This is a genomic window from Acinetobacter puyangensis (genome assembly GCF_900096995.1).
GTDB classification, from domain to species: Bacteria; Pseudomonadota; Gammaproteobacteria; order Pseudomonadales; family Moraxellaceae; genus Acinetobacter; species Acinetobacter puyangensis.
Genome location: NZ_OANT01000015.1, coordinates 1 through 47,358, shown reverse-complemented (window position 1 = coordinate 47,358; position 47,358 = coordinate 1). Strand labels below are relative to the sequence as shown.

The following is a 47,358-nucleotide window of genomic DNA, read 5'->3' as shown; positions in this document are numbered from 1 at the left end:
AGACTATAATCTCGCTGTGTTCGTTTAAGTGGTGTAGTCATAACACTCTCCATAATTTAAGAATGAAAAGTGTCAACTTTATTTAGGATGGGACAGGTCAATAAATTAAGTTAAAGTTTTAAAACCAAAATAAAAAAGCCATGTAATTTATGCATGGCTTGATATTGTTCGTTTAAAAATTAGTTTTGAGCAGCTTCTTTAACATCTCCAGCAGTTTTCTCAATTACACCTGCAACTTTTGCTGTAGCATCTTTAGCAGCTGTTGCAGTCGCATCCGCAGCATTTTTAGCCGCTTGTTTAGTTGATTCTGCGGCCTGTTTAGTTGCATCCGCAGTTGCTTCGCCAGCCTGTTCTACTTTATTGGCAGCATGATCGGCAGCAGCTTTAGCATCAGTTTTTGCTTCATCCAGTTTAACTTCGGCTTCCTGTGCATCATGGTCTACATGTTGCTCAACTTGATCTGTTTTTGCTTCTACAGCGGCTTCATCTTTTTTAGCACAGCCCACCATTGCAACTGTTGCAGCCAAACCTAACACAATCAATATTTTATTCATGTTTAATCCTCGTGGATATGAAGTGGTATCAAAAAATTATTTACCGTTCTTGTTTATCTATCATACGATGATGAATGGTTTTTTTGAACGGGTATCATGTTTTTTTTCATCATGTTAATCATGGGAAAAACTTATTATAGATCACGCTTTGATCTAGCGGATACCATCATGATCCTTTTAAATAAAATCATAAGTATTGCAGCATAATTCAATTGGGACGGCTCTGGATTTTGTTATGCTTATATATTGTAGGATTAAGCAAAATTGATGACCAATTTATCGGACAAGTAGACAAAAATGGCACAACTTGAAATATGGGGAAGACAAACGTCATCAAATGTACAGGCCTTGATGTGGTGCGTTGCAGAATTGAATTTGACTTATATCCGCCATAATGTTGGGCATCGCTATGGCGGAAATGATCGTTATGAATTTCTGGCAATGAATCCGAATGGCACAGTACCTGTGTTACAAGATGGTGATGCGGCGCCATTATGGGAAACGGGCGCAATAGTGCGTTATCTAGCGGATCAGTATGGCAGCGATACATTCTGGCCTAAAGCCAGCCAAGCTCGTGCTCAAATCGATAAATGGGCAGAATGGTCGAAATTGAATATCGCCTTGAATTTTACCGGACCTGTATTTTGGCGTGTTATACGGACTGCACCATCCAAACGTGATCCAATTGCCATACAACAGGCTATCACTGCTTTGGATCATTTCCTCGATATTGCAGAAATACAGTTAACACAACATCCTTTTCTTGCCGGTGAATTTTTTACATTGGCGGATATTCAGTTTGGTCATGTTCTATTTCGTTATTTTGACATTCCGATTGTTCGTAAAACCCGACCTGCACTCTGGCGATATTATCAATCGCTAACTCAACGTGCCGCATTTCAGCAGCATGTCATGTTGGCTTATGAAGAATTACGGGTTTTGGATGAAGATTTATAAACCGATGATAAGCAAGATTACTGTCAGTACACGTCTTTACAACACTTTACCTTATGATGATAAGGATAAAACAAAAGGATAAGTGATTTCTTTTAAAGGCAAATTGGATTCTAGTTCTATAGGCTTCCCATACAGGCTGATATGTGTATCTCCCCAATTTTTTAGTGCGATTAAAATTGGCGTTAATGTCTGGCCTAATTGTGACAGTTGATATTCGACTTTGGGTGGGACTTGCGGATATACGGTACGAATAATCAGTCCATCTTGTTCTAGTTCTCTAAGTTGATTGGTCAACATACGCTGGGTCACGTTGGGAATATGCTTTTTGAGTTGGTTAAAGCGCAGGATTTGTTTCTCAAGTAAATGCCAGAGAATAATGCACTTCCATTTTCCATCAATCAGGCCAATGGCTGCTTCGACAGAACAGCCAGGAACACAATCAAAACGTGAATGTTTAAGTTTGGACATAATGGTATCCTTTTTGACACTATGTATGAAAGTTGTCTGTATAATCTGATTGTAATAGTAGTGTAGGCTATCAATATTCTCAACAGGAGTATATGACCATGAAAGCAGTTGCCTATCAACAAAATGGTTCGATTGAGCGTGATGATGCTTTAATTGATATTGAACTTGCTGAACCTATTGTTCAGCCCCGAGATTTATTGGTAGAAGTAAAAGCCATTTCTGTGAATCCGGTAGATTATAAAATCAGACAGAATGTTGCAGCAGATGCAGGACAATGGAAAATTTTAGGTTGGGATGCAGCAGGGGTTGTTCGGGCTGTAGGCGATCAAGTACAAAATTTTAAAGTCGGTGATGAGGTCTGGTACGCAGGGGCGATTAATCGGCAGGGCAGTAATGCACAATTACAGGCAGTTGATGAACGTATTGTGGCGCACAAACCTAAAAGTCTGAATTTTGCACATAGTGCGGCATTACCCTTAACGGCGATTACTGCATGGGAAATGCTATTTGAGCGTTTACAGGTACAATCACCTATTTACCAAAATAATGATCCAAGCCATGACCAAAATAAGCCAAGTATTTTAATTATTGGCGCAGCTGGTGGGGTGGGTTCGATTGCAATCCAGTTATTAAAAGCCAAAACCAATTTAAAAATTATTGCCACAGCATCTCGACCTGAAACAGAAGCATGGGTAAAACAACTCGGTGCGGATTTTGTGATTAATCATCAACACGCCATGCCTGAACAAATTAAGCAACTGGGTCTTGATGCACCGCAATTTATTTTTTCCACCAGCCATAGCCAGCAATATTTACCACAAATTGCCGAATTGATTGCACCGCAAGGTCGTTTGGGCGTGATTGATGATCCGGATAGTTTTGATATTAATGTATTAAAGCGTAAATCTATCTCCGTCCATTGGGAAATGATGTTCACCCGATCTTTATTTACCACGCCTGATATACAAAAACAGGGCGATTTGTTGCAATCGCTTGCCGAGCTGGTGGATCAGGGCGTGATACAAACTACAGTCACTGAGATTTACGGAACAATTAATGCAGCCAATCTGAAAGCTGTGCATGCTTTACTGGAACAAGGGCGGGTAAAAGGTAAAATTGTGCTGGAGGGCTTTTAGTCAAAGTATGTTGTCATTAAGCAAAGACATCACAGATCAGATCTGAATTGTGTTAGGGTAATATTCACAGAAATAATATAAGGATAAAAACATGAAACTGATGATACTTGGTGCCACTGGTTTGGTCGGTGAATATGTATTACAGCAAGCCTTATTGAACCCAACCATTAGCCAGATTATTGTGCCTGTGAGAAAGCCGCTTGCATTGGATTATGAAAAACTACAAGTGGTTGAGGTGGATTTTGAGTATTTGCCAGAAGACGATGCTTTCTGGCAGGTCGATGCGGTCATCAGTGCTTTGGGTAGTACCATGAAAAAAGCGGGTTCCAAAGCGGCATTTCGTCATGTCGATTATGATTATCCGCTAATTTTTGCCAAAAAAGCCCAGCAACATGGGGCGAAAAGTTTTGCCCTGAATTCTGCCATGGGTGCCAGTGCCAACTCACCAATATTTTATAGTAAGGTCAAAGGTGAATTGGAACAAGCACTGACGGATTTAAACTTTGAATCCTTGACCTTGGTGCGTCCCGGTATTATTGCAGGGGAACGTCAGGAATCACGTCCGGCAGAACAATGGACACTCAATATACTGGAAAAAATTAAGCCCATTTTACCAAAGGTTTTACAGCCAAGTCCTGCTCAAAATATTGCAAAAGCACTGTTAAAGAGTGTGGTTGAGGCTAAACCTGGTGTCCATATCATTTCTGCATCAGAGTTGGCCGAATAAAGCATCAACTGGATTTAACTGGTTATTTAAATAAATTTTGAAGTTTTAAGCTGTTCCATTCTTTCAATGATTTGGTTCATCATGATCTGTGCGGCTCTAGATACTTGACGTTTGGGTGCCGTACATAAAGCCAGTGTCAAAGGTTGCACACCTTTTTCCTGAATGGGAATAAATTTTAATTTCTTTTGTTGCAGCAGGGTATAGGCATCAAGATAGCACATGATTGCAATACCAAAGTTTTTTTGCAGTAATGAACAGATTAGCCTGATGTCATTACATTGTGTTTGCCTTTGCGGTACAAATTGATGTCGTTTATAGATGGACGTGACTCGATCATGAATCACCAAGGGAGCATCGGCAATGATATGGTGATAATCAATGGTTTCGGAAAGCTGAATTTTGTCACGCTGTGCCAGTGGATGCTCGGGCGACACAACAAAACCAAGGGGAATTTCCATAAATGAAATCACATCCAGATGAGAATGCTGTAAAGGATCTAAAATTAAACCAAAATCAATTTCGGTATTGACAATTTTGGCAGCAATGCGTTCACTATCATGAATTTGAATCTGAAAATTAATCCACGGAAATTTCTCGTTAATTTCCGCAATACATTCCACGATAAAACCTTCACTCAATGCAGTAATCAAACCAAACTCAATCGAACCACGCTTTAAGCCCTGAATTTCATCAAAACGGGTACGGGTCTGTTTGAAATCTTTTTGCCAGCGTAAAATATCGGCATATAACAATTCGCCTGCCAACGTTAATTTTAAGCCATTTGGAATCCGTTCAAATAATTGCACACCTAGCTCTTCTTCGGCCAGTACAATTTGTCGATGTACCGCAGAAACTGAAATATGCAGGTGATCAGCAGCTTTACGGAAGCTTTCGTTTTTCGCCACCATCAGAAAATATTCGGAAAATCGGGAAAATGCAATCGTCATAATTGGCTTCTAAACAGGGTGGTGTTCTAAAAAATAGAATGAAAGGTATAAAATATTATAATAGACAGAATGCAAAAGCTGTATCAAATTATACAGAGTTTTAAAAAACAATATTCTGAATGAAATACGAGGCGCGTATGAACGCAATCCCAGTAACAAATTTAGTCAATAAACCCTGTTATAGTGAATTTGATGCCAGTGACTGGGAGATTTTATCTTTGCATTGGTATCCAGTTGCGCGCATTGAAGACGTTAGCACCACACCGCAGCAGGTTACCTTACTCGATGTCAAAATGGCATTGTATCAAACTGAAAGTGGTGATATTCATCTGGTCCGTGATATTTGTCCGCATCGTGGTGTGCCTTTGACCAAAGGTTGGGTGGAAGGTGAGGAGATTGTCTGCCCTTATCATGGCTTGCACTATAACTCGGAAGGGAAGTGTACAAAAATTCCGGCTCAACCGGAACTGACCAAAATTTCTGATCGTTTTTCCCTGACCAAATTTCCGGTGGTGCTAAAATATGGCCTGATTTGGACTAGTATTCAAAGTCGTAATCCTGCCACTGCAAATTTTCCGGATCTGGATACATGGGAAACTGAAGGTCATCAAGCGATTTTGCCGCCTTTTGTCGATATTGGTGGTTCCAGTGGTCGCCAACTAGAAGGCTTTATTGATGTGGCGCATTTTGCTTGGGTTCATCATCATGCTTTTGCCGATCGTGAAAATCCTGTGGTACCGAAATATTCGACTGAACGTACAGCCTATGGTTTACATACCGAATATGTCAGCAATGTCAGTAATTATCCGCATGGTTTGCAACATCTTGCCCCGGCAGATTTTTTATGGAAACGGGTGTTTGATGTTTATCCGCCATTTTCCGCAATACTCACGGTTCATTTTCCGCAAGACGGTATTTTGAAAATTTTAAATGCCTGCTGTCCAATATCGCACAATAAAACCCGTTTATTTGTGCCACTGACCCGTAACTTTGATACCACCGGTGATCTACAAGCGGTTTATGATTTTAACGCACAAATTTTTGCCGAAGATCAGGACCTGGTGGAAAGTCAAAAACCGGAAGAATTACCACTGGACATCAGTATGGAAGCCCATTTTGAGGCAGATCGCTCTTCAACAACGTATCGCCGTATTCTGGCTGAGTGGGGTTTAAGCAAACGGTATATTGTTTAAATTTAGACTTCGCCATTTATTCTTTTCTCCCCAAATTTTGAAGAGTAAATGAATTGAAGTAGTATGCCTAATCCAGATATTAATGGATTAGGTGTTTTTTAATCAATTAAAATATGTGTATTCTATTTTAATCGTGATGTTTTATCTCTAAAAATAAGAGAAAAACTTAATATTTATTTATATTGCGAATAAATAAAATTATATGCTATTTATAATAAGAATATTTTAAACTGATCCTGTTTTAAGCGAGTAAAATTATGAGTCGTCCTAGCCAAACCCAAATTATTCGTTTCCTACGTCTGTCCAATGAGGTTGGTCATCGTGCAACTTCATTAGGACATCACCCTTTTGGTGCAGTTTTGGTGGCACCTGATCATGAAACAGTTCTGCTAACACAATGCAATATTGACACCGTTAATCATGCAGAATCAACATTGGCACGGGTGGCTGCAAGCAATTATCCAGCAGATTATTTATGGCAATGTACCTTGTATACTGCGGTGGAGCCTTGCTGTATGTGTTCTGGCACCATCTATTGGGCCAATATTGGTCGTGTGGTGTATGGTATGACAGAGAAACGCTTACTGGAATGTACAGGAAACCATGCCGAAAATCCGACCATGAGTGTTGATTCAAAATATGTGTTTGAACATTGCCAAAAAGATGTCGATTTGATTGGTCCCGTACCTGAAGTAGAAGAAGAAACCGCAAAAATGCAAATGGACTTTTGGCAAGTGCGTTAAAATGAAACATTAAAAATAATAATTAAAAAATTGATGCACTAAAATTATACATTAATAAATTTTTATCCCTGTCCAAGTTGGAATTAATCTCACTTGGATGTTTTTTTAATATATTTTTAAATTATTTTAAATAAAAAATAAAAGTTGGAACAGTTATTGCAGTAATGGTTAAAGTGGGAATATTTATATATCGTTTTATGCTGGAAATATTTAATTTTGGCTAAAACCATAAATATTTTGTAATGACATGTATTTTGGAGAAATTAAATGCAACATATTCGCCAGCTTAAAACCGGATTAAAAAAAATAGCCGGAATATTAATTGCATCAGGTACTGTAGGATTTTTGGGTCTGGGGCAGGCACATGCAGTGGATAAAGCTGCATTTGTCTATATCGGACCAACCAGTGACCATGGCTGGACATATTCTCACGATCAGGGGCGAATTAAGGCAGAGAAACAATTAGGCGGTAAATTCAAGACCTCTTATATTGAAAATGTACCGGAAACTGCCGATGCCGAACGTGTGATTCGGCAGCTTGCTCAACAAGGCAATAAAGTCATTTTTGCCACTTCGTTTGGTTATATGAATGCCATGGAAAAAGTGGCAAAACAATTCCCAAATGTCGTGTTCATGCATGCAACTGGCTATAAAACATCAAAAAATCTGGGTGTCTATGATGTCAGAACCTATGAAGGTGCCTATATGCTCGGCGTGGTTGCAGGTCAAAAAACCACAAGCAATGTACTTGGGGTTGTGGCGTCTTTCCCAATTCCGGAAGTGGTACGTAATATCAATGCCTATACGCTGGGTGCGCAAAGTGTTAATCCCAAAATCAAAACCAAAGTGATCTGGGTAAATTCATGGTTTAACCCAGGCAAAGAGCGTGATGCTGCTTTGGCACTGATGTCGCAGGGTGCCGATGTACTTATGCAAAACACTGACTCTCCGGCTGTGGTACAGGCCGCTGAACAAAAGGGTAAATTTGCTTTTGGTTGGGATTCCGACATGAGTAAATTCGGTGCCAAGGCACATTTGGCTGCATCGGTTTTACACTGGGAAAAAATTTATACACCGGTCATGACTCAAGTGGCGAATAAAACTTGGAAACCAAGTGCTATCTGGTATGGCGTGCGTCAGGGCGCAGTTAATATTGAAAGCTTTGGCCCGGGTGTTTCTGCACCAGCAAAAGCCAAAGCACTGGCGGTGCGTGATGCCATTCAAAGTGGCAAATTCCATCCATTTACTGGACCAATTTACAATCAGGCTGGCGGTCTTGTGGTTGCACAGGGTAAATATTTGACTGATGCCACTTTAAGTAAAATGAACTATTACGTTAAAGGCGTAGAAGGTTCTTTACCCAAATAATGAATCAAAAAAGTGAATCCGGGTGGTGGCTTACGAGTTAGCACCTTAAATTTTCATTTGCGTGTAGATGATGCTAGACGTGGCCATATAATAGAGCATGAATGATGAATGTATCTGAAGATTTATTAAATACAACATCGGCGGATAAACCTGTTGCACCGACGTCAATTCCTCGTCTGGAATTGATCAATATCAGCAAAAGCTATAATTCGCTTAAAGCCAATGACAGTATAAATTTAAAAGTCAAACCGGGTCAGATTCACGCCATTTTAGGTGAGAACGGGGCTGGCAAAAGCACGCTCATGAAAATCATTTATGGTGCGACCAAAGCGGATACCGGTCAAATTGTATGGAATGGCAAGGAAGTCCGGATTGATAGCCCGGCAATGGCAAGAAAGCTTGGCATTGGCATGGTTTATCAGCATTTTTCTTTATTTGAAACCCTGACGGTGGTTGAAAATATTTCACTCGGTCTGGACGACAAAATTGACCTTGCCGAATTAAGCAAAAAAATTATCGAAGTATCCGAACAATATGGCTTGCCGGTGGATCCACGTCGGGAAGTCTATTCCTTGTCCGTGGGAGAACGGCAACGGGTTGAGATTATCCGCTGTTTATTACAGAGTCCATCCCTGATTATTCTGGACGAACCGACCTCAGTGTTGACCCCGCAGGCGGTACAGCAATTATTTAAAACCTTGCGTCAACTGTCGGCACAGGGTGTTTCTATTCTGTATATCAGTCATAAATTACATGAAATTAAAGATCTGTGTGACGAGGCCACAATTTTGCGTAATGGCCGAGTCACAGGGAATGTCGATCCGCGTGAACAAAGTACCAGTGATTTGGCTCGGCTAATGATTGGACGGGAATTACCGACCTATGTGCGTAGCGATTATGCTGGTGAACAAACCGCATTATTTCAGGTAGAACATCTTGATTATCTCTCGGATGATCCGTTTGGTGTTTCACTTAAGGACATCAATCTCGAAGTTAAAACCGGTGAGATTATTGGTATTGCCGGGATTTCCGGCAATGGTCAGGCCGAATTGTTGTCTTTACTTTCAGGTGAAACCACGGGCAAGACCGGCAAGATTAGTCTGCAAGGTCGTGATATCAGCAATTTGAAAGCGGGCGAACGCCGTAATCTGGGTCTGGGCTTTGTTCCGGAAGAGCGTTTGGGACGTGGTGCTGTGCCGAATATGAGCTTGTCACAAAATGCCTTACTGACTGCATTTCGGCATGGTTTGACCAAATTAGGACTGATTGATTTTGCCAAAACCCGGCAATTTGCCGAGCAATGTATTGCCAAATTCAGTGTCAAAGCTAGTGGCGCAGATGCCGAAGCCCGTTCCTTGTCTGGTGGTAATTTACAAAAATTTATTGTGGGACGGGAAATTCTGCAACATCCAAAATTTTTAATTGTTTCGCAGCCAACTTGGGGCGTTGATGTCGGTGCTTCCATGTTTATCCGTCAGACCTTAATTGATTTGTCCCGACAGGGTGTTGCTATTCTGGTGATTTCGGAAGAACTAGAAGAACTGTTTGAAATCAGTGACCGTATTTGTGTACTTGCCAGTGGTGAATTATCGCAATCCATTGTGACACGGGAAACCAATGCCGAACAAATTGGTTTGTTAATGTCCGGCATTCATCGTGAACAGCATACGGAAAAGAAAGATCCCCAAGCCCCATCAGCACATGTGTGATGAGAAGTGTTGACTAGAACTAGGTGACAAAATGCATTTATTAGAACCTCGAGAACATCCTTCTCGCTTAATGAAGTGGCTCTCTCCAGTTGTTGCATTACTGGCAATGTTGATTGTAGGCAGTATTTTATTCATGCTGTTGGGTGTTGATCCGCTACAGGCATTGTATGTTTTTTTTATTGAGCCGATTACCACATCCTATGGTTGGAGTGAGCTGGTGATTAAAGCCAGTCCATTGATTTTAATTGCTTTGGGACTGGCAGTTGGCTTTCGTGCCAAGTTATTTAACATCGGTGCCGAAGGTCAGCTCATCATGGGCGCAATCTTTGGTGGTGGTGTAGCCATTTTATTTCAGAATCAGGTCGGTTTCTGGATTCTACCCTTGATGATCATCATGGGGGCATTGGGTGGTGCAATCTGGGGCGGTATTCCGGCAATTTTAAAAACTCATTTTAATGCCGAAGAAACCCTGACCACATTGATGCTGAATTATGTGGCGATGTTTATTTTGTTGTATTTGATCAATGGGCCGTGGCGTGATCCAGATGGTATGAATTTTCCGCAAACCATTATGTTTGGTGAAAGTGCGACCTTGCCGATTATTTTTGAAGGAACACGGGTCAACGCTTCAATCTTTATTGCCATTGTTGCGGTCATTATCTTCTGGATATTTGTGAAAAAAAGCATGAGTTCCTATAAGTTGGAAGTCAGCGGACAGGCACCTCTTGCGGCTCGATATGCGGGTTTTTCTGCCAAACATGCAGTATGGACCAGTTTGATTATTTCCGGAATGATGGCGGGCGTTGCCGGGATTTGTGAAGTGGCAGGTCCGATTGGTCAGCTCAATCCAAATCTTTCCCCAGGTTATGGTTATGCGGCCATTATCGTGGCGTATTTAGGGCGATTGAATCCGCTGGGCATCGTGTTATCTGGTCTGTTTATGGCACTGATTTATCTGGGGGGCGAAATGGCACAAATGCAATTACAACTGCCTGTCGCAATTACCGGGATTTTTCAGGGCTTATTGCTATTTTTCCTGTTGGCATCTGATGCCCTGATTGAAAACCGCTATCGTTTTGCCAAGAAAAAAGTTAAAGCAACTGATGCTTTAGCCAGTCAATAACATGTTGTCAGCAGTAAGAGGACGCACAAAATGGTTTTAGATATTACAGCAATTTTGGCAGGAACTGTGGCAGCAGCAACACCACTGATTTTTGCTGGTTTAGGTGAACTGGTTTCCGAACGTACTGGCGTGATTAATCTGGGGGTAGAAGGCATGATGCTGGTCGGCGCCATTGCCGGTTTTGCCTTTGCCGCACAATACGAAGCCAGTGTTGCCAGTGCCTTACTGGTTGGTGGACTGGCAGGTATGATCATGGCACTGATGTTTGCTTTTTTTACCTTGTCTTTAAGTACCAATCAATCGGCCTGTGGTCTGGCATTGACGATTTTTGGTATCGGGATTTCAGCTTTTATCGGGCAAAACTATGTCAGTACTGCTTTGCCGGGTTTGGGGAGTCTGGATATTCCGTTATTGTCAGAGATTCCATTTGTTGGTCCGATTTTATTCCAGCAAAACTATGTGGTGTATTTGTCTATTCTGGCCTTTTTCATCGTCTGGTGGGTACTGGCAAAAACACGTCTGGGCTTGTTGTTAAAAGCGGTAGGTGAATCGCCAGAGAGTGCGCATGCCATGGGATATAATGTGCTGGCAATTCGTTATGGTGCAGTGATGTTTGGTGGCTTGATGGCAGGCATCGGTGGTGCATTTTTATCGACAGTTTATACACCAATGTGGATTGAAAATATGGTGGCAGGGCGTGGCTGGATTGCCATTGCATTGGTGGTATTTGCTGCATGGAAACCAACCCGTTTGATGTTGGGTGCTTATTTATTTGGTGGGGTAACCATTCTGCAATTTCATGCACAGGCGCTCGGCCTTAAGGTTCCGAATGAATTTTTGGCAGCCTTGCCATATGTCGCAACCATTATTGTATTGGTGATTATTTCTCGGGATAAAAAATTATTGAAAATGAACTTGCCAGCTTCACTGGGTAAAACTTTTGTGCCTTAAAAGAATCAGGACTTGAATAAAAATGGCGAATTTCGTAGGAAATTCGCCATTTTAATAATACGAATAAAGACGGATTATTTCACCTTCACCTCTGCTGCAATTTTTTCCTCAGCTTCGGCATTGTCAGCTTTTTTGGCCTTTTTCTTGGCTTTTTTCTTTTTCTTTTTCAGCTCTTCTTCAATATCGCCATCTTCGACGGCTTGCCAATACTCAAGCTGTTGCATTACCGCAGCAAAAATAGAGTCTTTGCTATAACGACCTTTTTTATCCAGTGTACCTACTGCACGGGACATCAAGATTTCCAGTGCTTGTTCAATGGTATCGATGGCATGAATATGGAATTGTCCCTGTTCAACTGCATCAATCACATCCTGACGCAACATCAAATGCTGCATGTTTTGTCGTGGAATGATGACGCCTTGTTTGCCGGTAAAGCCCTGTAATTTGCAGGCATCAAAGAAGCCTTCAATTTTGGCATTGACGCCGCCAATCGGCTGGACTTGTCCCAATTGATTCATGGAACCGGTAATGGCCCAAGATTGATCAATCGGGATCTGGCTGATGGCAGAGATGAGTGCGGACAGTTCGGCAACGGTCGCACTATCGCCATCGACTGCACCATAACTTTGTTCAAACGCCAGTGCCGCAGAGAAATGTAGGGTTTGGGTGCGTCCAAAATGGGCTTTTAGGAAGCTTGCCATCAATAACACGCCTTTGGCATGTAATGACCCACCCAGCTCTACACTGCGTTCAATATCCAGAATATCACCGCCGCCCTGATATACCGAGGCAGTCAGACGAGACGGTAAACCAAATTCGACATCGGCATAATGAATCACCGATAGGGCATTGATTTGTCCCAGACGATAACCTTTGGTTTCAATCAATTGCGTGCCACGCGATAAATCCTGCCAGTATAATTCACGCAAATAACCCAGACGATATTGACGATGCTTTAAAGCAAGGCCAATATGCTCGGCAGTCACAATCTGATCTTGTCGTTGTACGGCATGATGATTTGACTCCCGAATTAAATCGCCTAGCGTAGAAGCATGTAAAGACAATGATTTCTGATCTTCAGCTTGACGGCTGGAATCGGTCAGTAATGCTGCCAATGCAGAGCGGTCAAAAGGCAATAATTTATCTGCCTGAACATAATCGGCAATTAAATGGATATAGGCTTGTTCGTTTTCTTCATTACGGGTCAGGGTATCGGTGAAATCGGCACGGATTTTAAAAACACTGCCCAGTTCCGGTTCATATTCCAGAATTTCATAATAAATTTGTGGTTCTGCCAGCAAAATCACTTTGACGTGCAGGGGAATGGCTTGAGGTTCGATGGAAATACTGCCGGTCAAGGTCAGCATATGTTCCAATGATGAGAGCTTTAATTGACTCGATTTTAAAGCACGTTTTAAACCTTGCCACGCATAGGCATGTTCCAGCAGTTGTTCGGCTTCCAGAATCAGAAAGCCACCATTGGCACGATGTAATGAACCAGAACGGATCAAAGTAAAATCGGTGGTGATGGTGCCCATTTGTGTGAGCTGTTCGACATGGCCCAATAGGTTGTAGTGGGTTGGAAAATCTTCAAAAATAACCGGTGCGCCAGAATTGAGTTTATGCGTGGTAATCACATTGACTTGATAACGGGCAGGGACACGGTTAAATGTGGTCGGGCTAAAATCTTCTTCTTCACGATCCAGAATCAATTCGACATGATTGATAATATCCTTGGCATACAGCGTCAGATAGCGTTCCAGACCTTCTACATGTTCAAAGCGATTTAAAATGGCTTTGATTTTCGGTTCAACCACTTGTTTGGCGATGTCATGATTGAGATCAACCACTTTATCTCGTGCAATATCTTCCAGACTACCCAGCTTGGAACCTAGACGCTCCAGTTTTTTGTCCATATAGCGCATATTGGAAGCGATTTTGATCCGTTCTTTGGAACTCAAAGCCTCAATATCTTCCTGTGTCAGTTCAGGCGCTTCAGTGGTGCTGGCGTCATAAGGCACAAAACAGTGCTCTTCATTTTTGGATACCAGTTTTAGGGACAGGGTTTCGCCTTCTTGTGTCAGTTCAATCAAGGCATTTTGTTGTTGTTGACTGATTTGCCCACGAATGTTTTCAATTTGCTTTTGATACACTTCTGCGCCAAAACGACGTTCCAGTTGTTGTAAAACCGCAATCCACATGTCATGCACGGCTTTTTGGAATTTGGGTGCTTGTCCTGCGGTCAATTGCAGGGCGATCGGCTGACGAGCATCTTCAAAATTATTGACATACACCCAATCTGGCGGCGTTGGTAATTCTTTGGCATGTTGTTGCAGTAAACGCTTAATCATGGTGCGTTTACCCAGTCCTGCGGTGCCGACAGCAAAAATATTATAGCCTGAGTAAGGCAGGCTAATCCCTGCTTCAACTGAGGCCTTGGCACGGTCTTGCCCTAAAAAATTGTTTAAGGGCTTAATGCGTTTGGTCGAACTTGGAATTTTTTCTAGGTCGGGAATATGGGTCAGTTGTTGTGTTTGCAATTTGGTTTTCGAAATGGTCTGACCAATGTGTGGATTATTTAAGGCACTCGATTGATTTTGTTCAAGTTGAAAAGGCTGAGCATGAGATTGTGTTTCGGTAATAGCATTGTGGACAGCATTTTGGTTTGAAATCACAGAATTTTCCATAAAACGAGGTATTGGGTCGTATAAACAGTGTATATAAAGGTGACAGTTTTATTGCTTTAATTCAAGTGTAATTCTAAGATTACATCTCTTCGTTTGCTTCGTCAGTAAAAACTTGTTAGAAAAACAGATTACTGCTTGCAGATATCTTTATCGGCTGATAGGAAAATAATCATAGATGAGCAGTAAATCAAAAAACTGGGCCAATGCATTTTCAGCATTTTTGGATCGTCGTGCCATCATTATGCTGTTTCTAGGCTTCTCGGCAGGGATTCCCATTCTTTTGATTTTTTCCAGTTTGTCCTTATGGCTGGGCGAAGCAGGCATTAGTAAAAGTGCAGTGACCATGTTTAGCTGGGCTGCGCTGGGTTATTCCTTTAAATTTGTCTGGGCACCGTTGATTGATGAAATCCCGGTACCGTATCTGACCAAAAAACTGGGACGGCGACGGGCATGGCTATTGATTGCCCAATGTCTGATTATTTGTGCGATCTGTGTCATGGCAATGTCCAATCCGGCATTGGGACAAAGCTCTCTGGTACAAATGGCAATTGGTGCAGTCATGCTGGGTTTTGCTTCTGCCACGCAGGACATTGTGATTGATGCCTACCGGATTGAACTGGCTGAAACCGAGATGCAGACTGTATTGGCATCAACTTATAATGCCGGCTATCGTATCGGCATGATCGTGGCAGGCGCAGGCGCCTTATTTATTGCTTCTGGTTTGGGGACAGCCAAAGGTAATTATATTTATGAAGCCTGGCAGAGTACCTATTTTATCATGGCAGCTGTGATGGTGATTGGTTTGATCACCACATTGCTGGTCAGAGAGCCACAGGTCAACCGAGTCTATAAAAATTATCAGAAATCTGATTATTTACGTCTGGTGCTGGTATTTTTATGTGCGGTTGCCAGTTTCGTCACAGCCTTTATTGTGCTGGGACAGGTGATTGGACAGATTGCAGTCGCCGATCCGTTTTTATCTTTTGCCTTGGAAGCTGTGCGTTTTATAGGTTCTGGCGTCATTGCCTTTGTAGTTGGCACCTTATTAGTCAAAGCCGGTGCAGTCAATAAACAAATGGCAGTTGAAACGTGGGTTGCACCCATTGCAGATTTCTTTAAACGCTACGGGGTTAAACTGGCACTGGTATTATTACTGCTGATTGGTTTTTTCCGTATCTCCGATATCATCGCCGGGGTGATTTCCAATGTCTTTTATCAGGACATGAATTTTAGTAAGGAGCAAATTGCCGAGGCGGTCAAAATCTATGGGGTGTTATTTACCTTAATTGGTGGTTTTCTCGGTGGATTGTTATCGCAACGTTTTAATATCATGAAAGTGATGTTTATCGGTGCAATACTTGCCAGTAGTACCAATTTGATTTTTATCGGGCTGGTTAAGTCAGGTGTTGCCACTTCAGATGTGACAGTCAGCGTCGGTGGACAGCAGTATCAGGCCAGTACCGATGAAGTCGGATTCTGGAAGGTGGAAGTACCCAGCAATGTTTTGATAAATGACAAGGAAATTGTCACCAGCGTTGCCTATCAGAATCAAGATTATCAGGTAAGTCGTCAATTACCTTATTTACATGCACAGCCTAACCAACCGGTACAAATACAATTTTTACCTTTAACGGGTGACGGTGTCTTACAAAAAGATGAACTGGGCCAAAGTTTGGTGGTGGACGGACAAATCTTAGGCTTAAATGCGGAACAGTTGGCGCAAAAAAGTGTGCTGACACTGGTATTGGATGGTCAAAATTTTGAAGCAAAAATTGATCAAAATGGCAGCTTTAGTGTGGCAATTCCAGGTGACACCTTAGCGAAAGCCAATCGCCATCAGATCAGTGCACGTTATGCATTAGGTACACAGACGCTACAAGCCCAGACCAATTATCAGGTCGATACAGCAAGCCACGCTCAAAGCTATCAATTAAATAATTTGCTTGATCCTTTACCGTTGGTTGAAAGCAGTCAAACTAGTTATACCATCTCTGGTAAAGTGGTGAAAGAATATAGCAAATTATGGCTCTATCTTGCCATTGTGATGGACAATCTGGCATCGGGTTTGGCGGGTGCGGCATTTATTGCCTTTCTCTCTAGCTTAACCAGTGTGTCCTTTACCGCAGTGCAGTATGCAATTTTTAGTTCCTTGATGACCTTGACACCAAAAATTCTGGGCGGGTATTCGGGCACGATTGTGACCAATATTGGCTATCCCAATTTCTTTTTGATGACCACTTTGATCGGTATTCCGATTTTAATATTGGTAGTTTGGGTAGCAAGGCTGTTACGGCAACATGAAGCCCAATAAAGTGCAGGATGAAAAGACCAAAAAGGCAATCTTTAAAAGACTGCCTTTTGATTTGGATTGAGCGGTCTAACTTAATTACATATGACCGGTTCGTTCCAGTTTGTCATGCCACGAAAATGCTTCACTTAAAATATGTGGCGTATGACCACCGATGGCACAGGCCCGATCAAAATAATCATTCAGCGCTGCCTGATAATCAGGATGTACACAATTGTCGATAATGACGCGGGCACGTTCCCGTGGTGCCAGTCCGCGTAAATCTGCCAGTCCTTGTTCTGTGACCAGAATATCCACATCATGTTCGGTATGATCCACATGGCTTGCCATCGGTACTACCGAGGAAATTGCGCCACCTTTAGCAATGGATTTGGTCACAAAAATAGAAATATGTGCATTACGGGCAAAGTCACCAGAACCGCCAATGCCGTTCATCATGCGTGTACCACTAACATGGGTTGAATTAACATTGCCATAAATATCAAATTCAATCGCTGTATTAATGGCGATGATTCCTAGCCGACGAATCAGTTCGGGGTTATTGGAAATCTCTTGTGGACGCAGGACAATTTTATCTTTGTATTGATCCATATGCGCAATAACACGCTCTGCATATTTGGGGCTGACTGTTAATGAACAACCGGAAGCAAAAGTCATTTTGCCCGTATCAATCAGATGAAAGGTACAATCCTGTAATACTTCGGAATACATTTCCAGATTTTTGAAGTTTGAGGTTTCAAAACCAGCCAGTACCGCATTGGCAATTGAACCCACACCGGATTGTAATGGCCCCAGATTTTCAGGCAGGCGACCTGCGGCAACTTCCTGCTCAAAGAAATGAATCAAATGATTGGCAATAATTTGCGTGTCTGCATCAGGATCTGTCATTAATGCTGGCGTATCGGGAATGTGATTTTCCACAATTGCCACGATTTTTGCTGGATCAACTTTAATGCCAATTGTACCAATACGATCATTTACTTCAATCAATGGAATAGGGCCACGATGGGGACGGGTAGCAGGCGCATAGACATCATGCACACCTTCCAGCGTTACAGGCAGGGTATGATCAATTTCTACAATCACTTGTTTTGCCATAGCGACAAAACCCGCAGAATTACCGACTGATGAGGTTAGAATGATATAGCCTTCTTCGGTAATGGCAACCGCAGAAATAATGGCAATATCAGGTTTTGCAATCATATGATGGCGCATTTGATCTAATGTTTCAGATAAATGCTGATCGATAAACATCACTTCGCCACTGTTAATGGCTTTACGTAATACGGGATCTGCCTGAAAGGGCATCCGACGTGACAGGGCATGGGCAGCGGCAAGCTTGCCATCAATCTGATTACCCAGACTGGCCCCTGTGACAAAGGAAATTTTAAGCGGATGATTTTTTGCGTGTTCTGCCAGTGCCAAAGGCACACTTTTGGCATCGCCTGCACCACCAAAACCACTCATACCCACGACCATGCCATTCTTAATCAGTTGTACGGCCTGTTCAACTGGCATGACTTTATCTTGTACAGCGGCTAAACGAATACGATTTGTAGCCATCGTGTTTACTCACCTAGATTTGAAGCATGAAAAATCCTGTCCCTACGTTACAAAACGAGGAAAATGAAAATTTCAGTCTGTAAAATTTTTAAATTAAATGAGGAATACGCAATGGCTTGTATTCATCATTTAATGTGCTGGAATTAATAGAGCTCAATCGCAATGGCAGTTGCTTCACCGCCACCGATACATAAGGCTGCAATACCTTTTTTAGCACCTGTGCGTTTTAAGGCATGGATCAGCGTGACAATAATGCGCGAACCTGATGAACCTAATGGATGACCTAATGCACAGGCACCACCATTGATATTGACTTTTTCTGCATCAAGCGCAAAGGCATCAATTGCAGCCATAGTCACCATGGCAAAGGCTTCATTGATTTCCCATAGGTCCACATCACTTGCTTGCCAGCCAGTCTGTTTTAATACTTTTTCAATTGCACCGACAGGCGCAATGGTAAACTCTGACGGATGCTGTGAATGGGACGCATAGGCCAGCACTTTTGCCAAGGGTTGCAAATGACGTTGCTGTGCCTGCGCTTCAGACATGATGACCAATGCAGATGCACCATCACTGATGGAACTTGAATTTGCCGCAGTAATGGTGCCGTCTTTGGCAAATGCAGGTTTCAGTGTCGGGATTTTTTCGATATTGCCTTTGGCTGGTTGTTCATCTTGTGCAAAAATCACCTCACCTTTACGGGTTTTGACTGTGATCGGTGCAATTTCGTCTTTAAAGTAACCTTCGCCAATGGCTGTCTGGGCACGAGTCAGGGAACGAATGGCAAACTGATCCATTTGTTCACGGCTATAGCCTTTTTGATCGGCCATTTGCTGTGCCAGCACACCCATAGACAAACCAGTTTCGGCATCTTCCAGACCTTCGAGGAACATATGATCTTTGATCTCACCATGTCCCATACGATAGCCAGTACGCGCTTTAGGTAACAGATATGGGGCATTGCTCATGGATTCCATACCACCAGCCACCACAATATTGGCACTACCAGCTTTGATCATGTCTGCTGCCTGCATGACGGCTTTCATACCGGAACCGCAAATTTTATTAATGGTGACTGCACCGGTAGAATCAGGTAATCCAGCTTCCCGCATGGCTTGACGGGCAGGGCCTTGTTTAACGCCTGCGGGTAAGACACAGCCGAAAATCACTTCATCAATATCATTTGGGCTAAGATTGGCCCGCTCGATGGCTGCCTTGATGGCAACCGCACCCAGGTTTGGGGCAGTCAATCCGGATACTGTCCCTTGAAAACTTCCCATTGCAGTTCGTGCTGCATTCACAATAACGATCATTTTGATTTTTCCATTGTTTTATTGGGCTAAAACAAGTATTGCCCATGATAATGTTATACCCATTGGCAAGACTCGGGTTTCATGATTAAAGCTGCTTTTTTAAGCAAATCACTTAAGATTGTGCAGTAAAATAATCCTGAGAAAACTTCATGATCAGGTTTGAACCTGCCTGAATATTTACAATTCGTGCAGTGATATTTGGCAAGAATTTGGTCGCAAAATATTCTGCAAGTACCAGTTTGTTCTGATAAAACTCGCCGTGCTGGTCTTTGGCAGCATTGGCAATTTTGGCAAACATATAACTAAAGCTGAGTAAACCGACCGCATGCAGATAATCTACTGCAACTGCATTTGAGAAATTTGCTTCAACTTTGGCTTGTTCAATAATATATTGGGTTACGGCTTCGACCTCATTACATGCAGCCAGAGTTTTATCTTTAAGCAAGTTCAAATCTGCATCAAGTGTATGACTGAAGTCACGGATTTCGGCAATATATTCTGCGATAAACTGACCATTATTTTTAATGGTTTTACGACCAATTAAATCCTGTGCCTGCACACCATTGGTGCCCTCATAGATTTGGGAAATACGCAAATCACGAATGCATTGTTCTATGCCCCATTCACGGATATAGCCATGGCCACCAAAGCACATTTGCGCATCAAGTATAGACTGGAATGCCATATCTGTTAAAAATGCCTTGGCAATCGGCGTTAATAAAGCAACATGGTCATTGGCTTTTTTCACTGCTTCGGCATCCGTTGAGAATTTGGTGATGTCGAGTTGTTGACCAACATACACTGCAAATGCACGGGAAGCCTCATTATTGGCACGGACATTAAGCAACATACGACGTACATCGGCATGCACCAGAATACTGTCTGCCGGTTTTTCCGGGGATTGGGCACCTGTCACGCTACGACCCTGTAAACGGTCTGTGGCATATTGCGCAGCATTTTGATACGCAAATTCAGATGCGCCAATGCCCTGAATTCCCATGGAAAGGCGTTCATAGTTCATCATCACAAACATGGCTGCCAGACCTTCGTTCTCTTTGCCAACCAGAAAACCTTTGGCAGCATCAAAGTTCATAACACAAGTTGCAGAACCTTTAATCCCCATTTTATGTTCGATTGAACCTGCACTCACCGGATTACGTTCGCCCAGAGAACCATCTTCATTGACTAGAAATTTAGGCACGATAAATAACGAAATACCCCGGGAACCTGCGGGTGCATTAGGGGTTTTTGCCAGCACCAGATGAATAATATTTTGGCTTAAATCATGCTCACCACTGGTAATAAAGATTTTTGTTCCGGTGATATGATAAGAACCATCAGCATTGGGTTCTGCTTTGGTTTTGATAATCCCTAAATCTGTACCAGAATGGGGTTCGGTTAAACACATGGTGCCAGACCATTCCCCAGTGTACATTTTTGGCAAATACGTTTCTTTTTGCTGTTGCGAGGCGCAGTTATTCAGTGCCATGCCTGCACCGACTGTTAACAGCGGGTAGAGCATAAATGCAGGATTGGTGGCAAAAATCATTTCATCGGCAAGTACGGTCAACATTTTCGGCATGTTCTGACCGCCCCATTCCTCATCGGCACCCAAACCAATCCAGCCACCTTCGGCATATTGGGCAAATGCTTCTTTGAAGCCTTTTGGTGTCGTGACTGTACCCTGATTGAAATGGGCACCTTCTTCATCGGCATTACGGTTTAAATCCAGAATCACATTTTTGGCAAACTTGGACATTTCTTCTAAAATTGCATCTGCTGTTGCAATATCAATATGGTTTAATTTTTCATTGTTTTGCCAGAATTGGTCTGCTTTGAATACATCATTCAAAATAAAGTGCATGTCGGCTAGAGGTGCATTATAAATTGCCATTTTAAAATCCTTTTGCAATTGATCAACGCATCAATGGCGGTTGATCAAAGGGGAGGTAGAACATATGCCGAGTTCAGTTCGGTCACGATCAATGGCGAAAACAATAGAATAAATCCGGCAAAAAAGGAATTTTTGCACTTTGTTCTGAACTTGTCGGTTCTCAATCATTGACTTTTAAAAGGAGCTATGATTTTAAAAGGTGTGTTTTTAATAAAATTAAAGCTAATCAACGACTTTAGTCGTATAGTAATTTGATAAATGATTGTATTTATTTGCTAAAAAATACCATGATTGATTGAATTATGTTCAAAATATCATTAAGACTTGAATTTTGTAAGCTAATAGGATTACTTTAAATAGGCATCTAATGCATTTTTTGATCAGTGCATTATTTCGATCTCTTCACGATAAAAGACATCTCATATTTTGGATTGCATACAGATTTTACGTAAATTTGTAGGGTGTGATTCGGGATATGAAATTATCCCCTGATGTTATTTTTAGGTATTGGCAATGAATATGCAAGCTAAAGATCATTTTCTTTCCCGTAAAGAAAAAATCTTATTTATGGCAGAAAAATTATTGTTGGAAAATAATCAGGAAATTACACTGGAGGAACTGGCATTTGAGTTAGATATTGCCAAGGGCACGATCTATCGTTATTTTAAAAGTAAAAATCAGTTATTTTTAGAACTGATTATTTTAAATGAAAAGCGTTTACTGGAAATATCAAAAAAATATAATAGCAGTATTGGCTTATATATCTCGAAATATATGTTATTTAATATGTTGAATTCCAATAGAACTATCATGTTACATATTATTGAGGAAGATTTAACCAATAAGGAGAAAAAACTCAATCAATTGTTTAATGAACTGTATCAAATTCGGGACGAAAGAATTTTATTGATTAAGGATATCACGCAGGACTATCTGAATACGCAAAATAGTTCAATTTCAATACGTGATTATTTGTCTTATGTATGGTCATTAACTTATGGTGCTTCATTATTGTTAAATTCTACACATTATCAGAAATCAATTGGCTCCCGCGAACGATTGATTAAGCTATACATTAATCAGGCCTTTATGATTACCAGTCAAAATAATATCCCCAAATAAAATTAACTTGATTATATTTTTGGAGGTGTTGATTGAAAATCACGCGCCACTTTAATTCTGTTGATATTGGCAAAATTTAACAAAATAATCCTGCAATTTGATGTTTATACAAGAAAACTTTATATTAGCAATGATGTTGTTCAATGTGAAATTTTAGGAAAAGTACAATGCGAATGCTACATACCATGCTACGAGTAGGCAATCTGGAACAGTCTCTGAAGTTCTATACCGAAGTGCTCGGTATGCAATTATTGCGTAAACGTGATTATGAAGAAGGCCGTTTCACCCTTGCTTTTGTTGGTTATGGTGATGAAGAACATCATACTGTACTTGAGCTGACCCACAATTGGGATACCGATCATTATGATTTGGGCAATGCGTATGGGCATATTGCCATAGGTGTGGATGATGCTTATCAAGCCTGTGCCGAGATCAAGGCACGTGGGGGGAAAGTCGTACGTGAGGCAGGGCCGATGAAAGGTGGTGTGACGGTAATCGCTTTTGTTGAAGACCCAGATGGCTATAAAATTGAATTGATTCAACAGGATCAGAATGCACGAAATAATTAATACCGCTATCTTGAATCTATCGTATATGGATTTAAAAAAAATAGGCTAAAAGGAAATAAATAAATCTCTTTCGTAGATTTGCTTTATAGATAAAGCTCAGTATGATAGCCAAGATTTGTGATTCGACTGGGCTTTTGCCAAAGGGACCTTATGTTTAAATTATTAGCCATAGACCGCTTTACAATATTATTGGTATTGATGGTCATTCTGGCAACCATTTTGCCGATCGGTGGTCAGCCTGCACAGTTTTTTAATACACTGACCACCATTGCGATTGCCATTTTATTTTTTTTACATGGGGCGAAACTTTCCCGTGAAGCGGTGGTGCAGGGGATTATGCACTGGAAACTGCATGCGCTAGTGTTTGCGTTTACTTTTGCGATTTTCCCCATCATCGGTTTAATGGCCAAACCTGTTTTGCTGCCTTTACTGGGACAACAGCTGTATTGGGGCTTTTTGTTCATGTGCTTTTTGCCTTCAACGGTGCAGTCTTCGATTGCTTTTACCTCGGTGGCAAAGGGCAATGTGGCTGGTGCAGTATGTAGTGCTTCTTTTTCCAATATCGTCGGCATGTTTATTACCCCGATTCTGGTGAGCTTTTTTATTTTGGGTAAAACCCAGCATGATTTTGATCCAACCGCTTCCATTATCAAAATTTTATTACTGTTGTTGGTGCCTTTTATTTTGGGGCAAATCCTCAGACCTTATGTATTTCCATTGATGAGTAAGGCCCCAAGTGTCGTCAAGGTATTTGATCAGGGCAGTATTTTGATGGTGGTTTATGGTGCTTTTAGTAGTGCTGTGGTTGCCGGATTGTGGCATCAGGTCAATGGCTGGACCTTATTTTATCTCACCTTGGCTTGTTCGGTTTTATTAACCATTATTATGCTATTGGCCTATTATTTACCGAAATGGTTAGGCTTTAATCGTGAGGATCAGGTCACCATCTTTTTCTGTAGTTCGAAAAAAACACTGGCCAGTGGTGTTCCTATGGCTCAGATTTTATTTATCGGACAACCGCTTGGCATGATTGTGTTGCCGATTATGATTTTCCATCAGATCCAGTTGATGGTCTGTGGTGTGATTGCTGCAAAATGGTCAAAACAGGCTGAACAGCGGGAAGAATAAAACACGAGAAGGGTTAGCTATTCTGATAAAGTTTCGCTATAATATGCGCACTTGTTGTGCCTTGCTCTGACACTTGCAGTCTCGGTGGGCCAAAAGAAATGGTCTGTTGTCGTGTTCGTCTGCTGAGTTGAGCTTTTGCAAAATTTAGCCTTTTCCTCAATTTTTGAGAGTGATGAATTGCGATAACAGCTTAAGCCTTTCTTCATTAGGAGTCATCGACCATGCGTGCCGATATTCACCCAAAATACCAAACATTAGTTGCAACTTGCTCATGCGGTAACGTGATTGAAACACAATCTGCATTAGGTAAAGATACAATTTATCTGGACGTTTGTTCAGCGTGTCACCCGTTCTATACAGGTAAACAAAAATCTGTAGATACCGGTGGTCGTATTGATAAATTTAAACAACGTTTTGCGGGTATGTCTCGTAGTATTAAACGCTAAGACATATAGTCAAAATGACAAAAACGGGCAATTTGCCCGTTTTTTTGTGTCGCATAAAAAGTTGGAACAGCGCAGTTTAACCTGCACTATCAAGGAAATGATTTTGTTTGGCCTGAAAATAATCGCCTTGTAAATAACGTACATCAATATTCCAAGCATTGGCAAATAGGGTCATATCATTGAGTTCACTGATCAGGAATTTAATGTCCTGATCATATTGTTTAAAGACATCCAGTTTTTCCTGAAGTTCGATCAGACCGTCGTCATTATGTAATTGTGCCGTAAACTCAGGGGCCAGTTTTGCAAATGAAATCTTGAGTTGCTGCAAGATATTAACGCAATAGATGGATTGACCAAAATTGGCAACGGCTATACCAATATTATAATCCTGAATAGCCTGGATAAATTTTGCAGCGCCATTAATATTGGCTAAAATATCTCGTTCTTCAAATTGGAGGATCAATGGACGAGTATATTTGGAATTAATCAGGTTAACCAGTTTGGCCAGCAAAGGAATAAGATTTGGATCACTCAGGCTAATTGCATGGAGATTGACCACGATTCGGCTTTTAGGGCAGGTCGTCAAGAATTGATGTAAGCGTTTTGACGCTTCTACCAGAACCCAACGATCGGTTTTGATGGCTAGCTCCGGATTGGCAAATAAACCTGCAAAAGACTCTAGTGCAATCGCTTTATTTTCATACTGAAAGCTGGATGTCACTTCATAAATATCGGTATCGATATCTTCTTTATCATACAATTGTTGAAAATATAGCTGAATCGTATTGTTATCAATATGTTTTGCCAAGGCTTTTTGTGTCGCATCACTCGGAATATGAGAAGATAAAGTGGCTGCATGTATTGAAGGCTCAGTAATAGGTGCGCCAAAGCTAATTTTTGTTTGTTCCTGTTGGGCTTCGATAGGACTTGCCAGTTGATCTTTAAAAGTGGCAAGTTTTGCATCAAAGCCATGTTTAAATGTTTGTTCAAGTAAAGCTGTAATATCGCCTTCTTGTGGTAAATGTTCTAATAGTTGTGCAGATAGATGGATATTGACCGGATAAGTCTGCTGTAAAATATCAAGTTGTGTTGGGAGCTGCAAAGAAAATTGTTTTAAGTTCTGTACTAATGTGGCTTGATCATTAATTGCCAGAGTGGTCAGAAAAACAGTCTCAGATAGTCTTAATAGCTCATTTTCTGTGAGTAATATTAATTCTTTTTCTATCTCGGCAAAATAAACACGGCTACTATTCCAATTCTGAGTAATAACATGTTCAGGAAGTTGATCCACTCGATAAATAATCACTGCTAATTTTGAATTTTGGATAAACGCAAAGTTTAGTAGATCGTAGATGTCCTGTACTGAAGCAAAACCAGGTCCTTGTTGTCCAGTTCTAGTTATAGACAGCTCATTTTCAGTTGCAATAATGAGTTGTAAGGCGGGTTCATTGTCAAATTCGGCATTGGAAAATTGTAAACGCAAGGTATGATCTTTCAAGTGTGGATTGCGAGTAATGATCTTTAAAACAGGCTGACTTAAATCACCTTTTGAGAGTTTTTTAAAGAATTGCTTAAATTCATTGATGTCTTGCGGTTGCAGAATATCCAGAATCGGTAAACCTGAAAACTCTTCCGGGTCATTGGCACCAAATAATTTTGCATATTGTAGGTTCATCGATAAATGTATGCCTTCTTGAAAAATAGCTACGGCATGTTCAGTGGTTTCAACCAGACTCTGGGTTTGCTGTTGTAATTTATCGATTTCCAGATTTAATTGTAGCTCACGTCGTACCAGACGGCTATAGATTGAGGCACGATAGAGACTTAAGGTTAGATGATCTAAATTATTATGATCAATGATGTCATAAATACCCAGTTTTAAGATATTGAATGCTTCGGCACTTTTGGCATTGATATCACTGAGTAGAATGACCGCAAGTTTTTTATTTTTTTCATGGATAATTGTTAGTGCTTGTTCAAAATTAAAATCATAAGCCACATGGAAAATAATGACATCCCATTGTAGGTTAAGCATCTTTTCAAACGATTTTTGATCATCGAGTAATTTACTTTGTACCCCATTTAAACGTTGTTCTAAAGTCTCATTAATTTTGTTAAAGGTGATTTGCTGATTATCGACCATTAAAAAACGAATAACGTGGCTTTTCAGCTTTTTATCAGTGGTTGCTAATTTCATTTAAGAGATTCCCACAAATCTTGTGTTTGTAACGTAGAAATTTGATGCTCGAAATATCGATCCATCATCGGTTGTTTTGATCTTTCGAGTAAATCAAAACTAAAGATGGCGCAGCTCTGTGTCAAAATGCTGCTATGCTTTAAAAAGATTTTAAACTCATTTTGGCCCAAGCGAAGTAACAAGTTTTGATTTTCATAAAATACTTGTGCACTGGGTAAGATGATGGCGTAATCCAGATCATCATTTTTATATAAAATTGCAGGATGATAAATGGGGAGTGCCGTATTTTGCTTTGGAATAGAAACGGCCAGTGAACACATGGATTTGGTAATTATCTCGATACCAAATTCTAGCGATTGCTGCTGGCTGTGTTTCATCCAGCGAATCAGTGCGCCTGTCCAGACTTTATCTTGATGTTCTTTGATTAAAATAAATTCGCCGTTTCTTAAATTCTTAATCACCTGACTATGCCATTGTAAACCATAACCATTTTCACTACGGTTGATAATATCTGCGTGATAGATTCTGGTGATTTCCGCATTGAATCGTTGTTCATGCGTGCGTGAAGAGAGTTGAATTTCTTTATCACTAGAGATTTGAGATAAAACCTGATTGTTACTTTGTAGTGATAAATCTATATCTAAATCCAGCGTTTCCTTAAAATGTTTTGCATGGGATAAAAAGAAATGTGCCGAGGTAATGCCGAGCGTGACTTCGAGTGTGCCTTGTTCTTCATATCGAGGCCGAATTCGACTGGGATTTAGGTTAAGCGTGGTAACAATATGACGCTTTAATACCTGAGTTAAAGATTTTTCTTCCACCTTGGAGTAATAATGGGCATTCGGATGTAAAGTAGATTCAATATAGGAAGCCAATTCCATTGTATTAATATAATAGAAATTTTGATGTTGAATATCGTTTTGTAAATTTAATTTTGGACCGATGTCAGATTGAATATCAAGATAATAGTGGCTTTGATGACCTTGATTTTCAGAAAAATGGATGAGTGACGTCCAATAGGCAATACATTGCATCAATTCCTTGATTTCGGATTGACGCAGTTTATGACTATTTAATAATGACAACAGAATTAATTGTGCAAAAGCTTTTTCAGTGGAATCTATGTCTATGGATTGCTCAGCTATTTTTTCTACTTTATCCAGATTAAACTGATAAAAACAGGCAATTTGATAAATATAATAGGCCGATGTCCAGAAATTTTTCGGTACATCAAGATAGAGCAATTGTAAGGAATAGAGTAGATTAGTCAGATGGTTGATGGCTAAAATTGCCGTTTGCTTGCGAAATACATTTAATTTCTTTTTTAAATTAAAATCGAAAAAAGAAAATTTATAGGTTTCTAATGTAGCCTGCGTGCGCTTAAATAGTTCGATATATAACAACGCATGGTTACTTTTAATTTCCAGTACCAGTTCAGAAATTTGCTGATCACGCTTGGTGTCCAGTAAAGAATTACTTAAATAATGTTGTTCCAATGACAATAACAGATGAGATAAATTGGGTTCTATTTGCTGTATGATCTGAAAACGGACAAAATCATGACAATCAAGTCGACGCAATTCCAGTAAAGTGATAAAAATTTGTTTTGCGGCTTCGCCAAGCTCAAGTTCTGCCAAAGATGCAGTCCAAATATCAAGATCTTTTTTAATATTCGGAATATAGGTCAAAATTTTAAGATCTAATACAATATTCTCATCAAATAATTTGTCGAGTTTTACGACCATTCTTTGCACCCCTAGCAAATCCTATCTTCACCTTAATAAATATTTAATGGGGTTTTATGTTGCTCCCCATGAATCTCTCTCACCAACTTTGGCATCAAATAACCTGGTAATTCTTTTAATAGGTCTTGGTAGATATTTTGTGCCCTTTGATCTGAAATCAGAAAGTGTGAAGCACCACTTACTTTATCCAAAACATGCAGATAATAAGGTAACACACGTGCCTGAAACAGTCGATAGCTGAGTTCAGTCAAAGTGATACAATTATCATTTACGCCTTTTAACAGTACAGATTGATTAAAAATAGTCACACCATGTTGGACAAGTTTTTGCATTGCAATGTCAAAATCTGAGTCGAGTTCATTGGCATGATTACTGTGGACGACCATGATCTTGTTTAAACGACTCGATGACAGAATATGCAATAAAGCATCATCAATACGTTGTGGAATCACCACAGGCAGCCGTGTGTGGATTCTTAATGTTTTGATCTGTGGGAGCTGTTCAAAATAACCTACCCATTTTGCCAGCTTTTCATTGGATATCGATAAGGGGTCTCCACCACTCAAAATAATTTCATTAATGTCGGGATGGGCAACAATGTATTGTTTAATGGCCAACCAGTCTTTGTCTTTGGGTAAATTTTCCTGATAGGGAAAATGCCGGCGAAAACAATAGCGACAATGAATGGCACAGGCACCGGTCAGTGTCATTAAAATTCGGGACTTATACTTATGTAGCATGCCGGGGAGGGCATTGGCATCACGTTCGCCCAGAGGATCCAGACTAAATTCACTGTTTTCTTGCATTTCCAGATGATGCGGGAAAACTTGTAAAAACAAAGGATCGTAAGCATTACCGATTTGCATTTTGTCTACGAATTGTCTCGGAACGCGTAGTTTGAATTGCTGATGGGCAAGTAACGCCTGAGAATTTAGATCATCTGGTGAGAGATTTAGGCAGGAAATTAGCTGCAAAGGATCGGTAATTAGATCACTCAGTTGCGATTGCCAGTTTTTCTCTTGGAATAAATAGTTTATCATTCGACACGATTTAGATAATGCGATAGGGCATTATATAGGGTCTGTTGACATTTGATAAATAGGTAGCGTTGTTGCTTAAAAGTCTTGCGCCTTACACGGCGCATATCGCAACCATCGATGAAATATCAACAGGTTCTAACATAGTGATAGTTTATTAAGTTTGGAGTGTGCCAGTTATGGCCTATTATTCTACAAATGAATTCAAGCAAGGCTTAAAATTGATGCTTGATGGTAACCCATGTTCAATCATGGAAAATGAATACGTAAAACCTGGTAAGGGACAAGCCTTTAACCGTGTGAAATTGCGTAATCTTAGAACCGGTAAGGTATTGGAAAAAACTTTTAAATCCGGTGAGTCTTTAGAAGCTGCTGATATTGTTGAAGTTGAGATGGATTATCTCTATAACGATGGCGAAATGTGGCATTTCATGAATCCGGAAAATTTTGAGCAACTCGCAGCCGAAAAAACGGCAATGGGCGATGCTGTGAAATGGTTGAAAGACGATTCCAACGAAAAATGCAGCATTATGCTATTCAATGGCGTGCCTTTAAATGTGAGTGCACCAAATTTCGTGGTATTAAAAATTGTTGAAACCGATCCAGGTGTTAAAGGCGATACCGCAGGTACTGGTGGCAAACCGGCAAAATTAGAAACAGGTGCCGTGGTGCGTGTACCGTTATTTGTACAACAAGACGAAAGCATTCGTGTGGATACACGGACAGGTGAATATCTGGAACGTGCTTAATTGCCATTTTTTGTGCAATTTGTCAAAAGGACGATGGAAATCGTCCTTTTTTAATGCCAAAGTCGTAGAAAAGAATAGGTAAACCGGGATAAAGTCACAAGAATACAAATACTAAATACAGTAAACTAAGTGCATTGATATTTCATGATTGAGTCGTGTTGTAATTTGGCTGACATAAAAGCGTTATAAAACTTGATAATGAAAGATCAATACATCTATCCTTATCAACTTTTACCACGTTCAGTATGGGAAATGGGTAACCGTAAGGCCAAGTGAGCACAATAGTGACAAGATCTAAATTTTGCCTAGACATTGCGAATCTGAGGTTTGATCAGATGTAAAAACAACACGCTTAGGTTTAGTTTAGCTGATTTGTCAAGATCAAGGATGAGGTATCAACAAGTCTAAAGCTTGTAGAATCAATTGATGAGGTTAAACATGGATGCGATTCAGACAAAATCTACGCTACAGTCTAAAATTATCTGGAGCTTGGTGGCCATTGTAGGCGCAGTATCTTTTGGGGTGCTGGCAGTCAGTCGAGGTGAGCATGTCAATGCAGTATGGCTGGTACTTGCTGCCATCTGTATTTATAGCATAGCGTATCGTTTTTACAGTTTATTTATTGCACAGAAAGTATTTGAGTTAAATCCTAAACGTCTGACCCCAGCGCATCGCTTAGCCGATGGTCTGGATTATGTGCCGACCAATAAATATGTCTTGTTCGGGCATCATTTTGCTGCGATTGCCGGTGCAGGCCCATTGGTTGGGCCGATTCTTGCTGCACAAATGGGTTATCTGCCCGGTACCATCTGGCTATTGGTTGGTGTGGTATTGGCTGGTGCGGTTCAGGATTTTCTGGTGTTGTTTATTTCGACCCGGCGTGATGGAAAATCATTGGGTGAAATGGCAAAACAGGAACTGGGTTCCTTTGCCGGTATTATCGTTATGCTCGGTGCGCTGGGCGTAATGATCATTATCCTTGCTGTATTGGCATTGGTGGTGGTTAAGGCACTGGCCCATAGCCCGTGGGGTGTGTTTAGTATTGCAGCAACCATTCCAATTGCCTTGTTCATGGGCATTTATATGCGTTATATCCGCCCGGGTAAAATCGCAGAAGTTTCTATTATTGGTTTTGTCCTGATGATGCTTGGCATTGTGTATGGTGGACATATCGCTGCTGATCCTTATTGGGGACCATTTTTCACGCTTTCGGGTACACAGTTAACCTGGGCACTGATCATCTATGGATTTGTTGCTTCAGCCTTGCCTGTCTGGTTGTTACTGGCACCTCGTGATTATCTTTCGACCTTTCTGAAAATTGGTGTAATCGCTGGTTTGGCTATTGGTATTGTGGTGGCATTACCGCAAATGAAAATGCCCGCGGTGACGCATTTTATCGATGGTACAGGTCCGGTATTTTCGGGTTCAATGTTCCCATTCTTATTTATTACCATTGCCTGTGGTGCGATTTCCGGATTCCATGCGCTGGTTTCAAGTGGCACCACACCCAAACTGGTCGATAACGAATCAAATATTCGTATGATTGGTTATGGTGGTATGTTAATGGAATCGTTTGTGGCAGTGATGGCGATGATCTGTGCCACAGTGCTTGATCCGGGTATTTATTTTGCCATTAATGCGCCCGCAGCTGTTTTGGGAACAACTGTAGAAAGTGCTGCCGAAGCGGTGCGTAATCTGGGTTTTGTGGTGACACCGGAAATGTTGACGGTACTGGCAAAAGAAGTGGGTGAAGAAACCATTTTGTCACGTACGGGCGGTGCACCGACTTTTGCGATTGGTATGGCACATATTATTTCCGAGATTTTTAATAGTCGTGCCATGATGTCATTTTGGTATCATTTTGCCATTTTGTTTGAAGCATTATTCATTTTAACCGCGGTGGATGCTGGTACGCGTGCCTGTCGTTTTATGGTGCAAGATACGGTGGGTATTGTGATTCCCGCAGTAAAAAATTCTCATAATTTCTTTGGTAATTTACTGGGTACAGCCGTTGCCGTTGCAGGTTGGGGCTTCTTTGTCTATCAAGGTGTGGTTGATCCATTGGGTGGGATCAATTCATTGTGGCCGTTATTTGGTATTGGTAACCAAATGCTTGCAGCCATGGCATTGCTTTTAGGTACAGTTATTTTATTTAAAATGAAGAAACAAAAATATGTATGGGTCACCATTGTCCCAACAGTTTTTTTGTTTATTACCTGTATGACTGCCGGCTGGCAAAAGATTTTCCATGAAAATCCAAAAATTGGTTTTCTGGCACAGGCCAATCGTTTCTCTGATGCATTAAGCCGTGGTGAACTACTCGCACCGGCAAAAACTGTTGCGGAAATGCAAACTGTGATTTTATCTAATCAGATTAATGCGGTGTTATGTGCATTCTTTATGATTGTTGCGGTGGTGATGTTGATTGCGTCAATAGGTGCAATCCGTCGCGCATTAAAAAGTCCTGTCCCAACTGTTAATGAGTCGGAAGCGATTTATACCGATGTTCCTGTGACTGCAAATCGTATTCAGGGAGAGTAAGTATGAATTTTAAAATGGCGCTACAAGGTAAGACAATTATTGTGAAAATTATTAAATTCACGATTATGTCGCAAAAGAATTTATTGCTGTCGCCAAAGAACTGGTCACGTGTTGCCGTATTATGGCAACGCTTACAACAAAGTTTTCGTTTGATGGTTGGCGTACCCGATTATCAAACTTATCTGACTCATATGCAGAACCATCATCCGGATTTAACCCCTATGGATGAAAAGACTTTCCATCGTTACTGTGTGGATGCGCGTTATCCGAGTAAAGGCGGAAATATGAAGAAGTGTCCGTGTTAAATAAGTGCTAATTTTCAATTAGTCATCGATAAAAAATAGTGTACTCTACCTGAGTGCACTATTTTTTTGGAAGAACGATGCTTTTGTCCAGAGCAGAAAACAAAACAGCTAAACCAGATCATCAGTTAAACGACCAGCATATTGCAAATCATGAACTTGCAGAACAAATTGCTGCAATTTATCCGAATCTTTTGCAATATTTGGATAGTTTAAATCAAATCGTTCTAGACAAATCCCAGCAAATTAAACTTTCTGTCTGTGCGCTGATTGCTGGTGGACATGTCTTATTCGAGGATTTACCCGGATTGGGTAAAACCACGCTGGCACAGGCTTTGGCAACACTTTCAGGTTTACATTATCAGCGTATTCAATTTACAAATGACTTATTACCCAGTGATATTTTGGGGAGTAATATTTTTCATCCTGAAAAAGCCCAGTTTGAGTTTAATCAAGGTGCAATTTTTAGTCAGATTCTATTGGCCGATGAAATTAACCGCAGTAGTCCAAAAACCCAAAGTGCCTTGCTTGAAGCAATGGAAGAGGGCGCAGTATCGATTGAAGGGGTACGTCATGTATTGCCGAAACCATTTTGGGTGCTGGCTACACAAAACCCCCTGCAACAATCAGGTACCTATCCTTTACCAGAATCCCAACTGGACCGGTTTTTGATGCGTTTATCGATGGGCTATCCTTCAGCTGAAGCGGAAAGAATTTTATTAAAAGGTGAAGATCGCCGAAAATTACTGGCGCATATTGAGCCAATTTTGACAGTACACACTGTTCTGCAATTACAGCATCTGAGAGCACAAGTGCTGATTTCCGATCAAATGATTGATTATTTACAAGCCTTGGCGGCTTGGAGCAGAAGCAAGGTGGTGGGGTTGTCTACTCGAGGATTGCTGGCTTTAAAACGTGCTGCACAGGCATATGCGATCGTTGAGGGACGCTATTATGTCATTCATGAAGATGTACAGGCTGTCTTTGCTGCTGTGGTTGCCCATCGTATTCATTTATCAGAAGCCGAAGTGCAACAAGCACTTAAACACGTTCCCTTATAGAATCTGGCGCGATCTATGTCTTTGTTAAAAAAGTATTGGCAAAATTGGCTGAGCAGACGCTTTCAGTTAAAAGGTTCTAAAACGCTGGCACAGCGGGATGTGTTGGTATTTTTTAATCGTGAAGGCTATCTTTATCTGGTATTACTGTTAATTACTTTTATTGCAGGCATTAACTACGGCAATAATCTGGTTTTAGCCCTATGCTTTTTGCTATCAAGTATTTTACTGTTGAGCTTTTATCTGGCATTTCGGCAGTTATATGGGTTAAACATTACTTATGAAGTCGCAGAGCTGGGACAAGCTGGACAGCCTTTTACGATTAAATTCAAATTTGTGCCGCAGAAAAATCAAATTCATTTACATTTGCGCTGTGAATATCTACAACAGGCAAAAAAAATCACCATTTTAAAATCTCCGCTTGTCGTGCAGTTTGATCACATCGTCTCCAAGCGGGGATTGTACCAACTGACACCTTTATACTTTTATAGTGTCTATCCTTTTGGCATTATACGTGCGTGGAGTTTTGTCTATCCTCAAAAACAGGTCTGGATTGCACCTCGACCAATAGAAGTGGACTTGACCCAGTTTGGCTTTAAATCATTTTTGCAGCAACAGCAGCAGGGGACAGAAGATTTTAGTCACTTGCGAGAGTTCCAATCTGGTGATGCTTTAAACCGGATTGCATGGCAACAATATGCCAAAGGACGAGGATTGCTGGTTAAACAATTTGAAGAAGTCCCCCATCATGCCTTAAATTTTTATTATGATCAGATGCCTTCAAGTTTACATGAAGAAAAATTGGGGCAGCTCATGTATCTGGTGGAACAGGCTTATTTACAGCAGACAGGTTTTAATCTGACTTTACCGAGTCAAAGTTTGCCTTTTGGCATGGGTGAGCAGCATTATGATCAGGCCAGATTAATGTTGGCACAGGAGCCATGATGCTATTCAAAAAAAATAAAGCAAAAACACTGGCCCAAACTAGCCTTCATCAGAAAAACTATCAATCCATATTATTGGCATTGTTTGCTGTATTGATTTCACATTTTTTTTATATGCCTGTCGCCTTAAGTTTGTTAATGGCTGCGGTATTGGTCATATGGCAAGTTTTATTATATCGCAAAGGTAATTTTCGGCAGGCACAATCCAGATGGCTGCAATATACCGTTGTAGTTGTGGGACTTGGTATTATTTTTTTGCAGTACAAAACTTTTTTTGGTGTCGAAGCTGGTTGTGCAGCATTAGCCTTGATTCTATTAGGCAAAGCATTTGAAGTTAAAAATTATCGTGATGCCATTATCCAGTTGAATTTTGCTTTATTTGTTGTGGCCAGCTTATTTTTGTATGGACAAGGTTTAATGCTGGCAGTTGCTGCATTAATCGGGGTGTTTGCATGTTTTTATGGCATGTATCAATTGCAAAGCTATCATGCAGCTTATGAAGAAGTGCTTATTCAGGACGTTTCTTCCAAACAGTTACGTCAACAGGCATTTAAAACAGTAGGCAAGCTGCTGTTAATTGCAATGCCAATCATGGTGGTATTATTTTTATTTTTCCCGCGCTTACCACCATTATGGAGTATGCCAACCTCAAATCAGCAAGCCAAAACCGGCGTCACTGATGAAATGTCTCCGGGGGATATTGCCAGGTTAAGCCAATCCAGTGAACTGGCATTTCGTGTCATTTTTGCTATACCACAATCTATGCCACCAAAATCACAACTCTATTGGCGTGCCATGGTTCTGGAAGACTTTAATGGGCTGAAATGGGCGCAGAATGATCGTAACAGATATGCAGCATTTGTACAGCAAAAAGACCTGAGCAATCCACCATCAACGCTACCAGCTTGGTATCAATTGCCAGACCGTACACAGCGTTTTCAAGCAATAGATTATCAAATGATCATTGAGCCAACCTTTCAAAACTGGACCTATGCTTTGGACTATAGTATTGCTGCACAGCCCTTACAGCTAAAGCCGGATTTAAGCATACAGTTGCCTTTTCCATTAACTCGCCGCCGCCAGTTTGAGTTTAAATTATTACAACCCAATCCGGTTGCAAATCTTGAGATTTCAGAAGAACTCCGAAAACGTAATTTAGCTTTACCCGCACAAGCCAATCCGCAAACCAAAGCATTCTCCGAGCAGTTATGGCACCAGTCGGGAGAAAATCCGCAGCGATATGCACAACGCATTTTAAATTGGATTAGTCAGGAGAATTTTTCTTATACCCTGTCTCCACCTTTATTAAATGGCAACCGAATTGATGATTTTCTGTTTCACACCCGTGCGGGATTCTGTGAGCATTATGCTTCTGCTTTTGTAAATTTAATGCGGATGGCCGGGATTCCTGCCCGTGTGGTTGTTGGCTATCAAGGCGGGCAGACTGCACTGGATGGACAAACATGGGAAGTACGTCAACTTGATGCCCATGCATGGACTGAAATCTGGTTTAAAGATCGGGGGTGGGTACGTATTGATCCTACAGCTGCGATTGCGGCAGAACGTATTGAGCAGGGCATGCAAAACTATGCCCAAAATAGCAGCTTGTTTGGCGATGCTCATTTTAACCGATTACAAAGTCAGTGGCTGACACAGGCCAGAATCTGGGTGGATTATGTCAATTATCAATGGCAAAGCAAGGTAGTCGGATTTGATCAAAATAAGCAGCGCAATTGGTTACAACGATTCTCTGTAGAGCATTTATCTCAACAACTTATGCTTTTATTCTTGGCGATCATCAGCATCATTGGCACTGTGATTTGGTATTTATCACGAAGCCAGCGTGTGCCTCAATCTAGACTGGATCGTGCATTGCAGCAACTGTCTAAACGGCTCAATCAGGTCAAGTTACAACGACTGGAAAATGAACCTGTTTTAAGCTGGTTGAAACGCATTCAACAGCATAATGGTGTGGATGAACGACTGACCAAGATTATGCAACTTTATACACAGCATACTTATATCAACAATTTATCCAAGGCAGAATTAAAGCAGTTGATTGATTTGATTGGAAAATATACATTTGCATAGAAATTAAAATAAAATCACTTGTCTGTTTTCCAAAAAATGCTATGATGCACGCAATTAGGCGTATAGCTCAGTTGGTTAGAGCGCTACGTTGACATCGTAGAGGTCTCCAGTTCGAGTCTGGATATGCCTACCAAATATCGCTGTTAAATCAGCAACATAAAGCCCACTGTAAAAGTGGGCTTTTTTGTTTTAGACAAACTAATTTTTGTTGAAATGTGCAGTTCACTAGAATCATATCAAAACAATTTGTATTACTTATAATTCATATGTTCATAGCCTTGCTTCAAGGCTTTAGGTTGATTTGATAGTTTGTATTATGTTGAGCTTAATTTTGAAGAGATTAAAAAATTATATTTATTGCTAAAAATATTCTCTTGTAATCGTTTTTGGTATAGAAATTATGTATTAAATGGTCTTTGAGAATAAAACATAATTTTGTGTATTTTTATAAAATATTTTTTAAATTCAATATCTTAGTTTTTATGTAAATAAATAATTTAAGGAAGAAAGTTGTTATAAGTCTATCATTGCTAGAATATTTTGTGCCTGACTATACATTTTTAAAAATCAATAATATTTATGGGCAAAAATATATTTCTTATAACATTTGATATGGGTTAAGTGACTGAATGAAATTATATTCTTTTAAAGGGTCTAAAGATAAAAATCAGAAGCGGTTTTTCCGTCTTTCAGTTTCGGTTTGTATATCTATGTTGTGGATGCCAACCCTATATGCAGAGGAATCGACTTTAACTTATAAAGAAAGGGTATCACGCTTATTGGCCCCCACATCGGATGAACGGTATAAGACGGTTCAACTCCAGCAATTGAGTGATTTTCAATTTGATCAAAATCAGGTTCAGGAATTGCCGGTTGTCGGGACCGTTCCGATACTATCTAAACAGTCAGGTGCCAGTATTGCCAGACAGGGAAAAATTAATTTAACGGACGCAGTTAAACATGCCGTGCAGCGTAGTCCGGAAATTGGACAAAGCATTGCATCTTTGGCATCACAAAATGCCAATATTGATGTCGCCAAAGCGAGTTATTATCCACAGCTTTCAGGTGGAATTACGACGGGTGATTTAACCAGTGGTGAGCGAGGGCGGCAATTATTTAATTTAAGTGCAACCCAGATGCTATATGACTTTGGAAAGATTAAGTCAAATGTATCTATTCAGGAAGCACAGTTACAGGTTGAACAAGCCAATGTTTTGGTGGCAATTGATGATATTGCATATGATGTGGCAGCTTCCATTATTAATATTGAGCGTTATAAACGCAATATTCAAATTGCCGAACAGCAAATTGAGGGGATTGAATATATTTTATCGATTGCCAATTTGCGTGCCAGGGCAGGTATTAGTAGCCAGTCCGATCCAATTCAGGCGCAATCTTATCTTGAATCGGCACAATCGAGTCTGATTGCTCAACAATCATCACTTAGCCAGTATCAGCAACATTTACGTACTTTACTGGGATTTGATGTTATCAATAAAGAATGGGATATTCCTCAGGATTTAGCGATCCTCTCAGATCTTTATGAAGAACCAAAATTCAATATCATTCCAAAAATGCTGGTGGCGCAGGCTTCCGTTGAGGTTGCCAAAGCACAAAAAAAGCAAACAAATTTAAGCCGTTATCCTACGGTATCGGTAAAAGGTTCTTTAAATCAGGCAGTGAATGGCGTCAATCCGAATAACAATAAAGATAATGGTTTATATAGCTCCATTATGCTTGAAGCGACCAGTAACTTTTATCAAGGTGGTTCTGTTGCAGCACAGTCCCGTTCTGCCAGTTATGCAGAAGAAGCAGCAAAAGCAAAAGTAAATGCTGTTTATCTTGATGTTTTGGGTAGCGTACGGACAACACGGGAAGTGATTGATAATAAACAACGGCAAATGCGGGTTTTGGGTGCAAGACAAATGACTACGGTCAAAACACGGGAACTTTATCAGGAACAATATAAATTAGGTACGCGTTCTATTCTGGATTTATTAACCGCAGAAATGGCAATTCATTCTGCCAATAGTGAGTTTGAGAATGCCAGATACGATATTTATAGCAGTTTAATTGAGTACATCAGCATAACAGGACGTTCACGTCAGGTATATCACCTTAATAATATGTCAATTCAGGGATTCGAGGTGCAACCATGAGCATTTCTGTAGATTATCAACCACTAATTCAAGCAGTGATTACCATTGCCAAACATTATCGTATTGATCCTTCACAGGAGCGTATTCGCTTACACTTGGAATGGGCACAAGAAAAAAGAACAGAAGATATTTTGACAGTTATTGCTCGGCAAGTCGGATTAACAATTAAAAAAACCAACTTTAATCAAGAGATTTTTGATCCGTGGCGACTTCCTGTTTTGGCAATTTTCGATAATGGACAGGTAGGCGTTATTGAAAAAATTGATAATGAAGGGCAAGTTGCGGTCCAGTTTAGTGGTGATGAGGGTTTATCTAAATCTTTTCCTCTGACTGCACTAAAAAATATTATTCAGGAAATTTATATCATTCGTCCGGAAAGTTCCATACCTGATGCGAGGGTGGACGAATATATTAAGCCTTATCAAAAAAATTGGTTTTGGTCAATTGTACTTAAAGACTGGAAACGTTATGTCGATATTATGCTGGCCTCATTACTGGCCAATATTCTAGCACTTGCTACGATAGTGTTCTCTATGCAAGTGTATGATCGCGTCATTCCTTCACAATCAATTCCGACGCTTTGGGTACTGGCAAGTGGTGTTTTAATTGCTGCAATTTTTGAATTTGTATTGCGGGTTGCACGTATTTATTTATCCGACATCATTGGTAAACGTGCCGATTTAAATATTTCTGATCGTGTATTCGGTCATGCTTTACGTATTAAAAACAGTGAGCGCCCTCGATCAACAGGAACTTTTATTTCACAAATTCGTGAGTTGGATGGTATTCGCGAATTGGTCACATCAACCACAATCACTGCCATGGCTGATTTACCTTTCTTTTTTCTGTTTTTGGCAATCTTCTGGTTAATTGGCGGTAATTTATTCTGGGTTATTGTTTTGGTGGTGCCATTAATGCTGCTGCCAGCAATTTTTGTGCAAAAGAAATTAGCAGCCCTAGCACAAGAGGGTATGCGTGAGTCATCTATTCGTAATGCGATATTGGTGGAATCTGTTCAGGGGATTGATGATATTAAATTGCTTCGCGCAGAATCCCGATTCCAAAATCAATGGAATCATATGAACGAGACTTCAGCTGATGTCAGTATGCAACAGCGCAAAATTGTGGGCGTGATTACTGCATGGACGCAAAAAATTCAAGGATTAACTTTCGCTATTGTCGTTTTGGTTGGTTGTTTTGCAGTCATGAAAGGAGATATGACAACCGGTGCATTGGTTGCTTGCTCGATTCTATCATCACGTATGCTGGCACCGATTTCACAATTAACAGGTGTATTGGGACGCTGGCAACAGGCAAAAGTGGCCAAGCAAAGTCTGGATACTTTAATGCAAAAACCCGTTGACCAAGAAGATCATGCGCATCTCATACATCGCCCTGCAATATCGGGGGAATATCAGTTAAAGAATGTGATTTTTCAATATGATCCGGAACAGCCCAGTGCCGATTTAATGATTGGAAATTTGCTCATTAAGCCAGGTGAAAAGATTGCTGTGCTGGGAAGAAATGGTGCAGGTAAATCTACATTGTTACAACTCCTGTCCGGTATGCAAGTTGCAAATTCAGGCAAAGTGTATCTTGATGAAATTGATTTAACTTTGATTGATCCGGCAGATGTGCGTCGTGATATGGGATTGTTGAATCAGAATGCACATTTATTTTATGGGACAGTTCGTGAAAATCTAAGCTTGGGTGCGCCGCTTGCATCAGATGAGGATTTAAAGCAGGCATTAATCATCACAGGTGCATATGATTTTATTCAGGCCAAGAAAGAAGGGTTGGATTATGTCATCAAAGAAGGCGGTATAGGGCTATCTGGTGGCCAAAGACAGGCATTACTTCTTACACGTTTATTGGTAAGACAACCTAATATTTTATTGTTGGATGAACCGACAACAGCATTAGATGATGTAGCCGAGAAAAAATTAATTCAATATCTAAAAAATTGGTTGGCACATAGAACATTAGTTGTCTCAACCCATCGTTTGGCTGTGCTTGAGCTGGTTGATCGCATCATTATTCTCGATAACGGTAAAATTGTAAAAGATGGTCCCCGTGATCAAATTTTGAAACAAACAGCGAAACAAAGCTAAGATTAGGGGATTGTCATGAGTGATCAACAAGAAAAAACACGTCATCAATTGCAAGGTGGTTTTAACGAACCTGAATTACCAAAAACATCATTAACCATTTGGATTATTTGTATTGGGTTATTAATACTTTTATTGTGGGCCTCTTTGTTTAAGCTTGAAGAAGTTTCTACAGGTACTGGAAAAGTTATTTCTTCCTCTAAGGAGCAGGTTATCCAATCTTTGGAAGGTGGTATTTTAACCAAGCTTGATGTTCAAGAAGGTGATATTGTGCAAAAAGGAGAAATTCTGGCACAGCTCGACCCAACACGCTTTGCATCTAATGTTGGTGAGTCGGAATCGCTTTTACTCTCGGCTCAAGCCACTGCGGCCAGATTAACCGCAGAGGTAAATGGAACAGCACTGGTTTTTCCTGATGCTGTCAAAAAATACCCAAATTTAGTTGAAGAAGAAACAAGACTTTATAATTCTCGTCGTTTCAACTTAACAGAAACCATATCGGGCTTACAGCAGGCATTACGTTTGGTTGAGCAAGAATTGGCGATGACAGAACCATTGGTGGCAAAAGGTGCAGCAAGTGAAGTTGAGGTTTTAAGATTAAAGCGTTCGGCAAATGATTTAAAAAATCAAATGAATGATATACGTAATAAATATTATGTGGATGCAAGAGAACAACTATCCAAGGCAAATACTGATATTGGTCAACAACAACAAATTGTAAAAGGACGTTCTGATACTTTAAGCCGTGCGGTCTTTAGAGCACCAGTTCGAGGTATAGTAAAAGAAATTGATGTGATGACACTTGGAGGAGTAGTACCACAAAATGGTAAATTAATGACCATCGTCCCTCTTGATGAGCAATTACTCATAGAAGCTCGTATTTCTCCAAGAGATATTGCTTTTATTCATCCAGGGCAGGAAGCTTTGGTGAAAATTACAGCTTATGATTATGCAATCTATGGTGGTTTAAAAGGCAAGGTCACTGTGATTTCACCCGATACCATTCGAGATGAAGTAAAACAGGATCAGTTTTATTATCGTGTATATATTCGTACTGATACAGATAAATTATATAATAAACAGGGAGCAGCATTTAACATTACCCCAGGTATGGTTGCTACGGTAGATATCCGCACCGGGCAGAAAACAATACTTGATTACTTAATTAAACCATTTAATAAGGCCAAAGAAGCTTTACGAGAACGTTAATAAATGATCCCCGTAAGGGGATTTTATATATAGTGTGTATTTATTTAAAATTATGTACTAAATAGACGCATTAATTAAAACATAATTATTAATTTTTTATCATTTTTAAATTACATATTAATTATATCTTGTATTTTTTACTTATATCAATAGATTGTTTTTTAAATTTATATCATGTTAATAAACAATAACTTATTTTTTAAAACTAGATTGTATTTTAATTTACATAGATCTGCTTATGAATATTTGTGACGTAGTTGTTATTTATGTTTATTTTTTGAATTGAATTGGACATTTATTTTATCTATCTTTGTAATGGAGGGAAGTATATTTAAATTAAAAATACTTTTTTTATGGGTAGATAATCTTAAATAGAGGTCTATATGGCAGAAATAAAAGTTGTTTCTAAAGAGAGTCATAACACTTTAGAAGAAATACAGAGTAGCACCGTATCTTTATCAGAAGATGCGGTAGTCATATTAAAACTAAATCCCGACGATGTTCTGGAAATAAAGAGAGAAGGAAATAATGCAGTTGTAGTACTAAAATCTGGCGAAAAGATAACAATAGTTAACTTCTTTAAAGAAGGATCAAATCATAGTCTGGTTTTAGAAGATAGTGATCACAAACTTATTTGGGCTCAATTTACGGATCAGACGGGTGCTTTATTGGATGAAGCAGTCTATGGTTATATCGATGAGATCGAACCTTTGCTTTATCATGATGGCATCAGTCCATTATGGGCACTTGCACCATTAGCAACTGTTGCTGCATTAAAGTTGTTATTAGATGATGATAATGACAATAAAACAAAAGACAGTAAAGATACCACGGCACCATCTGCACCAACAGATGTGGCAGTGAGTGCAGATGGTACAAAGGTTACCGGTAAAGGTGAACCTGGCACGACAGTTACAGTCAAAGATGAAGAAGGCAATACCATTGGTACTGGTACGGTAAATCCAGATGGTACATTTGAAGTCGAACTGGATGAACCATTAACCAATGGCGAAGAAGTTACAGTTGGCCTTGAAGATGATGCTGGTAATAAATCACCGGAAGTTACAGCGACAGCGCCGGATCTGACAGCTCCTGCTGCGCCGACTGCTTCTTTTAATGCAGAAGGTACAGCTATTACCGGTAAAACAGAACCAGGTGCAAAAGTTACAGTTAAGGATGCCAATGGTAATGTTATTGGCACAGCCACTGCTGATAGCGATGGCAACTACACTGTTAACTTATCTGAGCCATTGAAAAATGGTGAAGTAGTTAAAGTAACAGCAACTGACGCAGCAAATAATGAGTCTGTTCCTACTGATGCGACAGCGCCGGATCTGACAGCACCTGCTGCGCCGACTGCTTCTTTTAATGCAGAAGGTACAGCTATTACCGGTAAAACAGAACCGGGTGCAAAAGTTACAGTTAAGGATGCCAATGGTAATGTTATTGGCACAGCCACTGCTGATAGCGATGGCAACTACACTGTTAACTTATCTGAGCCATTGAAAAATGGTGAAGTAGTTAAAGTAACAGCGACTGACACAGCAAATAATGAGTCTGTTCCTACTGATGCGACAGCACCGGACACCACAGCACCAGCTGCACCAACAGATGTTGCAGTCAGTGAAGACGGTACAACAGTGACCGGTAAAGGCGAACCTGGTACCACCGTTACAGTCAAAGATGAAGATGGTAATACCATCGGCACAGGTATAGTAGATGAAGACGGCAACTTTGAAGTTGAACTGGACGAACTATTAACTAATGGTGAAGAAGTCACAGTTGGCCTTGAAGATGACGCAGGTAATACATCACCGGAAGTTACAGTTACTGCACCGGACACCACAGCACCAGCTGCACCAACAGATGTTGCAGTCAGTGAAGACGGTACAACAGTGACCGGTAAAGGCGAACCTGGCACCATCGTTACAGTCAAAGATGAAGATGGTAATACCATCGGCACAGGTATAGTAGATGAAGACGGCAACTTTGAAGTTGAACTGGACGAACCATTAACCAATGGTGAAGAAGTTACAGTTGGGCTTGAAGATGGCGCAGGTAATACATCACCGGAAGTTACAGTTACTGCACCGGATACCACAGCACCAACTGCACCAACAGCTGAATTCAATACGGACGGCTCTGAGATTACTGGTAAAGCTGAACCGGGTGCGACAGTCATTGTTAGAGATGTAGATGGTGAAGTATTAGGTACGGCCATTGCTGATGAAAACGGTGACTACACTGTAGAACTTGAAGAGCCGTTAATTAATACTGAAACAGTCATTGTGACTGCAACAGATGCATCAGGCAATGAATCGGATCCTGTGGAAGCAACAGCACCTGATCTGACAGCGCCAGATGCACCAACAGATGTTGCAGTGAGTGAGGATGGAACTGTAGTTATAGGTAAAGGTGAGCCTGGTACGACTGTTATTGTTAAAGATGAGGGCGGTAACACGATTGGCACAGGTACAGTTGATGCTAATGGCAATTTTGAGGTTCAGCCTGATGAGCCATTAATTAATGGTGAAAAAGTTATAGTTGGCCTTGAAGATGATGCCGGTAATAAATCACCGGAAGTTACAGTAACAGCCCCAATTATTGATGACAGCGATTCAGACTCCGACAGCGATTCAGATAGCGACAGCGATTCAGATTCCGACAGCGATTCAGATTCCGACAGCGACTCCGATTCCGACAGTGACTCAGATAGCGACAGCGACTCAGATAGCGACAGCGACTCAGATAGCGACAGCGATTCAGATTCCGACAGCGATTCCGATAGCGACAGCGACTCCGATTCCGACAGTGATTCAGATTCCGACAGTGACTCCGATAGCGACAGCGACTCAGACTCCGACAGCGACTCAGACTCCGACAGCGATTCCGATAGCGACAGCGACTCAGACTCCGACAGCGACTCAGACTCCGACAGCGATTCCGATAGCGACAGCGACTCCGATTCCGACAGCGACAGTGATTCAGATAGCGACAGTGACTCAGACTCAGACTCAGATAGCGACAGCGATTCAGATTCCGACAGTGACTCAGATTCCGACAGCGACAGTGATTCAGATAGCGACAGCGATTCCGACTCCGACAGCGACTCAGATTCAGATTCCGACAGTGATTCAGATTCCGACAGTGATTCCGATAGCGACAGTGATTCCGATAGCGACAGCGATTCAGATTCCGACAGTGACTCAGATAGCGACAGTGACTCAGATAGCGACAGTGATTCCGATAGCGACAGCGATTCAGATTCCGACAGTGACTCAGATTCCGACAGTGACTCAGATTCCGACAGTGACTCAGATTCCGACAGTGATTCAGATTCCGACAGTGATTCAGATTCCGACAGTGATTCAGATTCCGACAGTGACTCAGATAGCGACAGCGATTCCGACTCCGACAGCGACTCCGATAGCGACTCCGACAGCGACTCAGATTCAGATTCCGACAGCGACTCAGATTCCGACAGTGACTCCGATAGCGACAGTGATTCCGATAGCGACAGCGACTCAGATTCCGATAGCGACTCCGATAGCGACTCAGATAGCGACAGCGACTCAGATAGCGACAGCGATTCCGATAGCGACAGTGACTCCGATAGCGACAGCGACTCAGATTCCGACAGTGACTCCGATAGCGACAGTGATTCCGATAGCGACAGCGATTCAGATTCCGACAGTGACTCCGATAGCGACAGCGATTCCGATAGCGACAGCGACAGCGACTCAGACTCCGACAGCGACTCAGATAGCGACAGCGACTCCGATTCCGACAGCGATTCCGACAGCGACAGCGACTCAGATTCCGACAGTGACTCAGATAGCGACAGCGACTCAGACTCCGACAGTGATTCCGATAGCGACAGCGACTCAGATAGCGATAGCGATTCAGACTCCGACAGCGACTCAGACTCCGACAGTGACTCAGATAGCGACAGCGACTCAGATAGCGACAGCGACAGCGACTCAGACTCCGACAGCGATTCCGATAGCGACAGCGACAGCGATTCCGATAGCGACAGCGACAGCGATTCCGATAGCGACAGCGACTCAGACTCAGATAGCGACAGCGACTCAGACTCCGACAGTGATTCCGATAGCGACAGCGATTCAGATTCCGACAGCGATTCCGATAGCGACAGCGACTCAGATTCCGACAGTGATTCCGATAGCGACAGTGACTCCGATTCCGACAGTGATTCCGATAGCGACAGCGACTCAGATTCCGACAGCGATTCAGATTCTGACAGCGACTCAGATTCCGACAGTGACTCAGATAGCGACAGCGACTCAGACTC

The 47,358-nt window shown here is 41.0% G+C and carries 34 protein-coding genes and 1 tRNA gene; 25 read left to right on the top strand and 10 right to left on the bottom strand.

The genetic code is table 11. The features are described from left to right. Positions 1-179: 179 nt before the first annotated feature. A complete protein-coding gene (locus CRO21_RS16630; RefSeq protein WP_097080430.1) occupies positions 180-554 on the bottom strand; it encodes a hypothetical protein in 375 nt (124 codons plus the stop codon). A gap of 297 nt (positions 555-851) precedes the next feature. Here CRO21_RS16630 and CRO21_RS16625 point away from each other — a divergent pair, with 297 nt between their 5' ends. Then, positions 852-1,511: a glutathione S-transferase family protein gene (locus CRO21_RS16625; RefSeq protein ID WP_097080429.1), complete on the top strand. Its 660-nt coding sequence runs from the start codon at positions 852-854 to the stop codon at positions 1,509-1,511. A 51-nt stretch (positions 1,512-1,562) separates the two neighbouring features. Here CRO21_RS16625 and CRO21_RS16620 read toward each other — a convergent pair whose 3' ends face one another. Further along, positions 1,563-1,979, bottom strand: a complete 417-nt coding sequence (locus tag CRO21_RS16620) for a winged helix-turn-helix transcriptional regulator (protein WP_097080428.1) — start codon at positions 1,977-1,979, stop codon at positions 1,563-1,565. Between the two features lie 98 nt (positions 1,980-2,077). On the opposite strand from CRO21_RS16620, the gene CRO21_RS16615 reads away from it, so the two are divergent. Both CRO21_RS16615 and CRO21_RS16610 read left to right on the top strand, forming a co-directional pair. After that, positions 2,078-3,115, top strand: coding sequence for a zinc-binding alcohol dehydrogenase family protein (locus CRO21_RS16615; RefSeq protein ID WP_097080427.1), 1,038 nt, complete (start codon positions 2,078-2,080; stop codon positions 3,113-3,115). A gap of 91 nt (positions 3,116-3,206) precedes the next feature. Continuing rightward, entirely contained in the window at positions 3,207-3,842 is a 636-nt protein-coding gene (locus tag CRO21_RS16610) for an NAD(P)H-binding protein (protein WP_097080426.1), read from the top strand. Between the two features lie 26 nt (positions 3,843-3,868). Here the strand turns inward: CRO21_RS16610 and CRO21_RS16605 are convergent, their stop codons facing one another. Further along, complete coding sequence (locus tag CRO21_RS16605; RefSeq protein WP_097080425.1) at positions 3,869-4,789, bottom strand: LysR family transcriptional regulator; 921 nt, start codon at positions 4,787-4,789, stop codon at positions 3,869-3,871. 137 nt (positions 4,790-4,926) lie between these two features. On the opposite strand from CRO21_RS16605, the gene CRO21_RS16600 reads away from it, so the two are divergent. The 6 genes from CRO21_RS16600 (at position 4,927) to CRO21_RS16575 (ending at position 11,876) form a co-directional block, all read left to right on the top strand. Then, positions 4,927-5,982 carry an aromatic ring-hydroxylating oxygenase subunit alpha gene (locus CRO21_RS16600; protein WP_097080424.1) on the top strand — a complete coding sequence of 352 codons (1,056 nt, stop codon included), beginning with the start codon at positions 4,927-4,929 and terminating at the stop codon, positions 5,980-5,982. Between the two features lie 257 nt (positions 5,983-6,239). Next, positions 6,240-6,725, top strand: coding sequence for a nucleoside deaminase (locus tag CRO21_RS16595; protein ID WP_097080423.1), 486 nt, complete (start codon positions 6,240-6,242; stop codon positions 6,723-6,725). 267 nt (positions 6,726-6,992) lie between these two features. Continuing rightward, a complete protein-coding gene (locus CRO21_RS16590) occupies positions 6,993-8,093 on the top strand; it encodes a BMP family ABC transporter substrate-binding protein (protein ID WP_097080422.1) in 1,101 nt (366 codons plus the stop codon). 104 nt (positions 8,094-8,197) lie between these two features. Further along, positions 8,198-9,802 (top strand): ABC transporter ATP-binding protein, encoded by a 1,605-nt coding sequence (locus CRO21_RS16585; RefSeq protein WP_097080421.1) that lies wholly within the window; start codon positions 8,198-8,200, stop codon positions 9,800-9,802. A 31-nt stretch (positions 9,803-9,833) separates the two neighbouring features. Beyond that, on the top strand, positions 9,834-10,925 hold the full coding sequence (locus CRO21_RS16580) for an ABC transporter permease (protein WP_097080420.1): 1,092 nt from the start codon (positions 9,834-9,836) through the stop codon (positions 10,923-10,925). A gap of 30 nt (positions 10,926-10,955) precedes the next feature. Then, positions 10,956-11,876, top strand: a complete 921-nt coding sequence (locus CRO21_RS16575; protein ID WP_097080419.1) for an ABC transporter permease — start codon at positions 10,956-10,958, stop codon at positions 11,874-11,876. A 74-nt stretch (positions 11,877-11,950) separates the two neighbouring features. Here CRO21_RS16575 and CRO21_RS16570 read toward each other — a convergent pair whose 3' ends face one another. After that, positions 11,951-14,563 (bottom strand): Lon protease family protein, encoded by a 2,613-nt coding sequence (locus tag CRO21_RS16570; RefSeq protein WP_097080418.1) that lies wholly within the window; start codon positions 14,561-14,563, stop codon positions 11,951-11,953. A 175-nt stretch (positions 14,564-14,738) separates the two neighbouring features. Here CRO21_RS16570 and CRO21_RS16565 point away from each other — a divergent pair, with 175 nt between their 5' ends. Continuing rightward, entirely contained in the window at positions 14,739-16,874 is a 2,136-nt protein-coding gene (locus tag CRO21_RS16565) for an AmpG family muropeptide MFS transporter (protein ID WP_097080417.1), read from the top strand. Between the two features lie 75 nt (positions 16,875-16,949). Here CRO21_RS16565 and CRO21_RS16560 read toward each other — a convergent pair whose 3' ends face one another. The 3 genes from CRO21_RS16560 to CRO21_RS16550 all read right to left on the bottom strand — a co-directional run bounded on the left by CRO21_RS16560 (position 16,950) and on the right by CRO21_RS16550 (position 21,641). Further along, positions 16,950-18,434 (bottom strand): acetyl-CoA hydrolase/transferase family protein, encoded by a 1,485-nt coding sequence (locus tag CRO21_RS16560; protein WP_097080416.1) that lies wholly within the window; start codon positions 18,432-18,434, stop codon positions 16,950-16,952. A 143-nt stretch (positions 18,435-18,577) separates the two neighbouring features. Continuing rightward, the gene (locus CRO21_RS16555; protein WP_378234977.1) at positions 18,578-19,747 is read right to left on the bottom strand and encodes a thiolase family protein; all 1,170 of its coding nucleotides are present in this window, start codon (positions 19,745-19,747) and stop codon (positions 18,578-18,580) included. 112 nt (positions 19,748-19,859) lie between these two features. Beyond that, positions 19,860-21,641 carry an acyl-CoA dehydrogenase C-terminal domain-containing protein gene (locus CRO21_RS16550; RefSeq protein ID WP_097080414.1) on the bottom strand — a complete coding sequence of 594 codons (1,782 nt, stop codon included), beginning with the start codon at positions 21,639-21,641 and terminating at the stop codon, positions 19,860-19,862. Positions 21,642-22,154: 513 nt separating this feature from the next. On the opposite strand from CRO21_RS16550, the gene CRO21_RS16545 reads away from it, so the two are divergent. The 4 genes from CRO21_RS16545 (at position 22,155) to rpmE (ending at position 24,906) form a co-directional block, all read left to right on the top strand. Further along, the gene (locus CRO21_RS16545; RefSeq protein ID WP_087618719.1) at positions 22,155-22,763 is read left to right on the top strand and encodes a TetR/AcrR family transcriptional regulator; all 609 of its coding nucleotides are present in this window, start codon (positions 22,155-22,157) and stop codon (positions 22,761-22,763) included. Between the two features lie 167 nt (positions 22,764-22,930). Further along, the gene (gene gloA, locus CRO21_RS16540) at positions 22,931-23,332 is read left to right on the top strand and encodes a lactoylglutathione lyase (protein WP_087618718.1); all 402 of its coding nucleotides are present in this window, start codon (positions 22,931-22,933) and stop codon (positions 23,330-23,332) included. A 150-nt stretch (positions 23,333-23,482) separates the two neighbouring features. After that, a complete protein-coding gene (locus tag CRO21_RS16535; protein ID WP_097080413.1) occupies positions 23,483-24,460 on the top strand; it encodes a bile acid:sodium symporter family protein in 978 nt (325 codons plus the stop codon). Positions 24,461-24,681: 221 nt separating this feature from the next. After that, positions 24,682-24,906, top strand: coding sequence for a 50S ribosomal protein L31 (rpmE, locus tag CRO21_RS16530; RefSeq protein ID WP_087618716.1), 225 nt, complete (start codon positions 24,682-24,684; stop codon positions 24,904-24,906). Positions 24,907-24,982: 76 nt separating this feature from the next. Here the strand turns inward: rpmE and CRO21_RS16525 are convergent, their stop codons facing one another. The 3 genes from CRO21_RS16525 to epmB are packed head-to-tail and all read right to left on the bottom strand — an operon-like array spanning position 24,983 to position 29,888. Continuing rightward, positions 24,983-27,103, bottom strand: a complete 2,121-nt coding sequence (locus CRO21_RS16525) for an EAL domain-containing protein (protein ID WP_097080412.1) — start codon at positions 27,101-27,103, stop codon at positions 24,983-24,985. Beyond that, positions 27,100-28,848: a hypothetical protein gene (locus CRO21_RS16520; protein WP_097080411.1), complete on the bottom strand. Its 1,749-nt coding sequence runs from the start codon at positions 28,846-28,848 to the stop codon at positions 27,100-27,102. Before CRO21_RS16520 ends, CRO21_RS16525 begins: the two co-directional genes overlap by 4 nt. A 32-nt stretch (positions 28,849-28,880) precedes the next feature. Continuing rightward, complete coding sequence (epmB, locus tag CRO21_RS16515) at positions 28,881-29,888, bottom strand: EF-P beta-lysylation protein EpmB (RefSeq protein ID WP_097080410.1); 1,008 nt, start codon at positions 29,886-29,888, stop codon at positions 28,881-28,883. A 176-nt stretch (positions 29,889-30,064) separates the two neighbouring features. On the opposite strand from epmB, the gene efp reads away from it, so the two are divergent. The 11 genes from efp to CRO21_RS17855 all read left to right on the top strand — a co-directional run. Then, a complete protein-coding gene (efp, locus tag CRO21_RS16510; protein WP_097080409.1) occupies positions 30,065-30,634 on the top strand; it encodes an elongation factor P in 570 nt (189 codons plus the stop codon). A gap of 438 nt (positions 30,635-31,072) precedes the next feature. Beyond that, positions 31,073-33,175 carry a carbon starvation CstA family protein gene (locus CRO21_RS16505; RefSeq protein WP_097080408.1) on the top strand — a complete coding sequence of 701 codons (2,103 nt, stop codon included), beginning with the start codon at positions 31,073-31,075 and terminating at the stop codon, positions 33,173-33,175. A 2-nt stretch (positions 33,176-33,177) separates the two neighbouring features. Continuing rightward, positions 33,178-33,480 carry a YbdD/YjiX family protein gene (locus tag CRO21_RS16500; RefSeq protein ID WP_097080407.1) on the top strand — a complete coding sequence of 101 codons (303 nt, stop codon included), beginning with the start codon at positions 33,178-33,180 and terminating at the stop codon, positions 33,478-33,480. A gap of 77 nt (positions 33,481-33,557) precedes the next feature. Continuing rightward, a complete protein-coding gene (locus CRO21_RS16495) occupies positions 33,558-34,538 on the top strand; it encodes an AAA family ATPase (RefSeq protein WP_097080406.1) in 981 nt (326 codons plus the stop codon). A 15-nt stretch (positions 34,539-34,553) separates the two neighbouring features. Further along, positions 34,554-35,480, top strand: coding sequence for a DUF58 domain-containing protein (locus CRO21_RS16490; protein WP_097080405.1), 927 nt, complete (start codon positions 34,554-34,556; stop codon positions 35,478-35,480). Beyond that, positions 35,480-37,570, top strand: coding sequence for a transglutaminase family protein (locus CRO21_RS16485; protein WP_171294079.1), 2,091 nt, complete (start codon positions 35,480-35,482; stop codon positions 37,568-37,570). The genes CRO21_RS16490 and CRO21_RS16485 overlap by 1 nt, the downstream gene beginning before the upstream one ends. Positions 37,571-37,626: 56 nt before the next feature. Next, positions 37,627-37,703 (top strand) — tRNA-Val (locus CRO21_RS16480). Positions 37,704-38,280: 577 nt separating this feature from the next. After that, positions 38,281-39,729: a TolC family protein gene (locus CRO21_RS16475; protein ID WP_228150483.1), complete on the top strand. Its 1,449-nt coding sequence runs from the start codon at positions 38,281-38,283 to the stop codon at positions 39,727-39,729. Beyond that, positions 39,726-41,840, top strand: a complete 2,115-nt coding sequence (locus tag CRO21_RS16470; protein WP_097080402.1) for a type I secretion system permease/ATPase — start codon at positions 39,726-39,728, stop codon at positions 41,838-41,840. The genes CRO21_RS16475 and CRO21_RS16470 overlap by 4 nt, the downstream gene beginning before the upstream one ends. 15 nt (positions 41,841-41,855) lie before the next feature. Next, on the top strand, positions 41,856-43,046 hold the full coding sequence (locus tag CRO21_RS16465; RefSeq protein ID WP_097080401.1) for an HlyD family type I secretion periplasmic adaptor subunit: 1,191 nt from the start codon (positions 41,856-41,858) through the stop codon (positions 43,044-43,046). 383 nt (positions 43,047-43,429) lie between these two features. Further along, positions 43,430-47,358: Ig-like domain-containing protein (locus tag CRO21_RS17855; protein WP_141398142.1), on the top strand; the 3,929-nt coding region annotated here is incomplete at its 3' end.

Excerpts from the sequence above, each read along its gene's own strand:
- CRO21_RS16630 (WP_097080430.1), bottom strand. The coding sequence starts at position 554 with ATGAATAAAATATTGATTGTGTTAGGTTTGGCTGCAACAGTTGCAATG.
- rpmE (WP_087618716.1), top strand. The coding sequence starts at position 24,682 with ATGCGTGCCGATATTCACCCAAAATACCAAACATTAGTTGCAACTTGC.
- CRO21_RS16575 (WP_097080419.1), top strand. The coding sequence starts at position 10,956 with ATGGTTTTAGATATTACAGCAATTTTGGCAGGAACTGTGGCAGCAGCA.
- CRO21_RS16535 (WP_097080413.1), top strand. The coding sequence starts at position 23,483 with ATGTTTAAATTATTAGCCATAGACCGCTTTACAATATTATTGGTATTG.
- CRO21_RS16555 (WP_378234977.1), bottom strand. The coding sequence starts at position 19,747 with ATGATCGTTATTGTGAATGCAGCACGAACTGCAATGGGAAGTTTTCAA.
- CRO21_RS16490 (WP_097080405.1), top strand. The coding sequence starts at position 34,554 with ATGTCTTTGTTAAAAAAGTATTGGCAAAATTGGCTGAGCAGACGCTTT.
- CRO21_RS16470 (WP_097080402.1), top strand. The coding sequence starts at position 39,726 with ATGAGCATTTCTGTAGATTATCAACCACTAATTCAAGCAGTGATTACC.
- CRO21_RS16625 (WP_097080429.1), top strand. The coding sequence starts at position 852 with ATGGCACAACTTGAAATATGGGGAAGACAAACGTCATCAAATGTACAG.
- CRO21_RS16500 (WP_097080407.1), top strand. The coding sequence starts at position 33,178 with ATGAATTTTAAAATGGCGCTACAAGGTAAGACAATTATTGTGAAAATT.
- CRO21_RS16485 (WP_171294079.1), top strand. The coding sequence starts at position 35,480 with ATGCTATTCAAAAAAAATAAAGCAAAAACACTGGCCCAAACTAGCCTT.
- CRO21_RS16600 (WP_097080424.1), top strand. The coding sequence starts at position 4,927 with ATGAACGCAATCCCAGTAACAAATTTAGTCAATAAACCCTGTTATAGT.
- CRO21_RS16550 (WP_097080414.1), bottom strand. The coding sequence starts at position 21,641 with ATGGCAATTTATAATGCACCTCTAGCCGACATGCACTTTATTTTGAAT.
- CRO21_RS16590 (WP_097080422.1), top strand. The coding sequence starts at position 6,993 with ATGCAACATATTCGCCAGCTTAAAACCGGATTAAAAAAAATAGCCGGA.
- epmB (WP_097080410.1), bottom strand. The coding sequence starts at position 29,888 with ATGATAAACTATTTATTCCAAGAGAAAAACTGGCAATCGCAACTGAGT.
- CRO21_RS16620 (WP_097080428.1), bottom strand. The coding sequence starts at position 1,979 with ATGTCCAAACTTAAACATTCACGTTTTGATTGTGTTCCTGGCTGTTCT.
- CRO21_RS16615 (WP_097080427.1), top strand. The coding sequence starts at position 2,078 with ATGAAAGCAGTTGCCTATCAACAAAATGGTTCGATTGAGCGTGATGAT.
- CRO21_RS16565 (WP_097080417.1), top strand. The coding sequence starts at position 14,739 with ATGAGCAGTAAATCAAAAAACTGGGCCAATGCATTTTCAGCATTTTTG.
- CRO21_RS16560 (WP_097080416.1), bottom strand. The coding sequence starts at position 18,434 with ATGGCTACAAATCGTATTCGTTTAGCCGCTGTACAAGATAAAGTCATG.
- CRO21_RS16505 (WP_097080408.1), top strand. The coding sequence starts at position 31,073 with ATGGATGCGATTCAGACAAAATCTACGCTACAGTCTAAAATTATCTGG.
- CRO21_RS16610 (WP_097080426.1), top strand. The coding sequence starts at position 3,207 with ATGAAACTGATGATACTTGGTGCCACTGGTTTGGTCGGTGAATATGTA.
- CRO21_RS16475 (WP_228150483.1), top strand. The coding sequence starts at position 38,281 with ATGTTGTGGATGCCAACCCTATATGCAGAGGAATCGACTTTAACTTAT.
- CRO21_RS16605 (WP_097080425.1), bottom strand. The coding sequence starts at position 4,789 with ATGACGATTGCATTTTCCCGATTTTCCGAATATTTTCTGATGGTGGCG.
- CRO21_RS16595 (WP_097080423.1), top strand. The coding sequence starts at position 6,240 with ATGAGTCGTCCTAGCCAAACCCAAATTATTCGTTTCCTACGTCTGTCC.
- CRO21_RS16525 (WP_097080412.1), bottom strand. The coding sequence starts at position 27,103 with ATGAAATTAGCAACCACTGATAAAAAGCTGAAAAGCCACGTTATTCGT.
- CRO21_RS16580 (WP_097080420.1), top strand. The coding sequence starts at position 9,834 with ATGCATTTATTAGAACCTCGAGAACATCCTTCTCGCTTAATGAAGTGG.
- efp (WP_097080409.1), top strand. The coding sequence starts at position 30,065 with ATGGCCTATTATTCTACAAATGAATTCAAGCAAGGCTTAAAATTGATG.
- CRO21_RS16495 (WP_097080406.1), top strand. The coding sequence starts at position 33,558 with ATGCTTTTGTCCAGAGCAGAAAACAAAACAGCTAAACCAGATCATCAG.
- gloA (WP_087618718.1), top strand. The coding sequence starts at position 22,931 with ATGCGAATGCTACATACCATGCTACGAGTAGGCAATCTGGAACAGTCT.
- CRO21_RS16585 (WP_097080421.1), top strand. The coding sequence starts at position 8,198 with ATGAATGTATCTGAAGATTTATTAAATACAACATCGGCGGATAAACCT.
- CRO21_RS16570 (WP_097080418.1), bottom strand. The coding sequence starts at position 14,563 with ATGGAAAATTCTGTGATTTCAAACCAAAATGCTGTCCACAATGCTATT.
- CRO21_RS16545 (WP_087618719.1), top strand. The coding sequence starts at position 22,155 with ATGAATATGCAAGCTAAAGATCATTTTCTTTCCCGTAAAGAAAAAATC.
- CRO21_RS16520 (WP_097080411.1), bottom strand. The coding sequence starts at position 28,848 with ATGGTCGTAAAACTCGACAAATTATTTGATGAGAATATTGTATTAGAT.
- CRO21_RS16465 (WP_097080401.1), top strand. The coding sequence starts at position 41,856 with ATGAGTGATCAACAAGAAAAAACACGTCATCAATTGCAAGGTGGTTTT.